This is a genomic window from Kordia sp. (genome assembly GCF_050633145.1).
GTDB lineage: Bacteria > Bacteroidota > Bacteroidia > Flavobacteriales > Flavobacteriaceae > Kordia.
Genome location: NZ_JBOEFY010000007.1, coordinates 5,927 through 50,261, shown reverse-complemented (window position 1 = coordinate 50,261; position 44,335 = coordinate 5,927). Strand labels below are relative to the sequence as shown.

At 33.1% G+C, this 44,335-nt stretch carries 39 protein-coding genes; 14 read left to right on the top strand and 25 right to left on the bottom strand.

The annotated features are described in order from the left end of the window. Positions 1-694: 694 nt before the first annotated feature. Genes ACRBBL_RS05085 through ACRBBL_RS05070 form a run of 4 tightly spaced genes read left to right on the top strand, consistent with a single transcriptional unit; the run spans position 695 to position 3,122 of the window. Positions 695-1,105, top strand: a complete 411-nt coding sequence (locus ACRBBL_RS05085) for a BT0820 family HAD-type phosphatase (protein WP_431367940.1) — start codon at positions 695-697, stop codon at positions 1,103-1,105. Beyond that, positions 1,102-1,908, top strand: coding sequence for a type I methionyl aminopeptidase (map, locus tag ACRBBL_RS05080; protein WP_431367939.1), 807 nt, complete (start codon positions 1,102-1,104; stop codon positions 1,906-1,908). Before ACRBBL_RS05085 ends, map begins: the two co-directional genes overlap by 4 nt. A gap of 21 nt (positions 1,909-1,929) precedes the next feature. Beyond that, entirely contained in the window at positions 1,930-2,346 is a 417-nt protein-coding gene (locus ACRBBL_RS05075; RefSeq protein WP_431367938.1) for a hypothetical protein, read from the top strand. Positions 2,347-2,357: 11 nt separating this feature from the next. Continuing rightward, entirely contained in the window at positions 2,358-3,122 is a 765-nt protein-coding gene (locus ACRBBL_RS05070) for a class I SAM-dependent methyltransferase (protein WP_431367937.1), read from the top strand. Positions 3,123-3,423: 301 nt separating this feature from the next. Here ACRBBL_RS05070 and ACRBBL_RS05065 read toward each other — a convergent pair whose 3' ends face one another. The 18 genes from ACRBBL_RS05065 to ACRBBL_RS04980 all read right to left on the bottom strand — a co-directional run bounded on the left by ACRBBL_RS05065 (position 3,424) and on the right by ACRBBL_RS04980 (position 26,458). Continuing rightward, complete coding sequence (locus ACRBBL_RS05065; protein ID WP_431367936.1) at positions 3,424-3,744, bottom strand: hypothetical protein; 321 nt, start codon at positions 3,742-3,744, stop codon at positions 3,424-3,426. A 178-nt stretch (positions 3,745-3,922) separates the two neighbouring features. Next, entirely contained in the window at positions 3,923-5,344 is a 1,422-nt protein-coding gene (locus ACRBBL_RS05060) for a T9SS type A sorting domain-containing protein (protein WP_431367935.1), read from the bottom strand. A gap of 114 nt (positions 5,345-5,458) precedes the next feature. Further along, positions 5,459-6,133 carry a T9SS type A sorting domain-containing protein gene (locus ACRBBL_RS05055; protein ID WP_431367934.1) on the bottom strand — a complete coding sequence of 225 codons (675 nt, stop codon included), beginning with the start codon at positions 6,131-6,133 and terminating at the stop codon, positions 5,459-5,461. A 149-nt stretch (positions 6,134-6,282) separates the two neighbouring features. After that, a complete protein-coding gene (locus ACRBBL_RS05050) occupies positions 6,283-7,335 on the bottom strand; it encodes a T9SS type A sorting domain-containing protein (protein ID WP_431367933.1) in 1,053 nt (350 codons plus the stop codon). A 154-nt stretch (positions 7,336-7,489) separates the two neighbouring features. Next, positions 7,490-8,305, bottom strand: coding sequence for a T9SS type A sorting domain-containing protein (locus tag ACRBBL_RS05045; protein ID WP_431367932.1), 816 nt, complete (start codon positions 8,303-8,305; stop codon positions 7,490-7,492). A 22-nt stretch (positions 8,306-8,327) separates the two neighbouring features. Beyond that, a complete protein-coding gene (locus tag ACRBBL_RS05040; protein WP_431367931.1) occupies positions 8,328-12,137 on the bottom strand; it encodes a beta strand repeat-containing protein in 3,810 nt (1,269 codons plus the stop codon). Positions 12,138-12,304: 167 nt separating this feature from the next. Continuing rightward, entirely contained in the window at positions 12,305-13,057 is a 753-nt protein-coding gene (locus ACRBBL_RS05035) for a LytR/AlgR family response regulator transcription factor (protein ID WP_431367930.1), read from the bottom strand. A 23-nt stretch (positions 13,058-13,080) separates the two neighbouring features. After that, positions 13,081-16,014: a histidine kinase gene (locus tag ACRBBL_RS05030; protein WP_431367929.1), complete on the bottom strand. Its 2,934-nt coding sequence runs from the start codon at positions 16,012-16,014 to the stop codon at positions 13,081-13,083. 127 nt (positions 16,015-16,141) lie between these two features. Further along, complete coding sequence (locus ACRBBL_RS05025; protein ID WP_431367928.1) at positions 16,142-18,145, bottom strand: tetratricopeptide repeat-containing sensor histidine kinase; 2,004 nt, start codon at positions 18,143-18,145, stop codon at positions 16,142-16,144. A gap of 183 nt (positions 18,146-18,328) precedes the next feature. Continuing rightward, entirely contained in the window at positions 18,329-18,568 is a 240-nt protein-coding gene (locus tag ACRBBL_RS05020) for a hypothetical protein (protein WP_431367927.1), read from the bottom strand. Between the two features lie 114 nt (positions 18,569-18,682). Further along, positions 18,683-19,714 carry an FAD:protein FMN transferase gene (locus ACRBBL_RS05015; protein ID WP_431367926.1) on the bottom strand — a complete coding sequence of 344 codons (1,032 nt, stop codon included), beginning with the start codon at positions 19,712-19,714 and terminating at the stop codon, positions 18,683-18,685. A 6-nt stretch (positions 19,715-19,720) separates the two neighbouring features. Beyond that, complete coding sequence (locus ACRBBL_RS05010) at positions 19,721-20,083, bottom strand: Na(+)-translocating NADH-quinone reductase subunit F (RefSeq protein ID WP_431367925.1); 363 nt, start codon at positions 20,081-20,083, stop codon at positions 19,721-19,723. A 230-nt stretch (positions 20,084-20,313) separates the two neighbouring features. Then, the gene (nqrF, locus tag ACRBBL_RS05005; RefSeq protein ID WP_431367924.1) at positions 20,314-21,621 is read right to left on the bottom strand and encodes an NADH:ubiquinone reductase (Na(+)-transporting) subunit F; all 1,308 of its coding nucleotides are present in this window, start codon (positions 21,619-21,621) and stop codon (positions 20,314-20,316) included. A gap of 1 nt (position 21,622) precedes the next feature. Continuing rightward, positions 21,623-22,342: an NADH:ubiquinone reductase (Na(+)-transporting) subunit E gene (nqrE, locus tag ACRBBL_RS05000; RefSeq protein WP_431367923.1), complete on the bottom strand. Its 720-nt coding sequence runs from the start codon at positions 22,340-22,342 to the stop codon at positions 21,623-21,625. 78 nt (positions 22,343-22,420) lie between these two features. Then, complete coding sequence (locus ACRBBL_RS04995) at positions 22,421-23,059, bottom strand: NADH:ubiquinone reductase (Na(+)-transporting) subunit D (protein WP_431367922.1); 639 nt, start codon at positions 23,057-23,059, stop codon at positions 22,421-22,423. 3 nt (positions 23,060-23,062) lie between these two features. Further along, positions 23,063-23,812 carry a Na(+)-translocating NADH-quinone reductase subunit C gene (locus ACRBBL_RS04990; RefSeq protein WP_431367921.1) on the bottom strand — a complete coding sequence of 250 codons (750 nt, stop codon included), beginning with the start codon at positions 23,810-23,812 and terminating at the stop codon, positions 23,063-23,065. Positions 23,813-23,814: 2 nt separating this feature from the next. Then, the gene (locus ACRBBL_RS04985) at positions 23,815-25,104 is read right to left on the bottom strand and encodes an NADH:ubiquinone reductase (Na(+)-transporting) subunit B (RefSeq protein ID WP_431367920.1); all 1,290 of its coding nucleotides are present in this window, start codon (positions 25,102-25,104) and stop codon (positions 23,815-23,817) included. 4 nt (positions 25,105-25,108) lie between these two features. After that, positions 25,109-26,458: a Na(+)-translocating NADH-quinone reductase subunit A gene (locus tag ACRBBL_RS04980; RefSeq protein WP_431367919.1), complete on the bottom strand. Its 1,350-nt coding sequence runs from the start codon at positions 26,456-26,458 to the stop codon at positions 25,109-25,111. A gap of 191 nt (positions 26,459-26,649) precedes the next feature. Here ACRBBL_RS04980 and ACRBBL_RS04975 point away from each other — a divergent pair, with 191 nt between their 5' ends. Both ACRBBL_RS04975 and apaG read left to right on the top strand, forming a co-directional pair. Continuing rightward, on the top strand, positions 26,650-27,909 hold the full coding sequence (locus ACRBBL_RS04975; protein WP_431367918.1) for a DUF5103 domain-containing protein: 1,260 nt from the start codon (positions 26,650-26,652) through the stop codon (positions 27,907-27,909). A gap of 137 nt (positions 27,910-28,046) precedes the next feature. Then, positions 28,047-28,433, top strand: a complete 387-nt coding sequence (gene apaG, locus ACRBBL_RS04970) for a Co2+/Mg2+ efflux protein ApaG (RefSeq protein WP_114902790.1) — start codon at positions 28,047-28,049, stop codon at positions 28,431-28,433. Positions 28,434-28,634: 201 nt separating this feature from the next. Here apaG and ACRBBL_RS04965 read toward each other — a convergent pair whose 3' ends face one another. The 3 genes from ACRBBL_RS04965 to ACRBBL_RS04955 form a co-directional block, all read right to left on the bottom strand. Next, entirely contained in the window at positions 28,635-29,597 is a 963-nt protein-coding gene (locus ACRBBL_RS04965) for a hypothetical protein (protein ID WP_431367917.1), read from the bottom strand. Between the two features lie 92 nt (positions 29,598-29,689). After that, the gene (locus tag ACRBBL_RS04960; protein ID WP_431367916.1) at positions 29,690-30,361 is read right to left on the bottom strand and encodes a hypothetical protein; all 672 of its coding nucleotides are present in this window, start codon (positions 30,359-30,361) and stop codon (positions 29,690-29,692) included. A 144-nt stretch (positions 30,362-30,505) separates the two neighbouring features. Next, on the bottom strand, positions 30,506-31,234 hold the full coding sequence (locus tag ACRBBL_RS04955; protein ID WP_431367915.1) for an NRDE family protein: 729 nt from the start codon (positions 31,232-31,234) through the stop codon (positions 30,506-30,508). Positions 31,235-31,490: 256 nt separating this feature from the next. Between ACRBBL_RS04955 and pruA the strand changes: the two genes are divergently transcribed. After that, complete coding sequence (pruA, locus tag ACRBBL_RS04950; RefSeq protein ID WP_431367914.1) at positions 31,491-33,116, top strand: L-glutamate gamma-semialdehyde dehydrogenase; 1,626 nt, start codon at positions 31,491-31,493, stop codon at positions 33,114-33,116. An 83-nt stretch (positions 33,117-33,199) separates the two neighbouring features. Here pruA and ACRBBL_RS04945 read toward each other — a convergent pair whose 3' ends face one another. Continuing rightward, on the bottom strand, positions 33,200-33,373 hold the full coding sequence (locus ACRBBL_RS04945) for a hypothetical protein (RefSeq protein WP_431367913.1): 174 nt from the start codon (positions 33,371-33,373) through the stop codon (positions 33,200-33,202). A gap of 235 nt (positions 33,374-33,608) precedes the next feature. On the opposite strand from ACRBBL_RS04945, the gene ACRBBL_RS04940 reads away from it, so the two are divergent. Then, positions 33,609-36,017, top strand: a complete 2,409-nt coding sequence (locus ACRBBL_RS04940) for a T9SS type A sorting domain-containing protein (protein WP_431367912.1) — start codon at positions 33,609-33,611, stop codon at positions 36,015-36,017. An 82-nt stretch (positions 36,018-36,099) separates the two neighbouring features. Here ACRBBL_RS04940 and ACRBBL_RS04935 read toward each other — a convergent pair whose 3' ends face one another. Both ACRBBL_RS04935 and ACRBBL_RS04930 read right to left on the bottom strand, forming a co-directional pair. Beyond that, entirely contained in the window at positions 36,100-36,249 is a 150-nt protein-coding gene (locus ACRBBL_RS04935; protein ID WP_431367911.1) for a hypothetical protein, read from the bottom strand. A gap of 220 nt (positions 36,250-36,469) precedes the next feature. Further along, the gene (locus ACRBBL_RS04930) at positions 36,470-37,729 is read right to left on the bottom strand and encodes an Omp28-related outer membrane protein (protein ID WP_431367910.1); all 1,260 of its coding nucleotides are present in this window, start codon (positions 37,727-37,729) and stop codon (positions 36,470-36,472) included. A 2-nt stretch (positions 37,730-37,731) separates the two neighbouring features. Between ACRBBL_RS04930 and ACRBBL_RS04925 the strand changes: the two genes are divergently transcribed. Then, a complete protein-coding gene (locus ACRBBL_RS04925; protein WP_431367941.1) occupies positions 37,732-38,166 on the top strand; it encodes a TlpA family protein disulfide reductase in 435 nt (144 codons plus the stop codon). 44 nt (positions 38,167-38,210) lie between these two features. Continuing rightward, on the top strand, positions 38,211-39,893 hold the full coding sequence (locus ACRBBL_RS04920) for a DUF6029 family protein (protein WP_431367909.1): 1,683 nt from the start codon (positions 38,211-38,213) through the stop codon (positions 39,891-39,893). A 119-nt stretch (positions 39,894-40,012) separates the two neighbouring features. Here ACRBBL_RS04920 and rsmG read toward each other — a convergent pair whose 3' ends face one another. Next, positions 40,013-40,642 carry a 16S rRNA (guanine(527)-N(7))-methyltransferase RsmG gene (gene rsmG, locus ACRBBL_RS04915; protein WP_431367908.1) on the bottom strand — a complete coding sequence of 210 codons (630 nt, stop codon included), beginning with the start codon at positions 40,640-40,642 and terminating at the stop codon, positions 40,013-40,015. Positions 40,643-40,763: 121 nt separating this feature from the next. Here rsmG and ACRBBL_RS04910 point away from each other — a divergent pair, with 121 nt between their 5' ends. The 4 genes from ACRBBL_RS04910 to ACRBBL_RS04895 all read left to right on the top strand — a co-directional run. Beyond that, a complete protein-coding gene (locus ACRBBL_RS04910) occupies positions 40,764-41,810 on the top strand; it encodes a fatty acid desaturase (protein ID WP_431367907.1) in 1,047 nt (348 codons plus the stop codon). 209 nt (positions 41,811-42,019) lie between these two features. Further along, entirely contained in the window at positions 42,020-43,201 is a 1,182-nt protein-coding gene (locus tag ACRBBL_RS04905) for a pyridoxal phosphate-dependent aminotransferase (RefSeq protein ID WP_431367906.1), read from the top strand. A 198-nt stretch (positions 43,202-43,399) separates the two neighbouring features. Then, positions 43,400-43,975: a hypothetical protein gene (locus tag ACRBBL_RS04900; RefSeq protein WP_431367905.1), complete on the top strand. Its 576-nt coding sequence runs from the start codon at positions 43,400-43,402 to the stop codon at positions 43,973-43,975. A gap of 158 nt (positions 43,976-44,133) precedes the next feature. Further along, on the top strand, positions 44,134-44,335 hold a 202-nt coding region (locus ACRBBL_RS04895; protein WP_431367904.1), incomplete at its 3' end, for a hypothetical protein.

The following is a 44,335-nucleotide window of genomic DNA, read 5'->3' as shown; positions in this document are numbered from 1 at the left end:
AATCCTGTACCAATTATTTTGGTAGATAAAAATATCAAACAAATTAAAGATGGCGTTTTAGGTGATATTGCACCTACAATTTTAGAAATGATCGGAATTCCACAACCTGAATTAATGACTCAAAAATCACTTATCTGATGAAAAAAATACTATATCTAGTCGCTGCACTTGCATTTTTTGCTTGCAAAGACGAAAAAAAGACGACTCCAACAGAAGAAAAAAAAGAAGTTACGATTACGAAAGAAGTCATTGACGAAGAAGAAAAAGAATTACCTATTTTGACAGGCGTACAAACTAGAAAAGCCATTTCGGAAGCGCCTTATGATACTTGGTTTGGACCAACATATGCTACCTATCCAGCAGATAAAGAAACGGCAGAAAAAGTACAGCCTTTATTAGCCGATGTTACTGTAAAGGTGTTTATGGGAACTTGGTGTGAAGATAGTCAAAGAGAAGTACCACAATTTTATCGAATTTTAGACGTGATGAAAATCAATGAGAAAAAGGTAGAATTGATTACTGTTGATAGAGATAAAATGACCCCAGAACATTTGGAAGATGGTTTTGATATTACAAACGTTCCAACTTTTATNNTGAGCGTCTCGTGGGCTCGGAGATGTGTATAAGAGACAGTACGTATGCTGAATAAAAGCGTAATTCTTTGTAGCTTTGCAGGCATAAAATAGGAAGTTGAATGGTTATGAAAGAAAGTTTACTAATTGCTGTTGATTTTGATGGCACTGTTGTAGATGACGCGTATCCTAAAATTGGTTCTCCGAAAATCTTTGCGTTTGAAACATTGAAACGCTTAGAACAAGATGGACATCGGTTGATTTTATGGACGTACAGAAGCGGAAGAAAATTGGACGAGGCTGTTGCGTTTTGTAAAGACAACGGAATTGATTTTTACGCAGTTAATAACAGTTATCCAGAAGAAGTTTTTGATGGCAAAATAAGTAGAAAGATCAACGCAGACTATTTTATTGACGATAGAAATATTGGCGGATTTATCGGTTGGGGCGAAGTATACCAATTGCTTACCAACGAATCGCCACAAGTAACATTAAAAAAGAAAAAAGGATTGTTTTCCTTTCTCAAGAAATGATTATACCAAAAACACGAGAAGAAATTGAATTGATGCGAGAAAGTGCATTGATTGTTTCCAAAACTTTAGGAATGATAGCCAGCGAAATTAAACCTGGTGTCACAACCTTGCATTTAGATAAATTGGCTGAAGAATTTATTCGCGATCATGATGCTATTCCTGGTTTTTTAGGATTATATAATTTCCCGAATACGCTATGTATGAGTCCAAATGCACAAGTTGTACATGGAATTCCAAATAGTAGTCCACTAGAAGAAGGTGATATTATTTCGGTAGATTGTGGCGCTATTAAGAATGAGTTTTATGGCGATCATGCGTATACGTTTGCTGTTGGAGAAATTGATCCTGAGACAGAAAAATTATTACAAGTAACCAAAGAATCATTGTACGTTGGTATTCGTGAGTTTAAAGCTGGAAATCGCGTTGGAGATGTTGGCTTCGCTATTCAAAAATATTGTGAAGCACATGGTTATGGTGTAGTGCGCGATTTGGTAGGTCATGGATTAGGAAAAAAGATGCACGAAGATCCAAATATGCCAAATTACGGACGTCGTGGACGTGGAAAAAAATTCATTGAAGGAATGGTGGTTGCCATTGAACCGATGATTAATATGGGCGTAAAAGAGATTAAGTTTTTACGTGATGGATGGACAGTGTTAACGAAAGATGGAAAACCAAGCGCGCATTTTGAACATGATGTTGCTTTAGTAAATGGAAAACCAGAATTGTTATCTACTTTTAAATACGTGCATGAAGCTTTAGGCATTGAAAGTGATGAAGAAGACGAATTTAGACACCCATAAACTTATACAAATACAATTATTTTGAACAAATTACTTCTTAGCAGCCTCTTTATTTTCTTGATTACTTTTTCTGCAAATGCACAAGATGAAGCACAAATAGACTGTTCTGATGTAAAAACTGGCGTGTTTTTTATACCAAGTGATGATGTTGTTTCGTTTTCTACTAAAATAGTTCGTACAGAAAATTTTCAAAGAGAATACCTAAGTGACGGTTCTGAACGAACTTCACGTTTAAAATGGTTAAGCGATTGCTCATATATAATGCTTCCAGATGCAAAGAAAGAAGGAGAAGATCCTAGTGAAAGTCTGATGCGCCAATATGGTGGTATTGAAGTAACGTATGTTAAAAGAAAAGGAGATACTATTTATTTTACTGCAAGACCTCATAAACAGAAAGGTTCATTCGATGATTTGTTTTATATGATTAAAATTGAATAATTTATTTATACTTGAAAAAACTCTTTAAATATATATTAAATACCATTCCAAGACCGCTTTTAATTAAGTTGAGTTATTGGGTTCGTCCGTTGATTACTTTTGCCATGAAAGGTACTAAGTTCACCGATCCTATTGACGGGAAGAGTTTTCGTTCTTTTTTATCGTATGGCTATGCCATAAATCGTGAGAATGCATTGTCGCCAAGTACGTTTTCGTTAGAGCGTCACCGATTGTTATGGCTGTATTTACAGCGTGAAACAGATTTCTTTACCAAACCACAAAAAGTACTACACTTTGCGCCAGAACAAGCTTTTTATAAGCGTTTTCGCAATCAGAAAAACTTAGACTATACTACGACTGATTTGTTTTCGCCTTTAGCAGATGTGAAAGCTGATATTTGCGATTTACCTTTTGAAGATAATTCGTTCGACACCATTTTATGCAATCACGTATTGGAACATATTCCTGATGATACGAAAGCCATGCAAGAGTTGTATCGTGTATTGAAGCCAAATGGCATGGCAATTCTACAGATTCCTCAAGATTTAGAACGTGACGTCACTTTTGAAGATGATTCTATTGTAGATGAAAAAGAACGCACTAAAATATTTGGTCAGTACGATCATGTGCGCGTGTACGGTCTTGATTACTTTGAGAAACTCCGAAGCATCGGATTCACGGTAAAAGAAGAAGCTTATACAACAACATTTTCTAAAGAAGAAATTGAGAAATACTGCTTAATGGATGGTGAAATTATTCCTGTTTGTTTTAAGTAGGTTTTTGGTGTTGGGTATTAGGTCTTCGATTTTGGGGCGCTTTGCTTCTTTGTCTGTTGTCTGTTGTCTGTTGTCTGTTGTCTGTTGTCTGTTAATTTAAATATTATGATTCACAAACGTCATTTCGAGTGTTTTGATGCAATCAAAATGTATCGAGAAATGCTTTAGTCTTCAAAAACAAAAAGACCTCATCATTCGATGAGATCTTTTTCCACTAAAGAAAGTTAATCAGCTTCCTTTTAAAAAACTAGATTCTTTGGTCGGTTGTTTAGTTTTTACTTTTTTGAAATGAACGTATTCATTAATCCATGACTTTAGAAAGCTTCACGGTTTCGCCACACATATCACTTGTGATTTTAAAAATAACGTCTCCCTTTTTACCTTTGTTTGCCCAATGTACCGTTTTACCAACTTTACAAGAAATACTCGTTTTGCTTCCTTTGTTTAAAGAAACGTAACCAGTTCCCGTATAGATGGATACCTTACTTTTTGTATCGTTGATAAGTGAAAAACTACTTCCGTAAATTTCTTTAGTTGTTTCTACTACTGCTTCTGTCGTTTCTGCAATTGGCGAGAATGATAGTGCAGTGAATATACTAATGGCAATGATCATTAATTTCATAAAAGCTTCTATTTTTTGTTTCAGTTGTAAATATATAAGAGTAAGAAAGTTAAACCGCATGTCATTTGCTAAAATGCAGTTCTGAGTTTCTGAAATGTCGATTTGAACAAACGATCGGATTGAGGCTATTTTACAATCCGATCGAATACTATGTAACAATTGCTAAAAGGCTGGGTTATTACTGTTTGATGATTTTTTTTGCACTCAGACTTCCATCTAATAATTTTATCTGTAGCATATAAACGCCCTTTGATAAATTAGAAATATCAATTGCATTAGTGTTAAATCGCCGTACTTCTTTCCCTAATGCATTATATAATACAGCATATTCAATATTTTGATTCGTTTGAATGTTTATATTATTTTTCGCAGGATTAGGATAGATTGACACTTCTTTCAATGCTATCTCTGTATTTGATAGTGTTGCTATATCATTTTTATAAATTTTGGTTACATACATCCCAACACCAGTGGTTTGATATGTATGTATGATATCAATATCTCCATCATTATCAATATCCCCAACTTGTACTTCTGTCCGAAAATCAATTTGTCCAAAAGAATGCCCAGTCATTGGAGAAAATGTTCCTGTTCCTGAATTTAAAAAGATATTCATATCTGGCGTTGCACTTTTACAAGCTCCAACAATATCTAGATCTCCATCATTATCAAAATCTGCAAATTTTACAGTAGAAAAAACAGTGTAATTTGCAGCTGGAACTCCAAAGTAAGAAGAGAAATGTCCGCCTCCATTATTCCGATGAGTTGCCATGACACCTGTAGAACGGTTTGAACCTACTTGAACTACATCCAAATCGCCATCACCATCTACATCACCTAAATCAAAATCGCCAAAAAATGAACCTTCTAAACTGTCTACATTTCCAAATGAAAATGTTCCTGTTCCATTGTTAAAATATTTATGATACACTGCACCACCTGGTCCTTGCCCAATCACTAATAAATCTTGATCTCCATCATTGTCCAAATCAGCAAATTGTGTTTTTCCATCTGTGGCTTGTAATATTCCCGAGAATGATTGTGTGAACGTATAGTTTCCGTCGTATCGCCATATTTTAGCTGAAAACTGAGTAGTCAATCCAGATAATGTCATATCCATATCATTGTCACCGTCTACGTCTCCAAAAGCAAATTGAAGTCTATGAGCTACAATATCAAAGGCACTGGTTATACCTGTTGTTTGATGTTTAGTAAGTACTCCTTGCCCATTATTTTCATAAATATCATATACACGATTGATTGTAGTAGTGCTGGTATTTCTAATTACAAAAATATCTAAATCACCATCTTTTTCTATATCAACAAACCGTAAGTTTTCTATTGGATCGGCTATAAAACCATTTAGTTCTTCTGTATATATTCCTGCGCCATTATTTTTAAACAATCGAGCCGTTGTTACACCTGAAATTCCAATCAAATCTAAATCTCCATCACCATCAATATCACCTAATTGGATAGCTCTTATACCATTTATACCTATCAATGGATTACTTGTTTCTTCAGTAAAACTTTGACTATAAACATTCGTTACTGCGCATAACAATATTCCAAAGATTATTGTTGCTATAGGAGTTTTCATTTGTTCTTATTTTTTAAACGCTAAATATAATTTACGCTGTTAGAGAATATTTTAAAAAGTTTCTGAAAGCCCCTTTTTAGTTTCTAAATATTGAGCTTAGAATAGTTAAACTGTTTATTGTTTTATAAAGTGTTTGATCGTTTCTATTCCTTTTGAGGAAATAATTTTCATCACATATAAACCGTTTGACAACTTTGAAACATCTATCGTTTTTGATTTTGTTTGCAGAAGTTTTTTCCCTAGAATAGAGTAAATTTCGATCTCTGTTACTAGTATTGCTGCTTCTATGTTCAATACATTTTTTGTTGGATTAGGATACACAACAATTTGATTCTCTACATGTGAAATATCTTCAACACTTAATGTGCTTCCGTCATCTACATCTCCGTTCATTGTACTAATTGCGGTTGGACAAAACCCTGCACTTTGCCAATTTCCATAAGTTGTATCTGGCGGATTTGGACTTGAAGCCGTTGTGCTGAAATATAAAACTGCCGTAGTATAGTCTGGTGTATTTACAGGTCCGTCATTGTCCAATTGTATTTCCCATCGATCCAACACATCATTCCAAATAATTCTAATTTCGCAAACTCCCGCAGGACAACTTTGTCCAAAGTTTAATGGTGTACTTTCGTATGTATTTCTAACAACTCCTCCATCTGTATTTGTATCTGTATTCGTTAATACAAAATTTTGCGCACCCAAAACAGTAGGACATCCTTGAAAGGTAATTTGCGCCATCATTACACTTGTAAAAGTCAAGCATAAGAAGAATAGTTTTAATTTCATATACATCAATTTTCAGAATTTGAAAGTACCGCATTGTGTATAGGATATAGCATGCGACTTTCTGAAAAGTGTTTTTGAATTGCTAAATCAAAAAAAATCCTGCAAGCATGATAACTCGCAGGATTTAGACAATCATCGTAAACTATAAATTATTGCTTGATAAAACGTTTGGCTGTTTGCGTTCCTTCTACAGAAGTAATTTTTAAAACATACATTCCTTGTGAAAGGTTTGAAACATCAATTGTTTTTGAATTCGTTTTTACAATTTCTCTTCCTAAGAAATTATAAATAATGACTTCCGAAAAAGTGTTATTAGCCTCTATATTTAATGTATTTTTTGTTGGGTTAGGGTATAGTGTGAAGTTAGGTTTTGTAAATTCTTCAACACTAAGCGTACAATTATCACTATAACTTGCGGCTGCATCTTTAGACCAACCACTATAACCGCTAGGCGGTGTGAATCCTGAATCTATTTGAATACAACTTAAGTTTGGATTGCCATCAAGCGAAACAATAGTCATATTTGCATTGTTTGTATTCGCAATATTTGCACCTGTCAAGTTACAGTTATATGCAGAAATGTAGGTTACATTAGGGTTTTGAGAAAGATCTAAACTACTCAATACTGAATCTTGAGTCCAATAGGTTTCCAATAAAGAGTTTGAAGAAAAGTCTATGCTAGTAATTAGAGTTATTGATGTGTCTAAAAACTTTAATGCGGTATTTTGAGAAATATCTAACGTAGTGATATTATTTCGTCTTACTCCTAAGTTTTCTAAACTTGTATTTGAAGTAACATCAATTACTGTTAGTAGATTTCTTTCTAAATCGACAGTTATTAGATTTATATTTTGAGATAAATCAAGTGTTGTTAATTGGTTTCTGTCTAAGTATAAGGTTTCTAACGCTATATTTTGAGTAATATTTACACTTGCAATATCATTTCCACTCGCTCTAAGTCCTGTAAGATTGATAAACGTTTCTATCCCGGTTAAATCTAGAACACCTCCTGCACTAGTCAAATCTATTTCTCCCATAAAAGCAGCGGCTTCACTAATTTGTATTTCGGTATCTCCGTTTGTATTGATTGCTGAATTATTGACTAAATAGTTTTTGAAATTCGCATCAGGAATAGTTACATTCTGTCCGTTTACATATACTGTTATAATTAGGAATAATAAAGGAAGTAATTTTGTTTTCATATATCAACTTTTATAATTTTAAAGTGTAAAACTACTAGTTGTCGTCAGCTTAAAATTAGCTAGTTTCCGAAAGTGTCTTATCGATTGCTAAATCAAAAAAAAATCCTGCAAGTATGAGAACTCGCAGGATTTATACAATAATGTAAACTATAAATTATTGCTTGATAAAACGTTTGGTGGTTTGTGTTCCTTCTACAGAAGTGATCTTTAAAATATACATTCCTGAAGAAAGATGAGAAGCATCTATTTTTATAGCGGTTGTAGTCATTATTTCTTTTCCTAATAAAGTATAGATGGAAACATTTTTTATGTTTGCATTAGTTTGAATGTTCAAGATGCCAGCTGTTGGATTTGGATAAATTTTTACCGCATCTTCTAAAAGCTGAACATCAGTTGTACTTAAGGTCGAAAAATTAAACGTACTCATTCCTGAAACTGCCGCCGCATTGGGATCGACTACATTTACAAATTGTGCTGATCCGTTATCGATCATATCTGCTTGCATGAACGATTTTAAAGGCGTGACTGTATTTGCTAATGTTGAGTTGTTTTCTAAAATTTTTAATTCTCCGTTTACTGGATTGCTATTTACAGTGAATGTAAACATATCTGAATTTGTTCCTGCTGATGGCGCTGATAATGATACAGGACTTCCTAAAGTTTCTGTAATTAAGTATCCATCAATAGTTGGCTGTGCTACATTAGTTCCATCAAAAAATGTGGCACTTGCAGCTCCTCCTAATGAAGATGTCGTTGCAATGGTTATTCCATCTGGAAGTATTAATGTAAATCCATAACTCTGCACCGAAGTAGCAAAATTAGTAGCACTTGCATTTGGTACTGCCTGCACTGTAAAACTATAGCCTCCATTGTGCTGTAAAGTATACGTATATCCATCTTGCGCATTTACACTATTTGAAAACAACGCAAATAGAATAGTAAGGGATAAAATTGAAGTGATTTTTTTCATAATATAGTTATTAAGCTATTGATTAGTTTTCTGGTAATTGTTCTTGAATTTGATACGTACTAAAGTTTAGGAAATTCCCTGGATGTGCTAGTACATTTTGAAGAATTAAAGGTGTATCTGGTGTAGTTCCTGTGTATTGTGTGTTGCTATCCATATTTACATCTTTAGTATTATAGCCACTTAAACTAAACGTTGGAAAATTAAGAAAGTTTGCTGCATCATTTAATACTTCCGATAAAATACTAGGAGCATCTGGAGTGGTTCCCGAATATTGTACTACAGCATCCCCATTTGCATTTCCTGCCCACATTGCTACTACACCACTTGGCATTCCAAAAGTAGTTTGTGCATCTGTTCCAAAAGTGATTTGATTGTTTGCATCAGTAAAATCTACTACTGTAGTTGTTCCATTCAAATTAAAGGTAGTACTTGTCATAACACCCAAGTGATTTCTATGCTTAACTGCGATATAATAATTGCCTACAGTTTTATTAAAGACTAAAGAAGAAATTCCATCTACATCAACAACATCTCCATCACGTTGCAGCAATGCTGATTGTGAGTCTATAATAGTAGTATTTGTTGTTGCATCTCTTAGCTCTACCCATACCCAATCGACAATAGCATCATTTCCTGTTACTGTAAAGACAGAAGCATTACAAGTTGCTCCATCTGCATAAGGCGATGTTGTTGGTAAGTTATTTCCAACTCTTAAATTGTCATTCATGTTTCCTCCACTAGCACCTAACATTGCGCCTTGTAAATATATTTTTGGACTAACAACTATATTTAAGTTTACATCATATTCAAATGCTCCCATATCTACCGTAGTATCTACTGTACGAGTATTTCCATTTAAATCTTCAACTATAGCAACTGGTAAAGAAGCATTACTTCCTGCGTTTATAGCTGGCGAACTTGCTTGTAAAGTATAATCATTCGTTAAGGCATTCATAAATAATGGATCACTAGCAGCTCCTCCTATCATACCTAGTTCAACAATACTATTGTTTACTACAGAAAACGATGTTGTAATTGCAATAGGAAAACCTGTACCAGATCCATTTCCATAAATAATACTATTTGCAATGGTACTATTTGAAGCCTGAACCATCGTTATAACATTGTCATTAACTCCTACATTATTAGATAATGTTGAGTTGATCATTTCAAATTCTAAAGCAGTATTATTTCCTCCATTGCTAGCACCTAAATATAAACAAGATGAATTGTTAGCAGACGTATTATTGTAAAACAAACTATTTACGATAGATCCTTTTGCATAAAGACCGAACTGTTGAGCTCCCGAAAACAACATTGCCGTTAAGTCTTGAGAATAATTATCCCTAATAATACACGATTCAAAATCTACATCATGAGTTAAGTTTGACACTCCACAAGGTGTAAAAGAGGAATATACAGCAACACTAATACCTGAATTTTTTTCAAGTATACAATTTTTAAATTGAGCTGTTAAGCTACTACCTGAAACATATGGATTCACATAAATTGCGCCTCCTCTTAAATCAAAGGATTGGTCTATTGCTGGAGTTGAACAACTATTGTTTGCAGCTCCGTTTGCATTTCCGCTTGTTATTGTAAAACCGTCGACTACTATATTTTGAGCATTCCCTCTAATTGAGACAACATGATATGAGTTATCTTGCCTTGTTGCTTCTGTATCAAGAATAGTAGCATTATCATCTCCATTTAAATCACCCGATAATATTGTAATATTCGTTTTTGGATTTCTTGCTGTAACAGTCGTTTCTGTTCCGTTAAATCCGCCATAAATATTTGTATCTTCTATAATCGAAAAGGTTGCTTTTCTTGTATTTGTATCAGTAGTACTTGGAATATAAGTACCATCTGCTACCCATATAGGTCTTAAACTGTTTGCTAAAGGAAGCGCATCTTCTAGTTTTGTAAAAGCATTCGCCCAAGAAGAACCATCATTGGTTCCCGATGCGTCTTTATCAACATATAATGTTGGATCTACAGTTGTAAAGGTATATTGTGCAACTCCAGAACCTTGCGAAGAAATACAAGAAGCAACTATAATAATATCATAACTAGTATTAGGAGTTAATCCTGAAATTGTAAAAGGATTACTAACACTATAAATTGCTGTTCCGGAAGAAATTGGTTGACCCGATTCTACATATAAAATATCCCAAACAGATTCATCTCCGCCAGCTGTCCAACTAAGGTCTATTGAGGTAAATGTAGCATTTGTTCCGATAATATTTGATGGAGTACCACTACAATCTAAATTTCCATATTCAAAAGCTCCCATATCAATTGTAGAATTCACATATCGAGCTCTAGCATTTAAATCGTTAATAATAGTACTAGAAATGTAACTGTTCATTCCAGCGTCTATAGCTGGAGATCCCGTTTGTAAAACAAATTGATTCGCAGCTGAATTAGCAAATAGTGGATCTACATTTGTTGCTCCTTGCTGACCGCCTTCTACAATACTATTAGATACTGCAGAACCCGAAGTTGTAATTGTAAAGGGTGTTGTACTTCCATTATCGTAAATGATAGAATTTCTTATTCTACTGTTTGATGCCTGAGCCATTTCAATAACACTTCCATTAACACCTGTATTATTAGCAAAAGTTGAATTAATGACGCTAACATTCATTCCTCCTGTATTTCCTCCATTCGTTGTACTTGCGACTAATGACAAACAAGATGAACCATTTGCAGATGTATTATTATAAAACAAACTGTTCGCTATTGTTCCATAAGCATTATATCCTTGACCTGTAGATCCATGGTATTGAAACGCAGAAGAATTTAAAGAATAATTATTTTTAATTATACAGCTTGTAAAATTCCCTGTAAAGTCTCTATTATGAGTTGCTGCATTTATAGGACCAAAACCTGCAAAAACACTATTGTTTGTTGCTGAATTTTTTTCTAAAATACAATTTTGAATCGTTGCTGTTGTATTTTCTCCTGTTACAACTGGGTTTAAATAAATAGCAGCTCCTTTTGAATCTGAAAATTGCGTAAGAACAGATCCCCAAGTCACTGTACTTCCATTAGCATTTCCTCCAGAAATTGTAAATCCGTCGATTAACACTCCACTAATATTTCTTCTCATACTCACAACATGATACGCGTTGTCTTGTCGAGTAGCTTCCGTATCTGTAATAACATCATTATCATCACCATTTAAATCTCCACTTAGTATTGTAAGGTTTGCTACAACATCTCTTTCAGAAACAGTAGTTTCTGTAGCATTAAAACCTCCATAAACTTTTGTTCCTGTTAATACATTAAAAGTTGCCTTTCTAGAATTTGCATTTGCTGTAGTTGGAACATAAGTTCCTTGCGCTACCCAAACTTGATCATTTCCTGTAGCAATTGCTAAAGCGTCTTCCAATTTTAAAAAAGCATTACTCCAAGTTGTACCATCATTTGCTCCTGAAGCCGCATGATTAACATGAATAATGCTTCCGCTTAATGTGGTAAAATTTGTTGCTAGTGTCCAAGCTGATGGAGTACCGTTACAATTTCCTTGTACATACACATCATAAGATGTATTGGCGTTTAACCCTGTTATCGTTTGTGTATTTCCTGAAATGTTAGTGATATCTATTCCCAGAGAAAAAGGGAATCCAAATTGTACATATCGTACTGTTGTATCTGTTGAAGTAGATGTCCAAGATACTTCTGCAGCATTTGGAGCAATATTATATACAGAAACATTTTCTGGCAAGCAAGCTACCCTATAGTCTCCTTCTATACTTGTAGTTGGAGTACTTGCGTAAGTAGTTAAACTCACAAAAAGTAATATTAAAAATATTTTTGTCTTCATTATTTATAATTTATAGTTTATGAAGTCAAAAGTATTTAGCTATTGGTCTGTATATGATTTTATCTTCTGAAAGTATGTTTTAAACTGCTAAATGTTTTTAGTTTTTTTTAAAAATGATTTTTTATCGGATTTACCAAGAATTCCTTTGTGTTTTTTCTTTCAAAAAACTATCCTATATTTTGAACAATGGCTAAGAATTCTTCTTTTTTGTCTTTGGAAATGGAAACCGTTTCGTTGTTATCCATGATAATGTAACCGCCATCTTTTTTGATGTATTCTTTGATGTATTTGAGGTTGATTAAGTAGGAACGATGCGGTTTGTAAAAGGTGCTTATTTTTTCTAAAAGCGACACAAAATGCTTTAATGGTTTGCTTACTAGAATTTCCGAGTCGTTGATTGTGGTTATTTTTGTATACATTCCATCTGCTTCTAATAAGATGATTTCATTGAAGTCTACAAATTTGAACCCGTCTGAGAATGGCAAACCAATTTTATTGAAGTTTGAAGAAGCCAGGCTTTTTTTGAGTTCTTCTAATTTGATATTGATTTGTGATTTTCCAATATGCTTTAGTGCTTTTTCAACAGCTTCTTGTATTTGTGAAGCCCGTACAGGTTTAAGCAAGTAATCAATAGCAGAAAGTTGAAATGCTTTGATTGCATATTCACTATACGCCGTTGTAAAGATAATTTCAAAATTGAAGTTGTCTTTTTCTATAAAATTTAAGATTTCTAAACCAGAATGTTGTGGCATTTCAATGTCTAAAAATACAATTTGCGGTTGTTCTTTTTTGATGAGTTCAACTCCTGAAAGTAAGTCTTCTGCTTCAAAGATTTCTGTAATTTTAGGACAGTTTTCAGAAATTAAAATACGGAGCAAGTTTCTTGCTTTTCGTTCGTCGTCTATAATGATTACTTTCATGCTTTCTTGTATTGTATGATGTACTAATGATTGTTTTTTTCCATAGGAATCCTAATGACTACTTTGGTTCCACTCGGTGTATTTATTTCGCTTTCATACAAATCTTTAATGGTGATACCAATTTGCTTTTCTCTTCCATAGTTAAGCAAACTTAATCGGTCTTCTATGGCTTTTGTGCTAAAAGGTTTGTATGTTTTATCTTTTCGTTGCTTTAATTCTAATGCTTTTTTTCTTCCAATTCCATTGTCGACAACTTCACAGATTATTGCATTTTCATTATTTGATTTCTTTAAAGTAACAGTTAAAATTCTGTTTTCTTTTTTGTGCAACAAACCATGTTTTAAGGCATTTTCAACATACGGTTGAATCAACATTGTTGGAATTGTAAGTGCTTCGATATCTATATTTTCTTCAATATCAAATGAATATGTTAGCTTGTCTTCAAAACGTAATTCTTCTAGCTCTAGATACATTTTTAAACAATTGATTTCATCTTGTAGAGATATAACTCCTTTATTACTGTGATTAAGATACGTGCGAATTAAATCGGCAAATTTCCCTAAGTAATCACTTGCTAGATTTTTTTTATTGAGGATGATATATTCTTGAATCGAATTCAGCGCATTGAAGATAAAATGCGGATTCATTTGCGAGCGTAAGTTTTCTAGTTTTAAGAATACCAATTCGCGTTCTTGTTCAAGTTTTTCGAGTTCTTTATTTTTTTGTTTGTCTCGCTTTTTAATAATATTTCTATAATATAAAACGATGAATAACAGTATAGACAATACAGAGCCAATAATAAACTCAGGCAGTTTCCAAAAAGGATTTTTGATTGAAATTTTGATCGATGCAATTTCAGATTCACCTGCTAAAGAACTTGAAATAGCTTTTACTTGAAAGGTATAATTCCCGACAGGTAAACTATTGTATTTTACAAAATCAATTCCTTCATCGACAGGAATCCAATCATCATTAAATCCTAACAATCGACTTGTGTACCGAATGTGTTCTTTAGATTTGAAACCATTGGAATTGAAACTTAGTTTAATTGCATTTTGATAATGTGGCAGTATGTATTTTTGTTGAAGCAGTGTGTCTTTTTCATTAATTTCAATACCTGTAAAGTAAATTTTAGGCTTCACCTTTCGTTTGAATACCGTTTCTCGATCAATTGAAAAAACACCACTATTGGTAGCAAATACAACATTTTTTTCAAAAGGAACAATTCCGTTAATTAGATACGTACTTATACCATCACTTTTTGTCAATGTTTTAAACGTATTTGTTTTTGTATTTAACAATTGAATTCCTTTGTTAGTTACAATCCAAAGTTCGTCGTTGTAACTTTCTATTTCTTGTGTAAAGTTAGAAATCAAACCATTTTCAGTGGTATAATTAATAACAATGCTATCATTTTTTATTCCATATATACCATCTTTAAACGTGGAAACCCATATAGTTCCATTATTTGTTTTTTTTATCCCTCTAGCATTGATCCTTTTTCCTTTGTAGCGAATTTTTTTTCCATTAAATTCGGCATCATATTTCATTAAATCATCTACATAAGAAATATAACTGTTTTTACTAATAGTATCATGAAAGCCTAAATATGCTCGTGTATTTCCTATGCGTAATATTTCTTTACCATCTTTTACTTTTACCGCTCCTTGGTAATTTGTATAGAAATACGTGTTTTCGTCTAAGTAAGAGATGCTTCTTACATTACCTAATTCAGCATTGAATTCGTACTTTTTTGTCTTTAAATCATACATAAGCGAACTATTTTGCTGACTTATAAAGAGCAATTGTTTCTTTTCATTAATGGAAGCTGTTTTAACTGTTGTCTTATCAGCTAATTCGATTGGCTCAATCGTATTCGTTTTGATGTTATACAATCCTGCTTTTCCGTTTGCTGTTCCAAAGAAAAATGTATCATCATTTATTTTTTCAACGCTTTTAAAATCTTCAATACCTTTTGGGAAATCGTACGTTTCATTGTTAATGTTAGGAATTACAAATACACCATTACGCAATGTTGTTACCCAATAGTTTTCATTTTTATCGACAACTACTTGCGAAACATATTGATCTTTAAAATACCTGTTTTTATACGTTGCTTTTCCATCTTTAATCGTATACACCCAAAGTCCAGTAGATGAAGAGATTAACATTTCATCATTATGAAAGTTTATAATAACAATATGGCTTTTTTTGAGTTCTTCTTCAAATTCAATTTCTTCGTACTGTCCAGTATTTAAATCAAATAAATTCAAGAATGAATGACTGTTTTGATCGACAAGTTTTAGGTATGTTTTTCCTTTATACCCAAAAATTGCAGATCTTCCAAGGTTTCGTTTTTTTAGATCATCATAAATAGCTTCAGAGGTAATTTCTTTGATAACATTTAGTTCTAAATCGAGTGCAATTATATTTTTCCCTGAGGTGACATATATTTCATTTTTAAACCTATACGGATGCCCCAAAATTTCATCGGTCACTTTTACACGTGCTTCAATTTCTTTCGTTTCTAAAGAAACTTTATAAATTATTTGAGAAGCAAAAACTAGCAAGTGTTTTTCTGTTATTAAAAAACTACCTAATTGCCAACCAATTTCTTTTCCTAAATCGACAAATGTGATGAGTTCGTCATTTTCTGCATAGAAAAATTGTCCTGAAATATTACAACACCAAACTCTTCCTTTATGATCTTCTCTTGGTTCAAAAACCGATAAACCTCTTTTATCTTTGTTAGTGAATAATTTAAATTGATTTCCATCATATCGATAGAATCCTTTATCGGCAGCAAGCCAAATAAAGCCTTTGCTGTCTTCCGTCATATTGTAAAACTCAATATCTGGAAGACCGTCTTTTTCTGAAAATTGAATGTACGGAGGATGCTGTGCATGTGCAATGCAAACCATTAAAAACAGAAATATGTAGTATATCTTTTTTATCAATTCATCAATTTATTATAACTTTTCAAAAGTATCATTTTAAAAGTCATGTTTCTTTTTTTATATCTAAAACACCAATATTAATTTCTAAAACTCAAGAAAACGTATGATTATTGGTAGTTTATCACTTTTAGGTTGCTGAATAATTGAATGAATTGCTCCTTGAAAACGGAATATTAATTGTCACTTTTGTTCCAATTGGTTTTTCAGCTTCATACAAATCTTCAATTTCAACACCAATTGGATTGGCTTTACCATAGTTTAGTAAATCCAATCGTTCTTTCGTCACTTTTGTTCCAAATGACTGATGCATTTTGTTTTTCAGCGCCTTTAGTTCTAATGCTTTTTTTCTTCCTATTCCATTATCTTCTACAACACATATTATGCTATTTTCGTCAAGAGCATTGAAGAGTGCTATTTTTAGTTTTCGATCATTTTTTTTATGTAATAGCCCATGTTTTAGTGCATTTTCAATATAAGGCTGAATCAACATTGTTGGAATATATCTCGTACTTACACATACGTTTTCGGCAACTTCAATAGTATATGTTAGTTTCTCTTCAAATCGTAATTCTTCTAACTCCAAATACATCCCCAAGCATTTAAGTTCTTCTTCTAAAGAAATTAAACCTTTATTACTATTATTTAGGTATGTACGAATTAAATCGGAAAATTTCCCCAAATAATCACTTGCTAAATTTTTCTTATTTAGCACAATATATTCTTGAATAGAATTGAGTGCATTGAATACAAAATGTGGATTCATTTGTGCTTTTAATGCTTTTAATTCTGAGTCTCTATATTTTTTTTCTACCTCAAGTCGTTTTTTAGCTTCTTTAAGCTTCATTAATACAAGTTCTGTATTCTTTTTTGCTTTTGTTTTTTTGAAATAAAATATTGATAAGAGCACTATAAAAACTCCTAATATTAATGCTCCTATAAATCTACTTCGATTTTTCTGATTTTCTAAAGTTGCTATTATCGTTGCTTGTTGTGCAACATCTTTCTCCCTTTTTATTTTTTCAGTTTCATAGAGAGTTTCGTAGTTAGCTATTTCTTTTTGTTTTTCAGTATTTAGAATTGAGTCTTTAATTTTCGCCTGCTTTTTAGCAAAGTCTAATGATTTTTTATAGTCACCTTTGCTTTCATAAAGTGCTGAGAGCATTTCGTAGTTATGCCACAAAGAGTTTATATTATTTCCTTTTTCTAGTAGTTCATTTGATTTAAGTAAAAAATATTCTGCTTCCTTGTACTTTTTCAGTTTTGCTAAGTTGTTTCCAATGTTGTTGTAACTTTTTTGAATTCCAGGTGCGCTTTTTAAAGCAGTATAGTTTTCGAGCGCTTTTTTAAAGTATACATCTGCCAACTCATGATTTTTCTTTTTTTCATATATCGCGCCAATATTGGTATATAAGTTTGCAACGCTTCTTGGTCTTTTTACTAATTCTAAGGCTTTTTTAGCATATTTTAAAGCATCATCTAATCGGTTTTGTTTTGTCTTAACTGCGGTTAAATTTATACAAATACCGCCTAGCATTCTTTTGTTTGCTTTAGTTAGTGAATCACTATATACTTCTTCAAGATATTTTGTTGCATTTTCCCAGTCTTTCATAGCTATGTAAACGCCACCTAAATTTGTTTTAGCTATTAAAAGTTTTCGTTTTCCTTTTGCGCCTTGATTCTCAAAAAAGACAATTACATCATTAAACACATTGATTGATTGCGAGAAATCCCCTTTTGCTTTTAACACATTTGCTTTTGACATTTTAGTAATTAAAACGCCTGTAGTATCGTTGAGTTGTTGATGCATTTTTATAGCATTATTATACTGTACGATTGCAGAGTCTAACTGTCCTTTTTTGCGATAGTAGATTCCAAGTTCTCTTGTTATTCTTGCATTTCGCTTTATATCATTCTCTTGCTTACTTTCGGCTAATCCCTTATTAATGAAATAGTAATGCAATTCAACATTTCTGTTTCTATAATAGTTTAATACTTTATCAAACTGAACTATTCGCGCTGAATCGCTTTCTATTTTAGACAATACATTCTCTATACTATCAATTTCTCGTTGTTGAGAGAATCCTAATTGAGCAAAACATATTATACTATATAATAGTGATTTATAATTCATGTAATTTTTATTAAAACATATAAAGATGATTATTTTATATACAAAAACCGATTACCGATTTCTGAATTCATCATATGGACTTCTGAAATCATTTTAATACTACTTTCAATATTAGATTTAATATAAAAAGCGATCTCAAATTTAAAATTTAAGATCGCTTTTGTAGTTGTTTATTTTGTTTTCTTAGCAGATTCCTACTGGCTGACAAGAAATACTTGGTGGACATCCGTTTGTTGGACAGTTTATAGATCCTGGAGGACATCCTACCGTTGGGCATCCAAGTGACCCTGGAGTTCCGCAATTTGTATCAGCATCTGCAAAGCAAGATAACGTTCTTCCTCCTTTTACATCTTCTAATCCAAGGCTAGAAATTACATTTTTGTTTAAATTCAATCCGTTGTGTTTGAAATTCTTTTTTTTCATGGTAATTTAATTTTGTGGTTAACACCTTAAAATTAAATGATTACATTGTATTTACACCTTATAAAACCACACTAAGACTACTTTAAAACCTTACTTAACATTTTAAAAACTGAACTAAAACTCAGTTATGATTAAATCTTGGAAACCTTTCGTAGTATATTTTTGAATGTTTCCGTATTGATCTTTACTAACAACGTATGCATCTACATCTTTCAATTCACTTAAGAGTTTTTTAGTTTTTTCATATGGCATCACCATAAATGCGGTTGCATACGCATCAGCTTTCATACAGTTATCAGCCACTACAGATACACTTAATACATTGTTTTTCATTGGATATCCTGTTTTAGCATTTAAGATGTGCACATAATGATCGCCTGTTTCTGGATCGACTCTATATTTTCTGTAGTTTCCAGAAGTTGCCATTGCTTTGTTTTCAAGTGTGATATATTCAATATATTGACGTTCTTCAGATTCTTGCACTGGACTATCAATTGCAACTGTCCATCTTTTCACTTTTTTAGTATTCTTTCCTTTCGTTAAGATTTCACCACCAACTTCAATAATATAGTTTTTGATTCCTTTTTCATCAAACATTTTACCAATGAGATCAATTGCATATCCTTTTCCTAATGAATTAAAGTCAAATGTTAATGATGGATTATCCTTAAAGACCTTTCCTTCATCAGAAATTCTAACCTTGTCAAAACCTGTAAACGCCATAATACTGTCTACCTGCACTTTTGTTAGATTGTTGATTGGTTTTTCAGGACCAAATCCCCATGCATTTACTAACGCACCGACACTTGGGTCAAAAAAGCCATCTGTTTTTTCATATACTTCTCTCGAAAACTCATACACAGCACGAAAATAGCTGTCAATTACTACATCCTTTTCTCCTCTATTGATTCTAGATATATCAGAAGTTGGAATGTATGCAGACATTGATTTATTGACAACGTGAAATACATTTTCAATATCATCTTTGTAATCGTCTTGAGCATTTTTAATTTCGTATTGAATTGAGTAGGTTGTTCCTAATGCATAGCCTGTATTGGCACGCATAATAACATCTTTGGGTTTTTCAACACAAGATGTAACTAAAAAAGCTATACATATGTATAGGGGTAATGTAACTGCTTTCATTTTTCGTTATTTTATTTGTATTAGACCATCATAATCGAGTATGTATGGCTGATTTTTCATCACTTCTTCTAATGGGTTTTCTGCATTTCCTAGTCCTACACCTGCAAAGTAGAGTTCTGCTTCAAACTTTTCTACATGCTGTTTGAAAGTTTCCATCCAAATTGGATCGTATTCTTTTGGATCTTCAGGATAGGCAACAGCTTTGACAAGCACAAATTTTTTGTTATTGTTTTTATCAATACACACAAATTGGGGATGCTTTTGAAGCTTGCTATTTACTGCCAAAAATTCATATCCTTTTCCTTCTAGCTCTTTTCCAACGATGTTCATTGCTAGGTTATGCAATTCTTGTTTTGTTAGCTTTTCCATAGTTTTATGGTTTCGTCTTAACAACTGTGAAATTATTGGTTTCCAAACAGCTGTGCTTACTTTTTAGTTGTTTTAAATAATCAATCGATAAAAAGCACTTTTCATCGATTAACGTACAATTTTGCAAAGATAGTGGAATTTAATACGATATAGTGCTATCAATTTTATTCTATTCATACAAAAAAGGATCGCTATTAAGCGATCCTCTTTTATATATTATAAAATGATTTTTATCCTCCAAAATCATCAAATCGAATGTGTTCATCTGGAATACCGAAATCTTCTCCCATTTTTTGAACTGCTTGGTTCATTAATGGTGGTCCACAGAAGTATAATTCGATATCTTCTGGCGATTCGTGATGATTTAAATAGTTATCGATTACACAGTTGTGAACGAATCCTACAAATCCATCTCCTTCATCATTAATATCTTTTTTCACTTTCCAATTATCTTCTTCTAATGGTTCAGATAATGCTAAGTAAAATTTAAAGTTAGGGAATTCTCTTTCTAGTTCATAGAAATGTTCTAGATAGAATAATTCACGCTTAGAACGTCCTCCATACCAATACGTAACTGTACGTCCAGTCTTTAAAGTTTTGAATAAGTGATATAAATGCGAACGCATCGGTGCCATACCAGCTCCTCCTCCAACATATAACATTTCAGATTCTGACTCATTGATGAAGAATTCACCGTAAGGTCCTGAAATTGTTACTTTATCTCCTGGCTTTTGTGCAAATATATATGACGATGCTACACCTGGATTTACATCCATCCAAGCATTTTTAGCTCTATCCCATGGCGGTGTTGCAATACGAACATTTAACATAATTTCGCGTCCTTCCGCAGGGAAAGAGGCCATAGAGTATGCACGTTCTACCGTTTCTGTATTTTTCATCACTAAAGGCCATAGACCAAATTTATCCCATTCTTTTTGGAACTTGTCTGGAGTTTCATGCTCTTCTGGATGCGCAGTGATATCCATATCACTATATTTTATCTCGCACTGAGGAATTTCAATTTGAATATATCCTCCTGCTTTGTATCCCATATCTTCAGGAATTTCAACTACGAATTCCTTAATAAATGATGCAACGTTGTAGTTACGAACAACAACAGCTTCCCATTTTTTAATTCCAAAGATTTCTTCTGGAATTGTAATGTTCATGTTTTGCTTAACCTTTACTTGGCAAGCCAAACGCGCTCCGTGTTTTAATTCTTTTCGTGTAAAGTGAGGAACCTCTGTCGGTAGTGCTTCTCCTCCACCTTCTAATACGTGGCATTCACATTGTATACATGTTCCACCACCTCCACAAGCAGATGGTAAGAATATTTTTTCACTTCCTAAAGTAGATAAAAGTGTACTTCCTGATGCTACTTCAATTTCACGCTCACCATTGATCGTAATTTTTACTGGACCAGACGGTGATAATTTTTGCTTTACATATAGCAATAGCGAAACCAATACTAATGTGATTAGTAAAAAGGCTGCAACTGTTGCTACTATTGTTCCTGTTGTAGTTGGTACTAATATCATATTACTCAATTACTTTTGTATTGTTAGCGATTTCTTTTGCAGTACTGTTGTCTTGTACAGTTTCTATCTGAGCTGCTGCTTTTTTATCTTTTGATTCTTCTTCACCACCAGTTAACATTCCACCAAAACTCATAAACCCAATTGCCATTAATCCAGTAATGATAAATGTAATTCCTAAACCTCTTAATGGTGCAGGCACAGCAGAATATCTAATTTTTTCACGAATAGCAGCAATTGCTAAGATTGCTAAGAACCATCCGATTCCAGAACCAACTCCATACGTAGTTGCCAATCCTAAGCTTTCAATTTCTCTAGATTGCATGAATAATGATCCTCCTAAGATTGCACAGTTTACCGCAATTAATGGTAAAAAGATACCTAGTGAATTATATAGTGATGGAGAAAACTTCTCTACAATAATTTCTACCAATTGTACCATGGTTGCAATGGTTGCAATAAACATGATAAATGATAAGAAACTTAAATCGTACTCTTCATATCCTTCTCCTAACCAAGATAAAGCGCCAGGTTGTAATATGTATTGATCTAATAACCAGTTTAAAGGTACTGTAATAGCAAGTACGAAAATAACTGCGGCTCCAAGTCCAACAGCTGTCGTTACCTTTTTAGATACAGCTAGGTATGAACACATTCCTAAGAACGTAGCAAATACCATGTTGTCTATAAATATTGATTTGAAAAATAATTCTATATGTTCCATATTTTTTCGTTTTTAGTTGTTTGTTATTTGTTGCTGGTTTCTTTTCGAACAACCAACAACGACAAACCAACAACTAATTTAGTCTTCTATTAAAGCTTTATTTCTTGAACGTTGTACCCAAATAATGATTCCTACCACAATTAATGCCATTGGTGATAACAGCATGAAACCGTTGTTTTCATATCCTAAAGCGTATAATCCTGACAATTCACCAGGAATTGGATTTCCTAATACAGGGTGTCCTAATAAAGTTCCTGAACCAAGTAATTCTCTAAAGAACCCTACAATGATTAAGATAATTGCATATCCTAATGAGTTTCCTATTCCATCTAAGAATGATCTCCATGGTCCATTCCCTAAAGCAAATGCTTCAAAACGTCCCATAATGATACAGTTTGTAATAATTAATCCAACGAATACCGAAAGCGTTTTACTTAATTCATACGCAAAGGCTTTTAGTACTAAATCAACAATAATTACCAATGTTGCAACAACAATAAGCTGTACAATAATTCTAATTTTTGAAGGTATGATGTTACGCATTAATGAAATTACTACGTTTCCTATTCCTAATACAAATAATACGGATATAGACATTACAATAGAAGCTTCTAGTTCTGCAGTAATTGCCAAAGCTGAACAAATACCTAATACCTGAATTGTAATTGGGTTATTGTCTGCTAATGGGTCTAATATTAGTTTACTATCTTTTCCCATGACTTATTTGTTTTTTAAGTTTTTGAAATATGGTAAGTACAGTTTTAAATCTTTTTTGATCATAGCTGTAACTCCATCACCTGTAATTGTAGCTCCTGCAATAGCATCTACTTCATTATCCAATTTGTCGTTATTCTTTGGATCTGCATTTCCTTTAGCAACAGTAATTCCTTTAAAATCACCATTTTTATCAAGTAAATTTTCTCCAATAAAATCATCCATAAAGAAACGTTGCTTGATGTTTGCTCCTAAACCTGGCGTTTCACCTTTGTGATCAAAGTAAGCACCTTGTACAACCATGTTTTCATCTAAAGCTACATAGCCCCAAATTGCATCCCAAAGTCCTTTTCCTCTAATTGGAGCAATGTAAAATGTTTTACCATCCTTTTCTCCAACAAATAAAGGTAGTCTTCTTGCCTTTCCGTCTTTTGCTTTCTTTTGTTCTTTTTTAACATCAATTAGATAGGCAGTTGTATCTTGCTTTACTTGTCCATTTTCAATAACAAGTTGCTTCGTTATAAATTGTGCAAATAATTTAGGAGCGTCCTTTGTAGATACAAAAGTTGCACTTGTTCCTTCATTATTGTTAACACCCATCGCATACAAAATGTTTTGTTGCTTCTCTAAACGCTGATTTTCAGTAATCATTGGTTTTAATGCGGATGCTAAAAACGCTAGTAACGCACCAACTACCAATACCATTCCGATAGCGAATATGACGGTATATGAATTTTTATCTGTTCTTTTTTCCATCGTTAAGCTGTTTTTACTTTTAGACGTTTCTTTCTTTTCTTGACATTTCCTTGAACCACATAGTGATCAATTGTTGGTGCAAATACGTTCATTAACAGTATTGCTAAGAACACACCTTCTGGATATGCTGGATTGAATACACGAATCATAATTGATATGAAACCAATTAAGAAACCGTAAATCCATTTTCCTTTATTTGTTTGCGCGGCAGTTACAGGATCGGTTGCCATATATACAGCACCAAACAATATACTCCCTATGAATAAGTGTTGCCAGAATGGAATATTCATCAATCCGTAAAACTTACTTGACTCTCCAATCATTTCTGCACTTACAACTCCGTTGAAAATTAATCCCATTGCTAAAGCACCAATTACAGTACTTAACATGATTCTCCAACTTCCAATTTTCGTAAAGATTAAGAATAATGCGCCAAAGATGATTAAGAACTTAGACGTTTCTCCAACAGATCCTGGAATTAATCCCCAGAACATATCTGAATATGAGTATAAATCTGCGGCTCTTTCTCCATACGTGGTTACAATATCCGATCCGCCATTTGTGCCGGCAATCGTTAATTCTTGTCCTGCTTTTGCATAAAACCCTAAGATTGTTTCTCCAGAAATAGCATCTACATTTTGTCCTGCTGCAATTAATCCATCTCTTTCAACAGCTTCACTAACCCATACTTTATCTCCTGTCATCCAAGTTGGATATGCAAAGAATAAAAAGGCTCTAATTGTTAATGCTGGATTTAAGATGTTCATTCCTGTTCCTCCAAAAACTTCTTTTCCGATAACAACACCGAAAATTACTGCTACAGATAACATCCATAATGGAATATCAACTGGAACAATTAATGGAACTAACATTCCTGTTACTAAGTATCCTTCTTCTACTTCGTGTCCTTTGATAACTGCGAATAAAAATTCTACAGCCAAACCAACACCATACGAAACAATTACTAATGGTAATATTTTCCAAGCACCATGAATTAAGTTATCGAATGTCCAAAATGTACCTCCTAAAAATCCGGTAGATGCTTCAATTTCTCCTAATGCTAAGTAATGTTGGTATCCTGCATTAAAAATTCCGAAGATCAAACATGGAACCAACGCCATAATCACCGTATTCATTGTACGCTTTAAATCGTCTGCCGCTTTAATGTGCGTTCCGTTATGCGTAGTCTCGTTAGGCAAGTATAAAAATGTGTGCAATGCATTGAATGCAGGCGCCATTTTTGTTCCTTTATACTTCTCCTTTATATTGTGTAATTTATTTTTTAAGCTCATAGCACTATCCTATTTCTTTAAGCATTAAATCTAAACCTTCTCTAATTATCTTTTGATGCGGTTGCTTTGAAACACATACAAATTCTGTCAATGCAAAATCTTCAGGAGCTACTTCGTACATTCCTAAAGCTTCCATTTCATCTAAATCTGAATACATACATGCTTTTAGTGTTTGCATTGGATATATATCTAATGGAAATACTTCTTCATACGTTCCCGTAGTTACGAATGCTCTGTGTTCTCCATTAGTATTTGTGTTTAGATCGTATTTCTTATTTGGTTTTAACCATGAGAATGTAAACGCTCTTGATACACTTACTTTGTTAAAGATTGGCTTGTTCCATCCGAAAAACTCATAATCGTCACCTTCTGGAATCGCAGTAATTTGATTGTCGTAGTATCCTAACGAACCATCTTCACTTTCTTGCTTTCCTGAAAGAACATTTCCACTAATTACTCTCGTATTGTCTAAGTTGATATTATCAGCTACAAGGTCTTTAATGCTAGCTCCAGCAATTGCTGTTACATATTGAGGTTTTGTGATTTGAGAACCCGTAATTGCAATTGTTCTAGTAGCATTGAATGTACCCGTAAGTAACAATTCACCAATAATTACTAAATCTTTTGCGGCTACAGTCCAAACAGACTCTCCTTTGTTTACAGGATCAATTTTGTTAATGTGTGTTCCAACATTTCCTGCTGGATGTGGTCCTGAAACTGTATGAGAAGTTGTTCCTGCTACATTTGCCAATGGAGAATTTCCACCTTTTTTTGTAACCACATGAACACTTCCTTCTGTAAGTTTTGTTAAAGCAGTTAAAGCTGCAGTTAACTCAGCTTCTTTTCCAGTTAACACATATTCTAAATCTGCAGCTAACGGCGAGCTATCGTGACCTGAAACGAAAATCGCTTTTGGCGACTTTGCAGGATCAGCAATAACATCATACGGACGTTGTTTGATGAATGGCCAACATCCTGCAGCTAGCAAGTGTGTCTTAACCTCTTCACCAGACATTTTTGCTGCATCTTTTTTCCCATTATCTTGATGTGCTTGTGTTGCATCTGCTGAAATCTTAATTGCTAAAATTTTACGCTTTGCTCCACGAACAATCTCTGAAATCTCTCCGCTTACTGGAGAAGGAAAAAGTAATGTTTCGTCTAATTTAGAATGGAATAGTGCCTGACCGGCTTTAACTTTGTGACCAACTTTCACTAACATTTTAGGAATGATACTGTGAAAATCTTCTGGCTTTACAGTATAAATACTACTTGCTTTAGCAGCAACTGTAGTTTTTTCTGCCTCGCCTATAAGCTTAATATCTAAGCCTTTTTTTATGCGAATGTCTTTTGACATAGTTATGGAATTTTTATCTAAAAATCCCGCAAATTTAAACATTTATACACTTATCTAAAAGCCAATAGAGAACTATAAAATTTATTTATATCGATTCTAAATTAAGCATTTGCAACTATGTTTTCTTTGCACAAAGACAAGTCCTACATTTGGGCACGCATTTTGCGTATATTTGTTAAAAATCTAAACGAATGACAACTCGCAATTTCTACATCTCTATACTTTTAGCATTGGTAAGTTTTTACTCGCATGCACAAGTAAAGCCACTAGAAGAAGTTGAACCTCCTTATTTTATTAAAAGCATTGAACTATCAGGCACAAATGATGGCGATCAATTTCCTGTATTAAAATTAGGCGAACCTTTGAAAGTTACTTTTGACGATATTATTGGAGATGAAGCAGATTATTATTACAAAATAGTGCATTGCAATTATGATTGGACACCTTCAAATCTTGCAAGAGCCCAATATATGCGAGGTATGGATAATCAACGTATTATAAATTATGAAAATTCGTTTAACACTTTACAGTTGTATTCAAACTACCGATTGTCAGTTCCAAATCGCTTTACAACCTTGCTACTTACAGGAAACTACATGCTTTCAATTTATAATGATGAAGACGAACTGATGTTTTCTCGAAAATTTATTGTGTATCAAAATTCTGTAGGAGTTGGTGCTGCTGTTCACAGAACACGTGATTTGAATACGATTCAACAAAATCAATTGATTCAATTTGAAATTAATGCCGCAAATACACGACTTCGAAATCCTGAACGAGAATTGAAAGTAGCTATTTTACAGAATTATCAATGGAAAACTGCAATTACCAATATTAAACCTCAGTATACTTTAGGAACACGATTTGTATATCGCTATAATACAGAAACTAGTTTTCCTGGTGGAAATGAATATTTAAATTTTGATAATAAAGAGATTCGTGGCGGAAATGTTAGTATTGCTAGCATTGAACTAAAAGATGTGTACCATAATTATTTGCACACCAATTCAACACGTGCTTTAGAGCCATACACATTTAACCCTGATGTTAACGGAGATTATCTTGTAAATACCATTCAAGGAACCGATCCTTCTATTGAAGCAGATTACGCCATGATTCATTTTTCACTTGCCAATTATATGGATTTAACTGGCAGCAAGGTATATGTACAAGGTCGTTTTAATAATTATGCAATTAATAAAGATTACCAACTGTTTTATAATGAAGAAACTGATTTATACGAAGCTACTGTTTTAATGAAACAAGGTTTCTATAATTACAGATATGTTGTTGTAAATGAAAAGGGAGAAGTAGATTCTGTGAAAATTAGCGGTTCTAATTTTGAAACAGAAAACGACTATTTAATCATTGTATATTTTAGAAAATTTGGAGAAACATACGACCGAATTATTGGAATTGGCACAGTAAATTCAAGCGTGATTAAAAACTAAAAGAATCAATTTTTCTTTAAAAATCGTTAAAATTTTAACGTCTTTTAAGATCTTATATATAAAATTCGTATTTTTGATTGTATTGTGATTACTGAATGTTTTCATTTCAAACATCTTAAACACATTAAACATAACAGATGATTCAACAGGTAACTAGAGGCATAAAAATTTCCGTAGAGACTAGTTTTGAAGGTACTTTCTTCAAAAACTACAAGATGCATTTTGCTTTCGGCTATCAAATTACAATTGAAAACCAGAGCAAAGATTCAGTTCAATTAACTTCTAGACATTGGCAGATTTTTGACGCATTGAATAGTGTTGAAATTGTAGATGGCGAAGGTGTTATTGGAAAAAAACCTGTTTTAAAACCAGGAGAATCGCACACATATCAATCTGGCTGTTTACTCGCATCACCAATTGGAGCCATGCGCGGACACTATAATATGGTGAACTTTACTACTACAAAAAAGTTCAGAGTTTTTATTCCTACTTTTAAGCTAAGTGCGCCGTTTGCGTTGAACTAGGTTCTGGGTATTAGGTATTAGGTATTAGGTATTAGGTATTAGGTATTAGAAAAAAACACTTTTTACATTTAAAATTCGTAGTGTTTCTCGATACATTTTTTCCTTATTTCATTCAGAAAAATCATGCGAAACGACCCAAAAGCAAAAGCGCGTCTAAAAATCTAATTGCACAGCAAGTCCAAAAGCGAAGCGCGTCTAATTTCACTCAAAATCCAACACATTTTCTGCTTCAATCAAATACCGTAATGCATCAATTTTTTTATACATTTTATTAAAAAACATACGTTGTTCCTTTTTTCCTGCGGAAGACAACAGTTTAGAATTTCGCATTTGTCGTTCCAAATGTTTATCAACTTGCACAAGCGTTTCTGTTTCACTGGTTTTGTAATAGGAAAGAATCGTATATGGAACAAACAATGTTTTTATGATCGGCGTTTTTACTAAAACTGTATTATTCATCAATAGCAATTCATTATAAAACAATCGGTATTGCTCATCATTTGCTACTTTAAACTCAATAGCTTCTACCAATTCTCGTAAATCATCACATAATTGCAACGCCATTGTTTCGGTTAACAACATTGATTTGTAATAGAAATGAATTTGCTTTAACGTACTATTAATCGTAGTGATATCCCAAATTTCAGTTACTTTCAAATTTGCATACAATTCCCCCAAACGGGAAGCAGCAGTAACCAAAGAAACTGAAGGCGCAAAATTTTCAAAAGGGATTACGTTTTGATCATCACTCAACAATTCCAACCAAACATACATTTTAAAACGCGACAATACATTGTCTGAAGAAGTGTAAAAAATAGGCAAGTCTTTCGCAGAATAAATAATTTCCGAACCTTCCATTGCTAAAATCAGCTTCAAATTTTCATGCGAAGCATTAAAGTAAGCTTCCATGTCTTCCTGCGTAGAAATGATTTGTGTTTTTTCAACTGCAACTACATTTTGCAGTCCAATTTCATACAATTGATCTATAGACATATTAAAGTGACGCGATAATTTGATAGCTTCTTCAAGTGACAACTTACTTTTCAAACTTGTTCGCCTGTGCGCAGCGTCATAACTAATGTCTAAAACCTCAGCTACAGCATCAATCAACGATCTATTTTCAGGTAATGCTCCTTTAATTTTTGACAGAAAGAATTCTTGCATCTCATTTGTGATTTTCACAAAAATACACATTATTCATAAGTAGAAGTTTTAATGACTTGTACTTTTAGCAATAATATAAAAGGTTAGCCCAATTAATTGTGCAACATTTCCTTAGAATTGTGTTTCTCTATCGCCAAGTCTCTTATTTCCGTTGCACGTCTTGCAAGATTAGGTTTCCATGTACGCCCAATGAGGCCAAACCAAGCCAACACTAAAAACCCGACAAATACCAAAATATGCGAAACAAGCCACCAACCACTTCCGCTCTCTCCAAGATTCACATGCGAAAATATACAAGCCGCAATATACACAAGTACATAAAAGCTAGTATTCATCATTGCAATACGATTTTTTTGGAGCATACGTTTCACTCCTATATGACCGTAAGAGATTAAATTTTTCCCTACTATTTTATTGATAGCAAATTCTAAGTATTGTTTATATCCGTGCAAAACAATTGTACGCTGGTATTGATATAGTATTCCACTAAGTATTATTAACACGATGAATGGTAAGAATTGAAGATACACATTAGCTCCATTGCCGCTAGTTGCAGTTTCGACAACAAGATTTGTTTGAACTAAGAAAAGAATATATCCGCCAGTTAAAACCAAACCTCCTTGCGTGTACAAAAATTGGTTCCCTACAAATTTTTCAATTTTGCTATTTGTTACCTCATATTCTTTCAACAAAACATCCAACCTACTCTTCTCAATATCAGTTATTTTGCTTTTTTCTGTATGCATCAAATTTGTTTCACTCATACTACTTCTTTAGGTAAATATAGTATTTTACTTATTTATTCAAGTCGAATACTACTTTTTATTACATGTAAAAATACCTAAAATAGTTTGAATTATTATTTACAGAAATCATCCAACTAAGTAAAAACAAGTGTAATTTCTAAGTTATTTATGTGAAGTTTCTACTGGATTGAATATAATGTCACTTTCTTCACCTTTTATTAAATCGTGATAATGCATCGTAAGTGTATCTGCTGTTTTTTCAATTTGCGTGATACTGATAGTTTTTACGACAAGTCTGTCCATCATCACATCTACAATTGGATCGCCAATACCAGCTGTTTTATGAAATGTAAGTAACGAATCTGCTTTCAAATCTTCCTTTTGTTGAAATTCTTCAAACCAATCTAAACGCAATCCATGCACCTTTTCTGTATACAACATAGAAGACGACCAAATATGTGGTGTATGCAATGGTAATGATTGAAAATGTTTTTGTGTGCCATCCCAAACAAATTCAAATACCTGTAAAGAATCATTCCAGTCTACAATAATTACTGTAAAAGGTTCTATTAAATGAAGGTTGTAACTTGCGATTGTTTCTTTAATATCTTCTGTAATTAAAAAGTCATTTACAACAATTCCGCGGCTATGTCGATACTTTGACAAACGTCTATGCATTTTAAAACCTCCATTTAACAAACAAACTACACGTTTTTGATTGCTCATGCCAATCCAAGTGCCGCCGCCAATACTATCTTTTGGAAACACCAATCGCGTATTAGAAATAGTATATATCTCTGGCTTCTTTGTTTCTCGCATTGGCGATTCGTCACGACTTGAAGTAAGCACAAACGTATCATTCCCTTTACACATAAAACTAACTGTACACATGGTAGTTTTTTATTGTTTTTCAACGAACAACTTACAAAATTTTCATTAAACAAGAACCCAAATTATGCACCGTATTATTTTACAAAAGACAATTCGGAAAAAGCTGTAAAATATTAAAAATGATCTAAATTTGTTTTCGGCGCTAAGGTGCTTTTTTTTTGTATCTTTGCAGCTTAAATTCAGATGCTGTAATAGATTTTCTAACACAGCATTCTGAATTAAAAATCAAATCAAAACATTATTAAATATAACACCTATGGGAAAAGGATTTTTTCAAGTTCCGACAGCCATCAATGAGCCAGTAAAATCGTATGCACCTGGAACTCCTGAAAGAGCTGCTGTTACTGCTCAATATGAAGCATATTTTAACGGAAGTGTAGATGTGCCAATGTATATTGGAAGTGAAGAAGTAAAAACAGGAAACACCAATACGATGTCACCTCCACATGATCACAAACATGTAGTAGGAACATACCATTTGGCAGAAAAAAAGCATGTAACACAAGCTATTGAAACTGCTTTGGAAGCTAGAAAAAAATGGGCTCAACTGACATGGGAACAACGTGCAGCAATCTTTTTAAAGGCTGCTGAGTTAATCGCTGGACCATACAGAGCAAAGATTAATGCTTCAACGATGATTGCGCAGTCAAAAACTGTACACCAAGCAGAAATTGACGCAGCTTGTGAGTTGATTGACTTTTTACGTTTTAACGTAGAGTTTATGTCTCAAATTTATGAGGAGCAACCAGATTCAGCAGAAGGAATTTGGAATCGTGTTGAATACAGACCTTTAGAAGGATTTGTATATGCAATTACTCCTTTTAACTTTACAGCAATTGCAGCAAACTTACCTGCTAGTGCTGCTATGATGGGGAATACAGTTGTTTGGAAGCCAAGTGATAGTCAAATTTTCTCTGCAAAAGTAATTGTAGATATCTTTAAAGAAGCTGGTGTACCAGATGGCGTTATTAATGTTGTATATGGTGACCCAGTAATGATTACTGATACTGTTTTAGAAAGTCCAGATTTTGCTGGAGTTCACTTTACAGGTTCTACATATGTATTTAAAGAGCTTTGGAAGAAAATCGGAAACAACATTCATACATACAAAACCTATCCAAAAATTGTAGGTGAAACTGGTGGAAAAGATTTCATCGTTGCGCATCCAAGTGCTAATCCTAAGCAAGTTGCTACAGGAATTTCTCGTGGTGCATTTGAATTCCAAGGTCAAAAGTGTAGTGCTGCTTCTAGAGTTTATTTACCAAAGTCTATCGCTGACGAAGTATTAAACTATGTAAAAGAAGATATCGCTTCTTTTAAAATGGGTTCTCCTGCTGATTTAGGAAACTTTATTACAGCAGTAATTCACGAAGGTTCATTTGACAAGTTAGCTTCATATATTGATCAGGCAAAAGCCGATGCTGATGCTGAAGTGTTTGCAGGTGGAAACTATGACAAATCGAAAGGATACTTTATTGAGCCAACAGTTATTGTTGCAAAAGATCCTAAATATACAACTATGGAAACTGAATTATTCGGACCTGTAGTAACTGTATATGTTTATGAAGATGCAGATTGGTCAGAAACTTTAAAATTAGTTGACGCAACTTCTGAATACGCTTTAACAGGTGCTGTTTTCTCTGGAGATCGTTACGCTATTGACGAAGCTACAAAAGCATTAGAAAACTGTGCTGGAAACTTCTACGTAAACGACAAACCAACTGGAGCTGTTGTAGGACAACAACCATTTGGTGGAGCAAGAGCTTCTGGAACGAATGACAAAGCTGGTTCTGCACAAAACTTGTTACGTTGGGTTTCTCCACGATTAATTAAAGAGACATTTGTAACTCCAGTAGATTACAGATATCCATTTTTAGGATAATAAAATTCCTAAATTATACATACAAAAAAGCCAGTGTACATACTTACACTGGCTTTTCTATTCTTTAATTTATTGTTCTTTGCTTAGTGATTACAACCTGGCCCTATAAAAGTGCAACAAATGCCATTTCCATTTTCATCTTCATAATAAATTTCACTACACTGATCGGAAATTGCTCCTCCTTTAACAGATCCTACTTTAAAGCTAGAAACTACTTTTTTGTTTAAGCTAACTTTTTTTAAATTTCTTTTTTTCATGACTTATAATTTTGGTTAATGAACTAAAATTACAAACTCACTTACAGTATTCATTACGGTTTCACCATAAGAAATTAAAGATCAAACAAATACACTCTCAAAATACTATTATTCTTAGAAAGGTTTTTTATAGTTTTCAAAGCACACATATCAATTTTACATTTCTACAACATTTTGCTCGTATTGAAAATAAATGGTATTTTGCTGTGTTGATTCATTCTTAAAAACCCCTTTTATGAAGATAAAACTACTTTTTTTTATTTTTCCATTACTTGTATTTGCGCAGTCAAATGACAATTATGTTGAATTAAACTCCATCCCTAAACAAACCGAAACACTAGTTACAGAAACAGCTCCTTTTTCAGTATTAAAAAATCATGCTGATTACAATAGCATGCACAGTTTATTGCAAGCGTCAAAAGAATTATCACATGCTGGTAAAACAACACCCTCTCTTTCTATAGAAAACAACATGCGCATCACTTCGTATAATGAAACAATAAAAATTGGAGGTCTGTATGCTGAATACGAAATCATCAATCCAGAAGCAATTACAAATAATGACATCATACTAGAAGACACTATATACAAAGTTCGCCAAGATGCTTCTGAAAGTATTTTTATAAAGAAGGATGAACTCATCATTGCACCTTTGAGCGTTCATAAACACGGATTGCAAACTACTTTTTATATTGATCGTTCTTTATTTAATACTGATGCGGAAACGAATATTTCTCAAATCTTCATCGATTTTGATAATGGTAATGGTTTCACTCTCGTCAACTTTGATACCTCAACATTAATAAATTACACATCCGCAGGTAAAAAAAATATCACTTTTAAAGTGCATTTAACTTCTGGCGAACAGAGAATTAGCACTTCACAACTAATTATTCACAAAAACACACAAACAGAAAACTCTCAAGCTATTACAGCTACCATAAGTCCCGATTTATCTATTTACAGTGGCGCTACAAGTTTTGCTGGCATGGGAGAATATGAAGTCTTTTTAGGCGCTGGTAATACCGATATAACAAAACCTATTATTGTTATTGATGGTTTTGATCCTTCTGATACAAGAGGCATTAGCGACATTTATGATTTACTTACCTACACGGACACAAACGGAGCTACTCAAAATTTAGCTGACAGAATTAGAGCCGAAGAAGACTTTGACATTATTGTTTTAAACCTGCCGCAGTATTTAAGACTCTCCGATAATACATTACAACTTGTTAGTACAGTTACAGACACAAATGGAGATATGATTATTGATGAAAGTGATTATCCCGCTGGAAGTACTTTGGTTGATGGTGGAGCTGATTATATAGAGCGCAATGCAATGATTTTAGTAGAACTCATCAATACCATAAACAGTCAAAAAGTAGGCAATGAACAAAATGTAATTATTGGTCCAAGTATGGGCGGATTGATTTCAAGGTACGCTTTAAATTATATGGAAAATGAAGCTTCTCAGAATCATGATACTCGCTTATGGATTTCGTTTGATTCTCCGCATTTAGGTGCAAATGTTCCGATTGGGTTTCAACATTTATTCAATTATCTTGCTTACGGATTGGACGTTTGGGTTGGAGATTTTAGTGTAGAATCGTTACGACCTATTGTAGATGGCATGTTAAAGTCGCCTGCAGCTAGACAAATGTTAACAGATCACATGGAAGCTCATTTACAAAGTGGTCAAATTGCAGAGTTTGATACTAATATAGTATTACCCACCGCACATCCTTTTAATGTATTATTTTTTGATAGAATGAACAACTTAACAACTTCTGGTTTCCCTGAAAATCTTCGCAAGATATCAATCATAAACGGAAGTGGAAATGGAATACCTTATCAAGACAAAAACGGCGGTAATGTATTACCAGGAAGACAAGTGTTAGATGCTTTTATAGAAAATGTAGCACTTCTTACTGATGCTTATTTAAAAGTATGGTACACACACGAAGCAAACGTAAATGACGAAGTAAGCAATATATGGATTGACGCACCTTTTTTATGTTTTTGTGATATTAATGCTGCTGCAGATTCTCGCTCACAAACATATTCTCATGGTATTGATGCCGCTATGGGCGGATTGTTTGACTTAGGCGCTTTATCTGGAAGTTTTACTGGTGGAGATCCTACGATAGATGCTTTCTTTATGAATTTACAAACAGATTACTTCAATTTCATTCCTACGATAAGCGCTATGGCATTAAAAAATCAGAATGATTGGTATGCTATACCAAATCCAAATAATGGAGCTACAGTAAACGAATCGCCTTTTGACGCATGGTATATGCCTACAACAAATGAAGGTCATGTTGTTTTAACGGATCCAAATGCACAATTTGCTTGGAATGAAATTGTTTCTCCAACTTTAAACATTCAATCTGAAATACAAAACAACTATATCCAATTAGCCGAAAATCCTATTAAAAACATACTGAAGTTACTCATAAAAAAACCTATTGATAAACTAGCTATTTCTATGTATGATATTTCAGGGAGAAAAATCTTTGAGACAAAAGAAACTTCTATAGAATCAACATTAGAAATACCTATTTCACTTCAAGGTGGTATGTATCTATTACACTTACAATACGAAGGAATAAAAGAAATTAAAAAGGTCATTATTAAATAAGCAGAAAAGCCAGCGTAAAGCTGGCTTTTCCGTTCTTTAAGTATGGTTATTATTGACTAAAATTAAAGAATTTTAGATTTTTTTAGCAAACAAAAAATGAGCAACATACATAATATCCATCTTCATCTTGATGCCATAAATCACTAAGTGCTCCTCCTTTTAACTGTTCTACTTTAAAGCTAGAAACTGTCTTTCTGTTTAAACTCAAATTTTTGAAACTTCTTTTTTTCATAGTAGTAAAGTTTTATGGTTTATGACACTAAATGTAATTAATCATACTTTCTTTTCGCTACGGTTTTACCATAATTAACTACATATCAACTCAATAAATACTATCTACTTTTTTTAACAGAATACAAAAAAAAAGACAAATTGAAGCATAAAAAAAAGCAGCCTATTAGGCTGCTTTTATATAAAGAATTAGAATTCTAGCTAATTATAATTAATCTCTATTACTCAAAATCTTTGTCTTCTCCTGTGTGACCTCCGTTAGAAGATACAATATCGAAAGTATTATCAATAATCATTGCAACTACAGATATCTTACTTCTATCAGCGATACTACTTGGAATAGCAATATCATATGTTTGTGTATACTTTTGTCCTGCTCCAGAGTTTCCAGCTGGAATAGCATCTCCAAGTACAGCAGTAAGAGAATGCCTTAATGTATGATTGTGTACGAAATCAGTAATTGGATCAACACCTCCATAATAACTAGTATAGTTTGCTTGAGAAGAAACGATTCCGCTTTCAAGAACATACACAGCTAATTTAGCGTTTGGCATTGCTTGTGCAAATGCAGCACTAACATATACTTGTAAGTTGTTTCCAACTACCATTGAGTTAACAGATAACCCTCTAGATGTAGTTCCTGTAGCTAAGTTAGTTACTTGAGCAACATTACTTGGCTCTGGGTACGTCCATTCAGTAGTACCATTAAGTACAGCTGTTGGGTAGCTTCCTCCTGGGTTTACTTGAGCAATTAAAGCAGTACTAAATGAGTTTTGCATAGGATCTCCTGTGTGAGCAGCAACAATAAATGCTTTGTCTGTTGCAGCTTCAACTAACTCAATTCCGTAAGATACTCTAGTACACCATCCACACCATCCACCAGTTGCGTCAATAAGACTAACTGTTCTTTGGAATGTTCCTGGTGCAGTTTCATCAGTTACAGGTAAGTTAAATACATCAGAAGTAATACCATCTTTATCAGCAGTAACTACTAAGTCATCTGTTGTAAGTGTCATAAATCTGCTTCCAGTAATTGCGTTTCCATTTACTGTAAGTGTTGCACTATCAGTAATTGTATATTCGTTACCACCTGCATCAGTTCCGATAACAGTAAAATCAGCTGTATCTCCTATTTTGATACTTGTTTCAGTACTTTCTACTCTTAAAGCAGTAATAACTGGCGGTGTAACTTCTACACTAATAGCTCCACTAGTAAGACTTCCATTCTTTGCTGTAATCTGGTAAGATCCAGTAGCAGTTGGCGTATACTCTACACCTTGAATTGTACTATTGTTTACTAAGATAGTAGAACTTGTTGTTACGTTTGAACCATCATTTGCAGTTACAGTAAAAGTAACTGATCCTCCTAATTCAATTGAATTACTACTAGCCGTTACAGTAATAGAAGTAATTCCTGATCCTCCACCACCTGGGCTAGGCTCTCCTGTGTCATTGTCTGAGTCACTACTACATGAATACATGAATAAAGCGAATACGACAACCAAGCATTACAGTAAAAAATTTAGATGGTAGCTCATTAAACATGAATGATATCACCAAAGAAAAAGGTGTGAAGGTCATTAGTTTTTGGGCAACTTGGTGCGTACCATGTATTAATGAGTTAGATGCTATTAGTGAAGTATATGACGATTGGAAAGACGAAACTAATGTTGAGTTGATTGCCATTGCTACTGATGATGCTAGAACTAAAAAAAGAATTAAGCCGTTAATTAATGGTAAAGGTTGGGAATACAAGATTCTCTTAGATGAAAATCAAGAGTTGCAACGTTCTTTAAACATTACTACAATTCCACATGTAATTGTAATTAAAGATGGAAAAATTGTATACCGTCACACAGGATACTTTCCTGGAGCAGAAGATGAGCTTTACGATGTAGTTAAGAAAAACGCGAAGTAAAGAAACAAACTGACCAACCAAACACTAAACTAATTATATATTACATGAAAAAATTACTATACCTTTCTTTAGCATTGGCTTGTACTTTTACTTTTGCTCAAGATCAAGGTGATGAAGAAGAAAAGAAAGACTGGGGAACATTAACTGGAGGATTTGAATCCATTGTACAATGGTATAATGATGACACAGCTCTTGGAAAATTCGCCGAAGACGAACACGTACGATCTAATAATTATTTAAAATTAGATTATAATTACGGAAATTGGTTTGCAGGTATTCAAGTAGAATCATATGCACCAATGCCTTTACTAAACTATTCGCCGAAATTAGATGATTCAGGCATTGCACAATATTATGCAATGTATAAAACTAGAAAACTAGAAATAACTGCAGGTTATTTTTATGAGCAATTTGGAAGCGGACTTATCTTACGTGGATGGGAAAACAGACCTTTAGGTATCAACAACTCTTTTAGAGGTGGACGTGTTAAATACGAACCATCAAACTCATTATCATTTACAGGAATGTACGCAAGACAACGTGATGGGTTTGAAGTATCGGAAGGTGAAATTTTTGGATTCAATTCTGAAATTGATCTTACAAACTTATTCAAATTACAAAGTTCATCACTATCTGCTGGATTTAGCTATGTTGGCCGAAAAGAAGACATTCCTCAAGAATTTCAAAATACTGGTTTTGACGAAATGACGAATGCCTTTTCTGCACGACTTGATTATTCAGGAAACTCATTTTATTCTGGAGTAGAATATATCACTAAAAGTGAAGATGCAATTGTAAACTCACAACGATTTATTGAAAACTTTTCTGAACCTGGAAGTGCACTTTTAGTTAACTTAGGATATTCTCAAAAAGGATTAGGAATCGATGCTACTTTTAGAAGATTGGAAAACATGAATTTCTTTTCTGAAAGAGAAGCTTCTGGAAATGTATTCAATGAAAATATCATGAATTACTTACCAGGATTAACAAAACAGCACGATTACTTATTAACAAACATATACGTGTATCAAGCACAACCTGCTATTTCAGTTCCAGATCCATCTTTATTAAAGTATGGTGAAATTGGAGGACAGATTGATATTTTCTATAACTTCAAAAAAGGAACTCCAATTGGAGGAAAGTACGGAACAAAAATTGCGGTAAACGCTGCATATTGGGCTGGATTAAAAGGAGAATTTAATTTTACTGATCGTGAAGCTGAAGTAGAATATTTTGGTTTTGGTCAAAAATATTTCTCTGAGTATAGTTTAGAAGTTCGTAAAAAATGGAATCGCAAGTGGCAAAGTATATTTTACTATGTAAACCAATATTACAACCAACGTTTTATCACGGATCAGCGTGGTGAAGTAAATTCTAATATTGCAGTAGTAGAAACAACTTATAGAATTAATTCTAAAAGATCAGTTCGTGCTGAATTGCAACATTTATGGACGCCAGACGACAACAAAAATTGGGCTGGAGCTACACTAGAATTTAACGTAACGCCAAGATTATCATTCTATCTTAATGATATCTACAATTATGGAAACGATGACGAAGATGAACAAATTCACTATTACAATGTTGGAGGTAGTTATGCAAGAGGCGCTACGCGTTTTGCTGTAAACTATGGAAGACAACGTGGTGGATTGGTATGTGTTGGAGGTGTTTGCCGATTTGTACCACAAAGTACTGGTGTTACTTTTAACATTACAACCGCATTTTAATCAATAGCACAAAAAAGATACATTCTAATTATTTAGATGTAAAGAACTCTCAATAACCAAACCAACCAACTAACTACAAAAAATCCCTTAAGTGTGAAAACTTAGGGGATTTTACTTTTTTAAGGTTTATATTTTAAAGGAAGATGTACTACTTTTTTTGTTTCAAAGAAATCTTCTTCAAAATAATCAGGAATAGCATACAAACTGGCTTTTGGAAAATCTTTCAATTCCTCTGTCAAATCGCCACCTTTTAAATACAAAATTCCGTTCTTTAATTCGTGTCGTTGTTTTTTAGCTACTTTTTTACGAACCCATTTTACAAAATCGGGCATATTTGTCACTGCTCTACTTACAATAAAATCAAATAGACCTTTTACTTTCTCTGCACGAATATGATGTGCTTTTACATTGGTTAACCCAATAGCTTCTGCAACAGCTTCCACAACCTTTATCTTCTTTCCAATAGCGTCTACCAGCACGAATTCAACTTCGGGAAATAATATTGCTAACGGAATTCCAGGGAAACCGCCACCTGTACCCACATCAAGAATACGTGAACCATCTTCAAACGATTGTACTTTTGCAATTGCTAACGCGTGCAATACGTGGCGCACATACAATTCATCAATATCCTTGCGTGATATCACATTAATTTGTGAATTCCATTCTTTATATAAAGCTTCTAACTGTTCAAATTGCTCTATTTGAACCTCCGTTAAACCTGTAAAGTATTTTTGTATAATTTTCATATCTGAGGCAAAACTACTCTTTATTTACGATTATGTAAATTTATTGTTTTCAAATTACGATATTTGCAATATATTGCGACAGTAATTTAAATTCATTCTAAAGATTAAAATAGTTCCCTCCATGACGCAACAAAATATTGATAAAGAAATCAAAGAGGCTCTTAAAAACTGGAGATCAATTATATCAAAATACAAGAAAAAAAGTACTAAAAAAGCTATAGGTCAAATGGCATCTTCTTTTTTACCTTTTATTGCCGTTTGGACATTAATGTATTTTACACTCGAATATTCACTTACACTCACCATTTTATTAGGAATTTTAAATGCTTTCTTTTTGGTGCGAATTTTTATCATTCAGCACGATTGCGGACATGGTTCCTTTATCAAATCGAAGAAAGCAAGTGATGTTATTGGATATGCTTGCAGTGTATTTAGTTTTTTACCATTTAAATATTGGTCAGAAACACATACGTTTCACCACACACATAATGGGCAATTAGAAACCAGACAAGTTGGTGATTTGCCAACACTGACAGTAGAAGAATTCCGTTCAAAAAATTGGTGGGGAAAATTCAGATACAAAATCTTTAGAAGTCCACTCGTAATTTTTGTGATTGCACCTGTATACTACTTAATTGTAACAACAAAATATCCGTTCTTACAATTTAACAAATGGCAAAAAGTTACTTTGTCATTATTAAAAGATAATATCATTATCGTTATTCCATATTTAATTATAGGCTATTTCGTAGGTTGGGCAGATTTCTTTGCCGTTCAATTTATCATCTTATTTTTCTTCGGAATTATTGCTTTTTGGTTCTTTTACGTCCAACATCAGCATGAGTTTTCATATAAAAAATGGAAAAAAGATTGGGACTTTTTATTATCAGCAATCAAAGGAAGTACCTATTTAAAATTACCAAGAGTAATGGAATGGTTTACAGGACATATTGGTATTCACCATATTCATCATTTAAACAGTAGAATTCCAAACTACAATCTAAGAAGATGTATCACAGAAAATAAAATCTTATCAAAATACGTAACTACTTTATCTTTTAAAGACGGTTTAAAAATGATGTTTTTAAAACTTTGGGATGAAGAACAACAACGCATGATTACTTTTAGAGAATACTACAAGTTAGAAAAAATGCGTTTCTCTAATTAAAAAAATAGAATCACTTACAAAAAGTCTGCTTTTCGCAGGCTTTTTTTTATTTCCGTAACAATCTATACTTTAATTTATACTGTTTAAGTAAAAACTAAAAGGCATTCCTAAAAACCAAGGAATTAGTAGCTACATTGTTTCTTCTTAAATTTTAAAATACCTAATTTCGCAGCATTCAGTTTTTTAAAACAAAATAACAACACACAACAATGTCATTATTATCTGAAAGAGTTTTAAACATGTCCACTTCTGCTACGTTAGCAATGGCAGCGAAAGCAAGAGAATTGAGAAATGAAGGGAAAAACATTATCGGACTAAGCTTAGGCGAACCTGATTTTAACACACCTGACTTTATAAAAGAAGCAGCTATTCAAGCTATTAACGATAACTATAATAGTTATACTCCTGTAGATGGTTATGCTGATTTAAAAGAAGCAATTATTACTAAATTTAAACGCGATAACAGCTTAACGTATACTGCGAGTCAAATTGTAGTTTCTACTGGTGCAAAGCAATCCTTAGCTAATGTAGCTATGGTTTTATTAAATGAAGGTGACGAAGTTATTCTTCCTGCTCCTTTTTGGGTAAGTTATAGTGATATTGTAAAATTAGCAGAAGGTGTTCCTGTACAAGTAGCAACGTCTATTGAAACAGATTTTAAAATGACACCTGAGCAATTAGAAGCTGCTATTACACCAAAAACAAAAATGATTTGGTTCAGTTCTCCATGTAACCCAAGTGGTTCTGTTTATAGTGAAGCAGAATTAAAAGCGTTGGCTACTGTGTTAGAGAAACATCCAAATATTTATGTAGTTTCTGATGAAATTTACGAACACATCAACTTTACAAGCGAACATTTTAGCATTGCACGAATTCCATCTATGTACGATCGTACAATTACAGTAAATGGAGTTTCCAAAGCATTTGCAATGACTGGTTGGCGAATTGGATATATTGGTGCTCCTGAAAAAATAGCAAGAGCTTGCAACAAAATTCAAGGACAAGTAACAAGCGGAGCTAATTGTATTGCACAACGCGCTACAATTGCCGCTTTAGAAGCTAGTAAAGATAAAATTCAATATATGATCGATGAGTTTTTAAAACGTCGAAATATTGTCTTAGAATTGCTAGGAGAAATTGAAGGGTTTAATATTAATGTTCCAGAAGGTGCGTTTTACGTATTTCCAGACATTTCTTCATTCTTCGGAAAAACTTTACGCGGAAAAACAATCAACAATGCTACCGATTTTTCTTTGTATTTATTAGATGAAGCATTAGTTGCCACTGTAACAGGTGATGCATTTGGGAATCCAAATTGTATTCGTATTTCGTATGCAGCTTCGGAAGAAGAATTACGAAAAGCAATCCAACAGATTAAAGAAGTACTCTAATACTAAAAGTATATATAACGAAAAGCTGCTTTCAAAAGAAAACAGCTTTTTTTGTTTAATTATTTTTTTTGGTGATTTTGACTTTGAGTAAGAAAATTGTAGTTTTAAAAATAACTAAATTCTTAAAATAGGTTTGATTATAGTAGAAATAACTGGAATTTCCGTTATGCATATGTTGTAACCAATTTACCAAACGAAATGAATCCTACTGAATTTAAAAAAAACTGGATGACTAATGACTCTGAAAGATGGGTTGAATTTCCAATTGACCAAGTAGAAAAATCAAATCTGAATGAAAAAACAAAAGAATTTTTAAAAATCGGATTTCCAGAAGACGCAGCACCTTTTTTAGGGTTTGGATTAAAAAGTTATGATTGGAAATTTAATACAATTCAAGCCCATTATGACTATGATGATTTAAATGATAAAACTAAAGATTATTGGATTTTTGGTTCTGACAACAGTGGAAACCTAATTTGCATTGATTCGTCTGATGATGACAAATTAGTAGTACTTGACCACGAACAAGGATTTGAATTTATGGAAAACATGAACAAAAATATTTCAGAATTAGCTTCTTCTCTTCTGCTTTTTAGAGGTTTTATTGAAAAAATAAACAACGAATTTGGAGAAGATGGATTTTTTGAATCAATGTTCACGGAAAAACATATAGCTGAATTAGAAAATGATTTTAAAGCATTGAACCCGAATTATTACATAGAATCAAGTTTTTGGGATATTGAAATTGAAAATTTAAGAGCAGAAATCGAATAAAAAACTGATTACAACACCGTGTATAATTCATTACTAGTACTCGCCTACTTACGAAAACCCTCACGGGCTTTCTATCTGTGATTTATTTGCTAACTTTAGTGCTTAAACGACGTAACTAATCATACACAAACTATTAGGTACAATTACAAGACAAGAAAATGGATTCCAAAAAAATAACTTTAATACTTCTTCTAACCTTATACCTAATATCTTGTAATTCAAAGGTAGATTCAAAAGACACAATATTCATTTCTCTACCACCTTTTAGTATTCAAAGGTTTGTTGGTATTCCATGCTATGATGATTTAAAAAACTCCAGTCAAACTTTCTATCATGCTAATGGAGAACAAGCAAACATTG

What these genes read in the sequence shown, in the direction of transcription:
- ACRBBL_RS05040 (WP_431367931.1), bottom strand. Translation starts at nt 12,137, where the DNA reads ATGAAGACAAAAATATTTTTAATATTACTTTTTGTGAGTTTAACTACT.
- ACRBBL_RS05015 (WP_431367926.1), bottom strand. Translation starts at nt 19,714, where the DNA reads ATGAAAGCAGTTACATTACCCCTATACATATGTATAGCTTTTTTAGTT.
- ACRBBL_RS04945 (WP_431367913.1), bottom strand. Translation starts at nt 33,373, where the DNA reads ATGAAAAAAAGAAATTTAAAAAAAGTTAGCTTAAACAAAAAAGTAGTT.
- ACRBBL_RS04995 (WP_431367922.1), bottom strand. Translation starts at nt 23,059, where the DNA reads ATGGGAAAAGATAGTAAACTAATATTAGACCCATTAGCAGACAATAAC.
- ACRBBL_RS05085 (WP_431367940.1), top strand. Translation starts at nt 695, where the DNA reads ATGGTTATGAAAGAAAGTTTACTAATTGCTGTTGATTTTGATGGCACT.
- ACRBBL_RS04960 (WP_431367916.1), bottom strand. Translation starts at nt 30,361, where the DNA reads ATGAGTGAAACAAATTTGATGCATACAGAAAAAAGCAAAATAACTGAT.
- ACRBBL_RS04965 (WP_431367917.1), bottom strand. Translation starts at nt 29,597, where the DNA reads ATGCAAGAATTCTTTCTGTCAAAAATTAAAGGAGCATTACCTGAAAAT.
- ACRBBL_RS04980 (WP_431367919.1), bottom strand. Translation starts at nt 26,458, where the DNA reads ATGTCAAAAGACATTCGCATAAAAAAAGGCTTAGATATTAAGCTTATA.
- nqrE (WP_431367923.1), bottom strand. Translation starts at nt 22,342, where the DNA reads ATGGAACATATAGAATTATTTTTCAAATCAATATTTATAGACAACATG.
- ACRBBL_RS04985 (WP_431367920.1), bottom strand. Translation starts at nt 25,104, where the DNA reads ATGAGCTTAAAAAATAAATTACACAATATAAAGGAGAAGTATAAAGGA.
- rsmG (WP_431367908.1), bottom strand. Translation starts at nt 40,642, where the DNA reads ATGAAAATTATACAAAAATACTTTACAGGTTTAACGGAGGTTCAAATA.
- ACRBBL_RS05010 (WP_431367925.1), bottom strand. Translation starts at nt 20,083, where the DNA reads ATGGAAAAGCTAACAAAACAAGAATTGCATAACCTAGCAATGAACATC.
- ACRBBL_RS04905 (WP_431367906.1), top strand. Translation starts at nt 42,020, where the DNA reads ATGTCATTATTATCTGAAAGAGTTTTAAACATGTCCACTTCTGCTACG.
- ACRBBL_RS04975 (WP_431367918.1), top strand. Translation starts at nt 26,650, where the DNA reads ATGACAACTCGCAATTTCTACATCTCTATACTTTTAGCATTGGTAAGT.
- apaG (WP_114902790.1), top strand. Translation starts at nt 28,047, where the DNA reads ATGATTCAACAGGTAACTAGAGGCATAAAAATTTCCGTAGAGACTAGT.
- ACRBBL_RS05035 (WP_431367930.1), bottom strand. Translation starts at nt 13,057, where the DNA reads ATGAAAGTAATCATTATAGACGACGAACGAAAAGCAAGAAACTTGCTC.
- ACRBBL_RS04940 (WP_431367912.1), top strand. Translation starts at nt 33,609, where the DNA reads ATGAAGATAAAACTACTTTTTTTTATTTTTCCATTACTTGTATTTGCG.
- ACRBBL_RS05060 (WP_431367935.1), bottom strand. Translation starts at nt 5,344, where the DNA reads ATGAAAACTCCTATAGCAACAATAATCTTTGGAATATTGTTATGCGCA.
- ACRBBL_RS04935 (WP_431367911.1), bottom strand. Translation starts at nt 36,249, where the DNA reads ATGAAAAAAAGAAGTTTCAAAAATTTGAGTTTAAACAGAAAGACAGTT.
- pruA (WP_431367914.1), top strand. Translation starts at nt 31,491, where the DNA reads ATGGGAAAAGGATTTTTTCAAGTTCCGACAGCCATCAATGAGCCAGTA.
- nqrF (WP_431367924.1), bottom strand. Translation starts at nt 21,621, where the DNA reads ATGATATTAGTACCAACTACAACAGGAACAATAGTAGCAACAGTTGCA.
- ACRBBL_RS05025 (WP_431367928.1), bottom strand. Translation starts at nt 18,145, where the DNA reads ATGAATTATAAATCACTATTATATAGTATAATATGTTTTGCTCAATTA.
- ACRBBL_RS04930 (WP_431367910.1), bottom strand. Translation starts at nt 37,729, where the DNA reads ATGTATTCATGTAGTAGTGACTCAGACAATGACACAGGAGAGCCTAGC.
- ACRBBL_RS04920 (WP_431367909.1), top strand. Translation starts at nt 38,211, where the DNA reads ATGAAAAAATTACTATACCTTTCTTTAGCATTGGCTTGTACTTTTACT.
- ACRBBL_RS05020 (WP_431367927.1), bottom strand. Translation starts at nt 18,568, where the DNA reads ATGAAAAAAAAGAATTTCAAACACAACGGATTGAATTTAAACAAAAAT.
- ACRBBL_RS04910 (WP_431367907.1), top strand. Translation starts at nt 40,764, where the DNA reads ATGACGCAACAAAATATTGATAAAGAAATCAAAGAGGCTCTTAAAAAC.
- ACRBBL_RS04990 (WP_431367921.1), bottom strand. Translation starts at nt 23,812, where the DNA reads ATGGAAAAAAGAACAGATAAAAATTCATATACCGTCATATTCGCTATC.
- ACRBBL_RS05045 (WP_431367932.1), bottom strand. Translation starts at nt 8,305, where the DNA reads ATGAAAAAAATCACTTCAATTTTATCCCTTACTATTCTATTTGCGTTG.
- ACRBBL_RS04900 (WP_431367905.1), top strand. Translation starts at nt 43,400, where the DNA reads ATGAATCCTACTGAATTTAAAAAAAACTGGATGACTAATGACTCTGAA.
- ACRBBL_RS04955 (WP_431367915.1), bottom strand. Translation starts at nt 31,234, where the DNA reads ATGTGTACAGTTAGTTTTATGTGTAAAGGGAATGATACGTTTGTGCTT.
- map (WP_431367939.1), top strand. Translation starts at nt 1,102, where the DNA reads ATGATTATACCAAAAACACGAGAAGAAATTGAATTGATGCGAGAAAGT.
- ACRBBL_RS05055 (WP_431367934.1), bottom strand. Translation starts at nt 6,133, where the DNA reads ATGAAATTAAAACTATTCTTCTTATGCTTGACTTTTACAAGTGTAATG.
- ACRBBL_RS05050 (WP_431367933.1), bottom strand. Translation starts at nt 7,335, where the DNA reads ATGAAAACAAAATTACTTCCTTTATTATTCCTAATTATAACAGTATAT.
- ACRBBL_RS05065 (WP_431367936.1), bottom strand. Translation starts at nt 3,744, where the DNA reads ATGAAATTAATGATCATTGCCATTAGTATATTCACTGCACTATCATTC.